This is a genomic window from Rhizobium sp. 16-488-2b (genome assembly GCF_017741815.1).
In the GTDB taxonomy this organism is placed as follows: Bacteria; Pseudomonadota; Alphaproteobacteria; order Rhizobiales; family Rhizobiaceae; genus Rhizobium.
This window is the reverse complement of record NZ_JAGHMF010000046.1, coordinates 1-41,668: the sequence shown is the minus strand read 5'-3', so window position 1 is coordinate 41,668 and position 41,668 is coordinate 1. Positions and strand designations below refer to the sequence as shown.

Below are 41,668 nucleotides of genomic sequence, written 5' to 3'. Positions count from 1 at the left end.
GGGGACCACCCACCCCGAAGGGGCGCGCGAATCCGCGTCAGCGAGATCCGCGCGTCCTGCACCGAATGAATGAGGGCCGGACCTGGCCGGCGCCATGATAGAGGGAAGGATGGGGGATGCCGGTTTTCGGCTTGCAGGGGAGAGGGGGCAGCGCCCTCTTTCCCCTCCCAAATCAAACAATGAGCATACCAGGCGAAGGCAGCGCAGCGGCCGGCGCCAGTTCGCGCGCCGCTTGACCGGTTTAACAGGGCAGCCGCAGGAGGTTTAGTATAGCGCCGCCCGAAGGGCGGAAACCGGGACCGACTGCCCCCGGCAAGCGGTTCTGTGTATGTTGGTGCTGACCAATTTTGCGCCGATCACGCTCCATCAAGGTCGAGGTGGACGGTAATATCGTGGAGGGGGAACATGAAGCGCGCAATTTCCAAGCTTCTTGGTACGGCAGCGGCGATCTGGTCATTGTCGGCCGCCGGCGAAGCGCAGGCTGCAACAGCGATCGAGATGCGGGATTGGTGCCGCGAGATCGTGCTCAAAATCGATGATCCAACTGCAACGGCAAGCACGTTCGAGGCTGGCTACTGCCTTGGTTCATTCATTACATTACGAAACACACAAACATTGAATGGACTTCCCCGCGTGTGCGCACCTGAAGATGCGACCGTAGGCGACTTCATGAGGCTTTATGTCCGCATGGTAGACGACATGAAGGCAATGCCGGCATCTCTGGCAGACAACTGGTTTGCCGCTGCGATCGTCATCCTCCAATACGAGTATCCTTGCCAGAATTGACCGAAGGGGCGTGGTACATGGAATTCTATGCTTTAATCATTTCTGCGCTGGCGCTAGCGGTGTCCTTGTTTGTTGCCGGTTGGACTGTATATCGAGATGCGATTCAGAAGCCGCGGTTCCGCGTAACGGCGGCCGTGAAGAGCATAATCCAGCAGGGTCGAGAACCCATAGGGCCGGACTTCTTCATTGAAGCCTTGAATCTCGGTCCGCTCCCCAACCGGATAGGTTTGGTCTATGCCCGACCTAGGTGGTTCGATAGGACATTTCGCCGGAAGTTGAGTGCGATGATAATGCACGACCCGGCTCATCTCGGGAATACCGCCGCCGGACAGCGCGTTGAAGTGGGTGACAGCGTGTCCTTTGTCTTCCCACTCAACTCCGATTTTCATGCAGAAGAGTTTGCGCAGTTCGGTGTGGCGGATGGGTATGGCGCGATCCATTGGGCCACGCGAAAGAACACCGCAAAGGCACTCAAAGCGGCTAAAGACAGGCTTGGGAGGTAATTGGCGCGACGGATAGCCCCCGAAGGCCGAGACGATCGACAGGCGGGGTTGGCTTTCCTAACATGATGGCGTCTCCGGCGGAGACGCCGGCAGGTCTTAGGAATGCCCCCAAGCATGGAACAATCGGCTTGGTAAGCCCCTCCAGGGCGGGGCTAGCCGGGTCGGGCCTTGGCCCGAACGCGCCCGGAAAAACCTGCTGCAGTTGCCGTGATCTAGGACTGTTCAATCGGCGGTCTGTGCCCGATAGAAAACGCCGCCATTCTGGAAATTTGAAGACCAAAGACCAGCTTTCTTCTCCCTGGCCTCGGCTTCGATCAGACCATAGCTCTCCTCGATCGGCTCGCCATTCTCTCTCTTGGCAATCGCCATTCCCTGTTTCAATGCAAGCTTGGCAATGTCTTCTCCGCTCGGCAAAAAGCACCGGCCATAAAACGTGGCATACTCGGCCGATCCTTCCTCTATGCACTTGATTTCATAGCCTAACGTGATCTGCGTAAGCCATCCTGCAGCGACGATCCCGCAAGGCCAACCGACACCGTTGAAAAAAGCCCTCTGCTCCAGATCACAGGTTTCGATTCCATAAAGCCGGACCCACAGGTTCGAACCTTGCATCTGGAACCGGCTGCCATCTGCCACGGAAACGAGCCCGGAACGGGACTGCGCTTCGGCTTGAACAGCTCCGGCCGCGATCAGGATCAGCGCCAACGCCCAAGTTTTTGGTTTCTGCATCATTGGCTGCCTTTTGATCCGGTCCTACGGCATCGCATTCGCTTCGGGCTGCCTTGTCTTTTCGTCGCTTTTCTCGGGACACTGCCGATTCCGGAACAACGCCGCGCGTTCACGCGCCGCGGCATCCGTTTCGGCGCTTCGCAATTGCGCCATGCTGTAGCCTTCGAAGATCACCATGATTTGCTCCTGCACATGCCGATACATGTTGCGCAGCGAGCACCTTCCATTGAGAAAGCACGCGCAGTCCGGAGATCGGTCGCATTCGGTGAATTTCCATCCCGCTTCCTGTTCGCCGACGGCGATCACTTCCGACACGCGGACGTTCGCCAGGTCGCGAACTGCTTTGACGCCACCGTTGCGGCCTCTGGTCGTGCGAACGAGGTTCGCTTGCGCCAGGTCGTTGATGAGGGTCTGCATGGAAAATGGAGAAATGGAGACGGCAAAGGCCAGCTCGGGCACTGGCACCAGTCGATCCTCGAGCTGCGCGGCCAAATAGAGCAGGATTTTGATTGCGTTGTCGGAACGCATCGACATTTGCATGGTGGATCTCCGCTTAGTTTCGGTATGTCGGGGTTGACGGCGCGCGGCGTTCTTTTCGCGGCTTCCGCCAATGGAAGAGGGAGGCCGGTAGATGAAGCTGGCCGGTTTCCGCCTTCGACAGCATCCCGTTCAGATAGGCTCCTGGGTTATCGATCAGTCCATCCTCATGTTTCTCGTAGATCAACGCGACCGCCGCGGCCGCGGTTTGTCGGCCAAGCATCCGGCAGGCGGCCGCCCAGGTCGAATCCGGGATCTGCAAGCTCGGTTTCGCAACTTTTTCGGCGGCGTTAACTATATCGTCCCATGTAACGCGCCCTCGGGAAACAATCCACTGCCCGAATTCCGGGCAAAGCACCATCAATGTTGGTGGATCGATCGGTCGTGCCTCGACTTTTGTCGGTTGCTCTGGCGTTTCGCCTCGCTCAGGCTTATTTCCTAAGCCATCTTCGCCGGCGGAGCCGGCGCCTATCAAATCGAGTTGTTCCGCGTCAGCGGAACGCCGCTTATCCCTGTACAAATCATGGATTTGACTCTCGGTTGTATTCTGTATGTGCGGCTCATTGGTGAACCCCAAGGGGCTCATATTCATGTCTTTCTGACCCTCTTGCCCTGCGCTTGAAGGGGCGGGGCGGGCGGCTTGATCCTCGAACTTGTCGGCGGCGGCGGCATAGGCCGTGCGGGCCCTTTCAAGGACGTCCGCGAGACGTTCGCATAGGTCTTCAAGCCGTTCCGTCGAGCAACGGCAGCGTCTGATAGCGGCAAGCTCGTCCAGCTCGTCGGCGCACTCGCGCCATGGGCCGGGAAGATCGTAGGCAAGGCCGGACTCGATATAGGAGGTCAGCATCTTCCGATCGCGCGTGAATTGGTGTGCCAGGGATCGGGTGTAAGCCTGACGGCGTTCCTGCGCCTCGGCCATCGCCTCGAGGTCGGGAGTCCTGATACCCAAGGGGGCAAGATCGATCCCGTAGCTCCGCTCAACCTCGATCTTGCCGGAGTGCGGATTGCGGCGCCCGACGCGGCGCCCTGATGGACTATCCTTGAAGGCGATCAGGCCAGTTTCGGCCAGCCGGCGCAAGGTCCGCTTCACTGTTGCGGGCGACGTGTTCAGTGCGTCCATGAGCCGCTGATTGTCTGGCCAGGCCAAGGGGCGGCTGTCTGCTTCCCAATCGCAGTCGCGGGTGAAGCTCAAGAGGCAGTTCATGAGCTGGATCGCCTGGGCATGGAGCCCAAGCAGTGATGATGCTTTGTTGAAGGCAAGGACGGCGCGCTTTTTCTGAACGGCAGTCTGCGTGCCCCATTGTTCGGCAAGGGTGTGGGCATTGTTTATTCCAGGCGTCATCGCCCGGAAACCGGTTGGATTTGACATAGGATCTCCTGTTGCAGGGCAAAGCAGACCCGTTCGCCAAAGCGGCGTTTGTGGTTGACAAATTTTCCGGAGAGACTATCTTCAAGAGCAAGTTTCAGAAGCTGCTCGGGGTTTGGCGACCCTGGGTTTGAAGATAGGCTCCGTCGCTTCGGCTTCGGGGCCTTTATCTTTTCTGGGCTGAGTTCAAACGGTTTCCTTTTATTGCAGTATTGTGATTTGGGTATTTGTGCCGGATTCGCTCCGGCGCGGCAACCCTGTCCAAGTCGATTAGGAAAATCTGCGGATTGGGATCATCCCAATGTGCGGACCGCATATTTTTTCTGAGGATCGGGACAAAATGAAACTGAGGACCGATCCGCAGGTACGCTAACGGTGTTAGCCCCGTCCGCTTACGGGGCAGGCCTCCGTGGCGCGAATCTCTTGCGCCATCGTAAGTCTACTCCGTTTTGGTCATATTCCAGTAACGATGTTCCTAACATCGGCCCTCCCGCGTATCAGACAGGAGGCCAGTGCAATCAAAAACGATCATGTCTCGATCGATTACGCTGGTCTGAAGAAGATGGGCGAGAGCACAGAGAATACGACTGTGGTCCATGCCCAGGCACGTGACGAGGAACGACACTTTGACAGGCAGTGAGTCGTTGGCCGCTCGGGCGAGCGCGAGCGTAACGGCGAGTTGGTCCACAAGTATTGCACGGTCACGCGCTAGATGCGCCGGCCGGAACGTTGACGATCGGTAAAAGCAAAGGTCCCATGGACCTTGAATAATATTGTCTCCGGTCGCCTTAGTCATTGGTTCCTATATTTAATTTCCCTCATTTAGTATTGCATCACGCAATATCTTCAATTCGGGCGTCTCTACGAGGCGAAGTGCAAACGCATGGCCGCGCCCCAAACGATTGTGAATCTGTTCTCTTGTGACCAGGCCGCGCTCGACCAGCCGGGTAACGAGCTTGTGCGTCTGTGAGGCGTTGAGGCCGTAGATCTCGCCAAGTCGCTGAGTGGTCAAAGGCTCCGGCTGATTTTGCAGGGCATTGATCGTCAACAGCACCGCGACTTGCTGCAAGCGAGAGGCGGCTGTTTCCTCCGGAAAGGCGTTTTCTACGATCTGCTTCACGAGATGCCAAATGAGTCGGTTGTGCGATTGCATCCGTTTTAACTTTCACATATAGAAAAGTCCAGCCATCGTTTTGATGGCGGGCTGCTTCTCCTTAGTCGCATTTTAGCGGCTAGGCGATGCTGCGTGTCTGGTGCAACTGTGTCACATACTCTCGGATTCCGTGTAAAAGTCGCCACCCTGAGTCATGTTTCCTCTGTCGCCGGGTTGACACATACTACTGGCTAACTCAGTAACCGAATTACTGGTTTGTAATAGGACTTGATGGCGAGAGGGTCTTCTTTTGAGCAGGGACGGAGCGAAGGAATCGCGCCGCAGGCTGGAAAACAGTCTTCGCGACGCACTCGGCAAAACGATCCTTGCCGCCCTCGATGACCCCAAGGTTGTCGAGGTCATGCTCAATCCTGACGGCACTCTTTTTATCGAGCGGATTGGTGCTGGCATGGAGCCGGCAGGCGAAATGAGCGCCCATGACGCCGAGGCGGTGATTGGCCGCGTGGCTCACGCGCTCAAAACCGAAGTCGACCAGGACCGACCGATTATCTCTGGTGAACTGCCCCTGGGTGGCCATCGTTTCGAGGGGCTTTTGCCCCCAGCCGCACCTTCTCCGATGTTCACGATCCGCAAGCGCGCATCGATGCTGATCACGCTCGACCAGTACATGACCGACGGGATCATGAGCGCGGCGCAAATCGCCGTCGTTCGCGAAGCGATTGCCAATCGGTGGAATATCGTGGTGTCGGGCGGCACGGGTACGGGCAAGACGACGCTCACCAACGCGATCATTCGCGAGCTGGTCGACGTGACCCCGGAGCATAGATTGGTGATCCTTGAGGACACCGCCGAAATCCAGTGCTCGGCGTCAAATCACGTCATCCTGCATACGACGGACACGGTGGACATGGGCCGTCTCCTGAAATCGACGATGCGGTTGCGGCCTGACCGTATCATCGTGGGCGAGGTGCGCGATGGCGCGGCCCTGACGCTCCTGAAAGCATGGAATACAGGCCACCCGGGCGGCATTGCGACGGTTCACTCGAACAATGCCTATGCCGCTCTCACTCGCCTCGAGCAGCTTGTCGCGGAAGTCAGCACCCAACCGATGCCCGAAGTCATCGGGGAGGCGGTCGATCTGATCGTTTCCATCGAACGTGCCCCAGGCGGGCGCGTCGTTCGGGAAATCCTCAAGGTCGAGGGGTTCCGCGACGGGAAATACCTCATCACGCCTATCGGCAACCACAAGTCTGAAACACAGGGAAAACTCCATGTCGCGTAAATTGCTGACGCTACTCGGCCTCGTTGCCGCTTCACTGATGATGATCGAACGGGCTCTTGCTGGCGGCGGCGGCGGGCTTCCCTGGGAAGGTCCGCTTGAACAGATTCAGGAATCCATCACCGGGCCGGTCGCCGGCGCCATCGCGCTTGCCGCCGTCGCCATTGCTGGCGGCATGCTGATCTTCGGTGGCGAGCTGAACGATTTCGCCCGCCGTCTGATGTACGTGGTCCTTGTCGCCGGCATCCTGCTCGGCGCAACGCAGATTGTCGGCCTGTTTGGCGCGGGCGGGGCGTCGATCGGCGTTCCGGAGCAAGTGGAAGCCCTCAAGCCGGTCCCTGGGGGACCGGCTAATGGCTGAGCAGGAAAGCCGTTTGGAGAGGGCGCGGATTCACCGCGCCCTGTCCCGGCCAACCCTGCTTTTCGGGGCTGACCGCGAACTGGTGCTGATCACCGGGCTTGCAGCGGTCATCCTCATTTTCGTGGTTCTCACGGTGGTATCGGCGGCGCTCGGCTTCGCGATCTGGATCGTGGTTGTCGGCCTTTTGCGCATGATGGCGAAAGCCGATCCGCTGATGCGCAAAGTCTACCTCCGCCACATCAGATACCGCTCGTATTACCGGCCGACTTCCACGCCATGGCGGAAATATTGACCGATGGTAGCTCTCTCCAAATTCCGCCACACCGGCGCATCGTTCTCGGACCTTCTGCCCTATGCGGGCCTGGTCGAAAACGGCATCATTCTGCTGAAGGACGGCTCGCTGATGGCGGGCTGGTATTTTGCCGGTCCCGATAGCGAAAGCTCGACCGATTTCGAGCGCAATGAAGTGTCGCGCCAGATCAACTCCATCCTCGCCCGCCTCGGTTCGGGCTGGATGATTCAGGTCGAAGCCGTGCGCGTTCCGACCACTTCATATCCGACCAAGGATCAGTCCTATTTCCCAGATCAGGTCAGCTCGTTGATAGACGACGAGCGGCGCCAGCGCTTCGAGACGGCCGAAGGCCACTACGAAAGCCAGCACGCCATCATCCTGACCTATCGCCAGCCGGAAAAGCGCAAGTCCGGCTTGGTGAAATATATCTATTCCGACGACGAAAGCCGCTCGACCAGCTTTGCCGACCGCACGCTTGAATATTTCCGTGCGCAGATCCGCGAGTTCGAGCAGTACATGGGCAATGTCGTCTCGATCCGGCGCATGCTGACGCACGAAACCGAGGAACGCGGCGGCTTCCGCACCGCTAAATATGACGATCTCTTCCAGTTCGTCCGCTTCTGCCTCGTAGGCGAAAACCATCCGGTTCGCCTGCCTGCCGTGCCCATGTATCTCGACTATCTCGCGACGGCCGAATTTCATCACGGCCTCTCGCCCATGGTGGACGGCCGATACATGCAGGTGGTGGCGATCGACGGGTTTCCGGCCGAGAGCTGGCCGGGCATTCTGAACGTTCTCGACCTCATGCCTCTCACTTATCGGTGGTCCAGCCGTTTCGTCTTCCTCGATCCTATCGAGGCCAGCCAGCGCCTGGAGCGCACCCGCAAGAAGTGGCTGCAGAAGGTTCGCCCCTTCACCGACCAGCTTTTCAAGACCAATAGCGGTTCTGTTGATCAGGATGCGCTTTTGATGGTGTCGGAAAGCGAGGACGCGATTGCAGCGGCCAATTCGCAGCTCGTCGCCTATGGCTACTACACACCGGTCATCGTCATGTTCGGCAATGATGAGGCCAAGCTGCGCGAACGCGCCGAAGCGGTTCGTCGCCTGATCCAGGCCGAAGGTTTTGCGGCTCGTATCGAGACCCTGAATGCGACCGAAGCATTTCTCGGAAGCATGCCGGGCAACTGGTACGCCAATATTCGCGAACCGCTGATCCACACCCGCAATCTGGCTGACATGGTGCCGCTCAACTCGGTCTGGTCCGGTGAAACGATAAACCCATGCCCCTTCTATCCGGAAGGTTCGCCGCCTCTGATGCAGGTCGCGTCGGGCTCAACGCCGTTCCGGCTGAACCTTCATGTTGGCGACCTCGGCCACACGCTGATTTTCGGGCCGACCGGCTCGGGTAAATCAACGCTCCTGGCCCTGATCGCAGCGCAGTTCCGTCGCTACAGGGATGCGCAGCTTTTCGCCTTCGACAAGGGCAAGTCGATGTATCCGTTGACGCTGGCGGTGGGCGGCGATCACTACGATGTTGGGGCAGGGGAGCATCTGACGTTCTGCCCTCTGGCGGAACTCGAAAGCGATAGCGACAAAGCTTGGGCCGCTGATTGGATCGAAACGCTGATCGAACTCCAGGGCGAGAAGGTCACGCCTGATCATCGCAACGCAATCTCGCACCAGATCGATCTTATGTCGAAGTCAGAGCGCCGTTCGCTCTCGGATTTCGTGTCGGGCGTGCAGATGCGCTCGATCAAGGACGCACTGCGCCATTATACGGTCGATGGCCCCATGGGGCATTTGCTCGACGCGGAACAGGACAGCCTCAAGCTCTCGAACTTCCAGACCTTCGAAATCGAAGAGCTGATGAATATGGGCGACCGCAACCTTGTTCCGGTCCTGCTCTACCTGTTCCGCCGAATTGAAAAGCGCCTGACCGGCGCTCCAAGCCTGATCATTCTGGATGAGGCCTGGCTGATGCTCGGCCATCCGGCATTCCGCGACAAGATCCGCGAATGGCTGAAGGTTCTCCGTAAGGCCAATTGCGCGGTCATCCTGGCAACGCAGTCGATTTCCGACGCGGACAAGTCCGGCATCATGGACGTCCTCAAGGAAAGTTGCCCGACCAAGATTTGCCTGCCTAACGGCGCGGCACGAGAGAGCGGTACGCGCGACTTCTACGAGAAGATCGGGTTCAACGACCGGCAAATCGAGATCGTCGCGACGGCCATCCCGAAGCGGGAATATTACGTTGTTTCGCCGGACGGCCGGCGCCTGTTCGACATGGCGCTCGGTCCGATCACGCTGTCCTTCGTCGGCGCCGCCGGCAAGGACGACATCAAGCGCATCGAGGAGCTGCACACCCACTACGGCGATGAGTGGCCGCGGCACTGGCTTCAAACAAGAGGAATCGAGAATGCTCACAAACTCTTTGCTTCGTAGAACCGCGGCGGGCGTCCTGCTCGCCCTTAGCATTTCCGGCTCGGCTCATGCCGGCGCCGCCACTGGCGGCGCGACCGAATGGACGCAGCTTTTGAACAATGTCCAATTGCTGGAGCAATCGGGGCAGGGTGTCACCCAGATCAACAATCAGGTGACGCAGATCACCAACCAGATGACGCAGATTCAGAACCAGCTCGACCAGTACCGGACGATGCTGCAGAATCTGGAAAAGCTGCCCGATAACATTTGGGGGCAGGCGCAACAGGACCTCAACAAGCTTCGTGAGCTCACCCAGCAGGGCGATGGCATCGCCTTTTCGATGGGTGGATTGGATGACGTTCTTAAGCAGCGTTTTCCGAGCTTCGAGGAATTCGCCAGCGGTGTTCAAGGCGGGGAAAATTACTCCGACCAGTATCAGAGTTGGTCTCAGACGAACCGGGACACGATCGGCGGGACACTGGCGCAAGCCGGTCTGACGGCTCAACAGTTCGATAGCGAACAGAGCACCATGCGCGAGCTGCAAACCCAGTCGCAGTCGGCAGTTGGCCAGATGCAGGCGCTACAGGTCGGACATTCGATCGCCAGCCAACAGGTCGAACAGATGCAGAAGCTTCGTGGCCTCGTTGCGCAGCAATCGACCATGATGGGCGCTTGGTATCAGTCCGAACAGGCCGCAAAGGATCTCGCGCAGAACAAGCGAGAGCAGTTCTTCAATAGCACATCGCCGTCCACCTCTGGCGGTCAAGAAATGCAGCCGAGGTGGTAAGCGCATGACTGTCGTTAAGCTCCCCATCGTCATCATGATTGCCCTCCTGTCCGCTGTCGCGGGCGGGGCCTTGTCCTATGTCGTCATTCCGAACACCGATCCGGAGATGAAGGCTTTGCTCGCTCGCCAAGTTGAGCTTGCCGAAGAGGAAGCCGCTGCGCGCAAGGCTGCGCAGGAAAAGGCCGGCGACTTCTTCAAGTCCAATCCGGACGACTATCCAACCTCGGGCGGCCAGAAAATGGCACCTCGTTTCTGAACCAGCAGAGGTTTTCAGCATGCGCGCCGCATCGATTTTGAGAATGGCGACCTTCGCCATTGCCGCCCTCGCTTTGGTTGAACCAGCCATCGCACAGGAAGGCAGTGTCCTCACCAATCTGGAAAACCAGGTGCGGTCTGCCACTCAAGGGTGGGAATCCACCGTCATGAACGCGGCCACTTCGCTGTTCTGGATCTTGGCGGGTATCGAATTTGGCATTGCCGCCGTCTGGCTCGCAATCGCCTCGCCTTCGCTCGACACTTGGTTTGCAGAGCTTGTGCGCCGGATCCTTTTCATCGGCTTCTTTCTCTTCGTCCTTCAGCAAGGACCGGACTTCGCAAAGTCGATCGTCGACAGTCTCTTCCAACTCGGCGCCGATGGCGGGTCGGCGTCTCCTGCGGACGTGTTCAACGCCGGTATCCGCGTGGCCTCGAAGCTCTCCGAGCAGATCAAGTTCGGTCTGTTCGAAGACAATGCCATGGCGATCGCGGCGGTTATCGCCGTCGCAATCGTGGTCATCTGCTTTTCCCTTGTCGCAGCAATCTTCGTCGCCGTGCTGGTGGAAATGTACGTCGGCCTGCTCGCTGGAATGATCATGCTCGGCCTTGGCGGTTCCAGCTTCACCAAGGAATTTGCGATTAAATATCTGGTCTACGCCTTCAGCGTCGGCATGAAGCTCATGGCACTGGTTATGATTGCGCGCATCGGCTCGGAAATCCTGATCGGATTGGCCGATGATGCGACTGCTGGTGAGGAATGGCTTGCATCTTTGATCATCGCCGGCCTTTCGGTCGTCGTCTTCATGATCGCTCTTCATGTCCCGAACATTATTCAGGGCGTCGTCCAGGGTGTCTCAACCAGCAACGGCATGGAAGCCATTCGCGGCGGCGCTCAAGTCACCACTTTCGGCGTTGCTGCCGCAAGTGGCATTGGGGCGGGTGTTGCTGCCGCTAGTGCTGCAAAGGCCGGCGGCGCAGGCGCTCTTAGTTCGGCCATGGCAGGCGCCCGGGCAGGGGTCTCGACCAGTGCCCGCAACCTGGCCAACGACGCCTTGAACAAGGCGGTTGGCCTGCATGGCTCGCGCGGAAGCGGCGGCCCGTCGATGGGGCTGAGCAATCCCAAAACCAAAAGCAATCAGAAATGAGCGGCATGGCCCGCGTCTCTCCAACATCAGGAATTAGGTCATGGCGAAGCTGAAAAATCCCGAAAATCCGTATCTCGCCGCGCGATACGAGTGGAATGAGCGGTATGGCAGCGCAACCCGCTCTGCCAACGCTTGGCGCACAATCGGCATCCTCGCCATGACCATGGCGGTGATCGGGTTCGGCTATGGGCTTTATCAGTCGAGCCAGGTCAAACTGGTGCCCTACATCGTCGAGGTCGACCAGCTCGGCAATTCCGTTTCGGGCGGCTTCCCGGCGCAGATCGAATATGCCGACGAGCGCGTTGTACGCGCCATGCTCGGCACGTGGATCTCGAACTTCCGTTCGATCACGCCCGATACCGTTGTCCAGAAGGGTTACATCGATCGCACATACGCGATGCTGCGGAAATCCGACCCGTCAACAGAGAAGGTCAACAACTGGTTCCGCAACAATTCGCCGTTTGACCGGGCGCGGACTGTCACCGTTTCGGTTGAGGTCAGCAACGTCGTGGCGCTCTCGAACAAGAGCTATCAGGTCGATTGGTCCGAAATTGAACGGGATCGCGCCGGCAAGGAGCTGCGCACACGACGCTGGCGCGGAGTGGCGACCGTTACACTATCGCCACCTCAAGACGAGGCTATCATTCGCCTGAACCCCATCGGCCTTTACCTCCAGGACTTCGACTGGACGGCCCAACTTTAGCAAAACGCTCGCGGAGAGAGTGATGTTCAATATGATGAAATTGCGCGCGAGCGTGTGCGCTACAGCCTTGGTTTTCAGCTCGGTTGCCCCGAGCTTGGGACAGTCGGCCGACTTCAACGCCAACAAGGGTGTTGGCATTTCCGGGCAATGGCAGAATGCCGGCGCTGTGATGACCAAAGGCCCGGACGGGCAGGTGATCTATCTCTATGGGGAGACGCAGCCGACGGTCGTTTGCTCCCCCCTGCAACTGTGCGAAATCCAGTTGCAGGCCGGAGAAGCCGTGCGCGACGTTCTGGTGGGCGATACCGTGCGCTGGCAGGTCGAACCGGCATCTTCCGGTTCACCGGAAGGCCAGCGCATCAGCCTGATCGTCAAGCCGGCCGAAGCCGGGCTCAAGACGTCCATGGTCGTCACCACGTCGCGGCGAACCTATCACATCAATCTGCAATCCCATGGCTCCCGCTACATGGCTCGCGTGGCTTTCAACTACCCGGAAGACATTCGCAAGCAGCTCGAGGTCGTGAACCAGCGGATCTCCGACAGCGTGATCCCCGGCGCCGGTGTTCCCGCCGAAAACCTGAACTTCAATTTCTCCATGTCGGGCAGCGCCAGGTGGAAGCCGACGCGCGTCTACACGGACGGAACGAAGACCTATATCCAGTTCCCTGGCCACCTGGGGAGCGGCGATGCGCCGGTCCTCTATGTCGTTTCGGGCGGGCAAAACCAGATCGTCAATTACCGGCTCAACAACAATATGATGGTCGTCGACTATCTGATCGATCGGGCCATCCTCGTTTCCGGCGTTGGCAGCCGCCAGCAGAAAATCACAATCAACAGGAGGGGATAGTCATGTCTGACTTCTCCATGAAAATCGCGCGCGCTCTTGCCATCGGCATCATGTCGGCCTCGCTCGCGGCCTGCACCACGACAGGGGGCTATTTCTCTCCTGTTGCCAGCATGGACGCGGCCCAGCTCGATAGCATCGCGGCAGATGCCGTCGCCGGCGACATGGTTGCAAAGCTTGCCGAGAATGTCGGACCGGGAACCGGAACGATCGCTCTCAAAAGCGACGATTCCGCTTTTGCGGCATCGCTCGACAAGCAACTGCGCGGCTGGGGCTATGCCGTCGATCCGGCGGCAACCGGCGCGGGCGCGATCCCGCTTGCCTACACCGTCGATACGGCTGATGGACAGGTCCTCGTGCGTCTCTCCACGCCGACCGTTGAACTGGCCCGTACCTATTCGACTTCGACGGGCGTTGCCGTTCCGGCAAGCCCCGTATCGGTCATGCGCCGCGCCGAAAGCTAAGAGGACCTGGCTATGAGTTCGATTGATTTGAATGCCGGTCCTGATGAAGACCGCCCGAAGATCCGGCGTCTCAACAGATTGCCCATCTTCATCTTTATCGGGCTCGCGGTCGTCTTTTTTGGCGTTATCATTTGGGGCCTGTCGCAACGCGGCCTCATGAGGGGCGGGGAACAGCCGGACCAAACCCAGGGGCAACCTGCGAGCGATTTTGCCGATGAAATGAAACGCGGCATTGGTGACGGCATGATTGGCGAGCCTCGGCCTGATCCGGTCATAATTCAGCCGTCAACGGAAACGGCTGTCGAAGAGGATCGGCCGGCCGTGAACCCGTTCCAACCGACGACGCGGCAAGAGACGGTCCAGCAGACGACATTGGAGCCGGAAGCCGATTGGCGCGAACGTCTCCTGCGGGAGCAGGAAGAAGCGTTGCTGCGCGAGCGCCATCGCCAGCAGCTTGCGGCAATTCAGGCTCAGAGCAATGCTCGCAACAGCCCTATGGCGATCGACATCACCAACCTCGACGGGGCTCAACAATCTGGTCAGCAACAGGGGCAAGGGCAGGGGACAACGCTTGCCGGTACGGGCGGCATGTCCGACCTCTATGCCGCCGCCATGCGCGCCGGGCTCGGTGGTCAAGCCGGGGCGGGCGATCAGAACAATCAGGCTGGAAAGCAGGCCTTCTTTAATCAGGACGTGGCCGATCTTGGCTATCTGCCAAATCAGGTCGTCCCGCAAATGTCGCCCTATGAGCTCAAACGGGGATCGATGATCCCCGCAACGCTCATTACCGGCATCAACTCCGATCTTCCCGGGCGCATCACCGCCCAGGTTCGCCAGAATGTCTATGACAGCGCCACCGGCCACCGGCTTCTGATCCCTCAAGGGACGAAGCTCTTTGGCCGATATGATTCCGAAGTCTCGTTCGGTCAGCAACGTGCGCTCGTCATCTGGACCGATATCATCTTCCCGAACGGTTCCACGCTGCAGATCGGCGGCATGGCAGGCGTTGATACGCAGGGCTATGGCGGCTTCCGCGACAAGGTGAACAATCATTTCTGGCGCACCTTCGGTTCCGCCATTCTGGTCGCGGCGATCGGGACCGGCATCGACATGGCCTTGCCGGAAAGCAGCACCAATGCCTTCGGTGTCTCGCAAGATCAGCCCGAAGATGCGGCCCGCCGCAACTTCGCGGAATCGTTCGGCCGCGTGGCGGACAAGACCATCGACCGCAATCTCAATGTCCAGCCGACGTTGGAAATCCGGCCTGGCTACAACTTCAACATTCTCGTTGACCAGGACATCGTGTTTCCGGGTGCATATAACACGGGAGGCGAGCGATGATCGCACTTGGTCGTGCCGGAATTCGGCTTCCCATCATACTCGGCACGGCCGCTCTTTTGAGCGGCTGCCTCGCGCCGGAGGAGTTCAATGCCACGATTGACCTTTCGGGCTATTCCTACTCCGTTGAACTGGATGGGCGTCTGGCAGACCCCCGTTATGTGAAGGCCCTGCAGGATGGGCAGGAGATCCCGCCCGACGCTGATGAGAAAATGAAGGGCCAAGAGGCCCTGGCAGCGACGATGCCGGGAATGGAGCGGTTCGTCTATGTCGGTGAGGGCCGGTTTGATCTGGCAATGAGCCTGGAAGGCGAACTTACTGAATCGAATCCGGCGATCGGTTTCCCCGCCACCAAGTCACGGTCCGGCAACAATTTCCTGACGATTGAACGTCAGGACGATGGCTCGGTTGTGATCTCGACGCCGTTGGTGCCGAAACAGGCTTTGGCTGACCTCAACTCCATAGGCTTGCCGGCGACTGGAACCGTCACCGTCACCGTCAAGGGCACGGTTCTGGAACAGAACGCCGACGAGGAGGCCGGGCAAACCTATAGCTGGCATCGGAAATCCTGGGAGGATCGCGTGTATCTGAAGCTCGATCCGGGCGAAAGCTAATGAGCGCCTTTCCGAACAACCGGCAACCTCTCTCCGAACAGCGGAGATTGGACGCCCTTCACGATTTGGAGCTGATTGTCAGAGGCGAAGAGGCCAGCATCACATGGCGGCGGGTTTGCGTCTTGCTCGATAACGAGCTGGCCGAAATCAACCATCCTGTCATCGCACAGGGCACGAGTTGGGGGTTGAACCTCACCCAGGGCGGGTTTCGTTTCATCGATGGTCAAACAACATAGGAGCATTTTCTATGACGGCAGGCGCAAGCAAGGCAATGGCACAGGCTGATATCCCTTTGTTTGTTCAAGACGTGATCAATACAGGCTGCGATATCTGCGCCATTGGCCACGACGGTTATGTTGTCGGCGATTCGGACTTGTCTGAAGAAGAGTACGACATTGCAGCGCCTGAACTTGAGCGGATCAAAGAAAGGTATGGCGATCGCGATTTGCTTCGACAGGAAATCGCTGAGCATCTTCGTTCGATTGGGAGATATGTCGACCTTGGTTCGCCAGCATAAGTGAGGAGATTTGCGTGCCGAGTGTGCCCGAGAAAAAAGTACCTGACCCGATCGATGTTCATGTTGGATTCCGTATCCGTATGCGGCGCGCTTGGTGCGACATGTCGCAGGGGACCTTAGCCCGGGCGATCGGCGTGACCTTCCAACAGGTGCAGAAATACGAGAAGGGGACCAACAGGGTAAGCGCAAGTCGCCTCAAAGAGATAGCAGCCGTTTTCGACGTGCCCCCCGCGTACTTTTTCGAGGACATGCCCGACCGGGAAGGCGCGGCCCTCATCCCCCCGGTTGATAGAGAGCTGACGGACTTTCTGTCCACCGCTGAGGGTTTGGCTTTGAACCGGGCATTCGCGCGTATTGAAGATAAGACCGTTCGTCGGCGCTTTGCCAGCCTGGTAAGAAGCCTTGCCGCTCTGCAGGAATCTTCTGAGGAGCAGGAGGAGGAACCAGCTTGAGCCGGTACACTGTGCGGGTAACCGATGGGACTGAAACCGATCCGGAGGCGACTATCGGCTTTGATCCTCCGTTGCGAACCTTCTTTCTCCAGGCGTTTCCTGACCCGGATACGGATGAGTGCGCCCTTTGGCTCGGCATGAGTTTGGAGGAATTCCCGACACTGGAATCCATCATCGAGCAGGCACGAAAAGATGGATACGAGATTCACGAATTATCCCATGAGGTGATCATGGGGATGCTTAAGGATGCCGGACCGTGGCACCCGCCAAGCCTTGGCGAACGCCTCGGCATTGTGCGTTAGTTCGATGGGGCTCGGCCCCGGTAGGGACGAACGGCCAGCGTGACTTGGCATCTCTCTAAGAAAAAGACGGCCAATTGAAAATCACCGCAGAATACTGCATTTGATCTATCAGGGACGGGGATAGATATCGTGCTTTCATTTGCGAATTTACTCGATCTGGCCGGAATAGAGCGCAGCGCCGTTAGGCTGCTTCGCCACCAAGACAATCGTCATACCGGGTTTCTCTCGCCCTACGCGCTGTGGCGCGATCATCGAGACCAGTTCGAGGCATATCAGGCGACGCAGGCCATCGGGGATGCAGCCCGACTGCGAGCGCCATATTGGGCGTCATTCGTCGGGGTGCCAGGCCGGGAAACGCTTTTCGTGGGGCTCTATTCGGCCGAGCTCGTCGGTCTGCTCCCGGCCGATCGGACGCATCCTGTGACAGGCGGGGTCGAGGAGGCAGGAAGCTGCAATCTCTATAAGCTCGAGCAATTGCCAGAATTGGCGAACTTCGCCGGTCGGCTGTGGATCGAATGGGGTAGTGGCTATCGCTCATGGATTCAGCGGGGCGATAGCGTTCCGAAACCAATTCTAGAGCTGCGCCGAAACTTGGGTGAAGATCCTTTTCCCGGCTTTCAAGCCCTCATTCTCAATCTGTCAGAGATTGAGACGATTCCACCGACATGGGCAGCGGCATTGGCGACTACTCGCGGAATCTACCTTCTGACCTGCCCTCGAACACGCGAACAGTATGTTGGCATGGCTTCTGGCATCGATGGCTTTCTCGGCCGATGGAGAGAGTATTTTGCCAACGGGCATGGCGGCAATGTCGGCTTGAAAAGCCGCGATCCCAGCGATTATCAAGTGTCGATTCTCGAAACCGTGGGGACCGGGGCAACGCTCGCAGATCTCGCCGCGATTGAGGTTCACTGGAAACACAAGCTGCAAAGCCGCGAAATGGGGCTCAATCGAAACTAGGAGCAGGGGGCTTTATGCGCGACCAATACGCCGGCGACGTGAGCGACGTTCTCAAGTTCGCTTTTTTGCGATCGCTGGCGTCCACTGACCGGACGCTTGGGGTTGCGTGGTATTATGCGCCTGGTGATGATGGTCGACCGGATGGGCGGCATCTGGAGTGGCGCGACGAACCGGCCTGGCGGCTCCTAGACGCCGAGCTACATGCGGGCCTGTCTTCGCTGCCGGCCCGAAGCATTTCCGCTCTTGAAAGCGCACCGATCTGGCCCGCAGGGTCGATGTTCCACCGTGAGCCAATGCCGACGCGCCTAGCTCGCGCCGAATGGGGAAGCCGGAAGCGCGAAATCCTTGCTGGCGCGAACTTAGTTTTTCTCGATCCGGACAATGGCATTGGTGCCGAGACAGAAAAGCACGCGACCTATGCCGAGATACGGCGGTTGCGTCGGCCAGGTCGCGCGTTGGTGTTCATCACCTTTCCCGGCCGCAGCATGAAGCACGATGATCTGGTGAAGCACCTGCATTCGAGGCTTATCGATGAAACGGATGCTGAGGGCGCCGCTACCCTCCGAACCAACGTTTCCGTTCCCCGCGCTTCGGGCTCAAGCTCGTATGTGCAAAGGCAACGTTGGTTCACCATCGTTGATCCCGATGCCAAACTCCTGGTGCGTGCCGAGAAGTTCGCCGCGGCGCTGGCAATGATCCCTCGGGTTCGCGCGACACTGGATCAAAGCTGATGACCATATCTGCGCAAATCCGGGCGCTGGCCCTTGAGGGCCTAGAAACGGCCGATATCGCTAAAAGATTGGGTATCCGATATCAGCATGCCTACAATGTGTTGAAACAGTCGAAACCCTCCATCGGCCCCTTGCCGGCTGAGGGTGACGGGGTTGCCATAGAAGTGACGCCGGCGCCCAAGTCGCCCACCACGGCGGGAAAGCCGCCTTTGCCTGTCGAAGCGCTGACCGACGGCGGTTTCAAGCTTGCTGGCCGCTGGATCCTCTCCAGTGATGGCAATCTCGTTCTTGAGACACCCGTGCCGCGAGATGTCGGCGTCTATGCCTTCGTTAAAGCCGGGATTGCGCAATACGTTGGCGTCGCGACCATGGGTCTGTCCAAGCGCCTGTACTTTTACGGTCGCCCCGGCATTTCCCAGCGAACCAGCCAAAGGCTGAATGCAATCCTCAAGGCCGAATTGCTGGGTCCGGACGCAATTGAGATTTATGTGGCATCGCCGCCCGATCTCGAATGGAACGGCTTGCCGGTCCACGGTAGCGCCGGGCTTGAGCTAGGTATCATCAAGAAATATGCGCTGCCCTGGAACATGCGCAGCGCCCGATAGCGGGCCAATTCAGCTTGCTTTGGGATGCCAATCGTGCATACTTTATTCTTTAATATCAATGGTTTAGTTCCATAACGTATGTTATGCGACTCAAAAAAATGGCACAGGGTACATTCTATTTCCAAGTGCGACTTGCCTCTCGCCTCATCGCGGCGTGGTTAAAGAAAGCCAGCTTTCTGCTTTTATGTATTGCAAGAAATACATACATATGGAAGTTTGGTGCATGTCAATGCGGCCGGGCTACGTCGATCGCCATGTGAGGGATGCCTAATGGCTGACAAGCATGCTGTTATAATCAGCGACCAAAGCGGCGTGGGAACCGAGAAAGGCATCTCGCTCAATTTCAAGGTGACCGCAGAGTTCAAGAAAGAATTCAAAGGGTTCGCTGTCGCTCAGGGGATCAGCATGACGGACCTTCTCAAGGAAGGTTTCGCTCTCTCCAGAAAGAACCGGCAAAAATGATCATCTCATGGGTCAAGGCCGTGTGCGCTGTTTGTATCGAATCAGCGCAAGCACCACGTCAGCCGCAATGACGATCGAGGCCCTAAACAACTCCGAAGCGACGGTCGACTGGCTGTTCTCTATCGGTGAAGGCCGCGGCCTGCCCGCAGTCGACGGTTTACTGGCGGTCGATGGTTATGATCCCAAGGGGCGGTCGCCGGAAGAAGTCGCCATCATGGAGAAGGCGCATTCCTACGGTGCGCGCGCAGTGTTTTTTGAGGCGGAACGACACGGCCGGTCGCCGATCGCGCAAGCATTCATCTTCGAATCAACCGACGAGCTTGACGACGCTCGGTTCGCAGAACTGCACAAGCGTCTGTGGAGCTGGGGCGGCGTGCCGCTCGTCTATCGCGCTGCGCCTGGCTGCATACAACTCTTTCGCTGTGCTCACGAACCTGATTTTGTCGGGTCCGGCGATGTCGCCGTTTGCCGTCCGATCCGCACGCTGTTGATTGGCGCAAAGATTGCCGCTGAGGAGATCTGGTGGGACGCTGCTCGAATTCGAAACGGGACGATCTGGGATGATCCCGACACCTGCAAACTTATGCTTTCGGCCCAGAAGGCGGCGCACAGAACATTGGTCGAAGAGGTGCGCGCGCTGGCAAAACAACTCGCGGAACGGCGGCTGCTCGCGCCTCGACTACGCCGCCGCCTGCTCATCCTGTCACTGCTGATTGCCTATCTAGAAGAACGATCGGTTCTCCAGCCGGCCGATTTCGGCAAGGCCCGCGAGGGTGCCAGCCGATTTTTCGAAATTCTAGGTGATGGCGCAGCGTTGGTTACGCTGCTCGAAGCGCTCGAAGAGCGTTTCAATGGCAATATCTTCAGATTAACTGATGAAGAGCGTGCGGCTCTGGCGGAAAGCACCGAACTCGCCAGTTACGCGCGCCTCGTTGAAGGTTATGAAGATAGCAGCGGCCAGCTCAGCCTCTGGCGCCTGTACTCCTTCCGCGATCTGCCGGTCGAGTTGATCAGCAATATCTATCAGCTCTTTGTGAAGGACGCGTCGAGTTCCATTTACACCCCTCCCGCCCTAGTACGGCTCATGCTGGAAGAGGCGCTGGGTTGGGACAGACTCGACAAACTGATGGCCGGCGATGGGGTAATTCTCGATCCGGCCTGCGGGTCGGGAGTTTTTCTAGTCGAGGCCTACAGGCGGCTCGTTCTGCACTGGCGCTGGCGGAACAATTGGGCGCGTCCAGGCATCGACGAACTGCGTCCGCTGCTCCAGCGCGTGCATGGCATCGATCTCGAAGAGGGTGCTGTCGAACTGGCCGCGTTCAGCCTGTGTCTCAGCCTCTGCGATGCGCTGCAACCGGAAGAGATTCGCTCCAGCGTGAAGCTGTTCCCGCCGCTAGCGAATGTGACACTGCACCATAGCTGCTTCTTCGAAGCGAAGGCCAAGGGAATGATCAATGCGCCGGTCACGGCGATTATCGGCAATCCACCCTTCGAATCATCTTTGACGACCGATGGGGCGAAGCAAAGCTACGCCGCCTACACGCAGGCGCATGGTGCTTTGGCAGACAAGCAACTCGCCTATCTTTTCCTGCACGATGCAATGGAAATGCTAACACCGGAAGGTGTAATAGCGATGGTCGAGCCGTCAGGCTTTCTCTATAATCAGCATGCACTTGCTTTCCGCCGTACTTTCTTCACTCGCTGGAAGGTACGTGAGATCCTTGATTTCGTATCGGTACGCGGACTGTTCAAAAAGGGCGAGGCTGACCCGAAAATCGTAGTGGTGATTGCGGAGGCTGCGACGCCGGCGCCCGATAGTCGTCTGCTTCATGCTGTGTTTCGCCGCAATGGCCGCGCCACAGCCGAGCAGGGTTTCGACATCGATTATTACGACCTTCATTGGCTCCGAAATACTGATGCCGAACAGTCCCGAGATGTCTGGCGCGCTAATCTACTCGGCGGCAGCCGGGTCCGCGCTCTGATTGAGCGCCTGCGCAATTATCCGACACTGAAAGACTTCGCCCGAAAGCGCGGCTGGGATTTTGGCGAAGGCTATATCGCCGGGCTCAAGGGTATCTCCCGCCCTGCTGACCATCTTGTTGGCAAGGCCTTGCTGCCAACCGAAGCGTTGTCGGAAAACGGAATTGATGCCCAGTTGTTCGAGACAGTGCCCAATCAACCGATAAAGGACACCAAGCGGACTGCTCGATTCACACCGCCATTTTTGCTTATCAAGGAGAACGAGGATCTCCATCATGCACTGTGGACCGGTCACTACTTGACCTACAAGCACCGGATCGTGGGATTCGCCGCTGGCCAAAAAGAGCTTAGCCGCCTTGCGGAAATCGAGGATTGGCTACGTCGTGAGCGTACTGTTCTTAAAGCGTTTGTCGCTGCCGTCAGCGCCAGTCTCTTTGTGCAGCGCGCTACGGCAATCTTGAGTGCTGATATCCTAGCATTGCCATATCCAGAAGATGGCGATCTCGATCTCAGTCAGAACGAGCGCATTGTCGCTGAGGATATCGTTGATCATCAGCGTGATTTTATTCGGCTCGGAACTGCTGCGCCAGTGATGCGAAAGGCATCCGCCGAGGCACTTGACGCTTTCGACGAGGTATTTACCAGCCAACTCAATGCCATTTATACGCGCAAGCCAGTACACGCCCTACAATCTCAGCAATGGTCGGGTGCCATCTGCAGGCCTTATGTGTTTGGTGATGGCGCAGTCGATTGGTCCGACGCTAATGAATTGCGCAACTATCTTGACGCCCTACTCCATGAGCGTCGCGGTTCCGGCCTGACTGTCACACGTATCACCCGACTGTACGACAAGGGTTTTGTGTTTCTGCTTAAACCGGACCGTCATAGGTACTGGACGCGATCGATCGCGCTTCGTGACGCCGACGATGTCCTCGCTGACCTTCGCGCGCAGGGATTCTAGCGTGCTGGCGGATGAAGGAGAACGCCAGACGCATGCGGGAGCACTTGACACCGGAGCCCATCTTCCCGGTGAATGGTTCAACTCGCTGGTCGGATTCATAGGTAGCGTTTTGCCACAGTGGCGCGATGATCCGGCGAGAACCGCCCAGACCGCGGAGACCGGACTAACGGCGCAACTCTGCTCGCGCCTCACCAGCGTGAGCCGTCATACTCCAGGCTGGGATTTCCTACAGTTCAAACGGGAAGAGCCGGATGAGACAGACGGTCGACGCTCAATCGACCTCGCGGTGGCGCCTAGCGGGTCGGTGATCTGGATCGAAGGCCGCGAATACACTGAATATCAGACGCTACTTCCAATCGAGTGCAAGCGGCTACCGACACCTTCAGGGACCACGCGCGACGAGCGTGAGTATCTCTACAGCCGGTTCAGCACTACAGGAGGCATCCAGCGCTTTAAAGCGGGCCATCATGCCGCTTCCCATGCACGTGCCGCAATGATCGGGTATGTGCAGGACCGCGACATTCTCGCCTGGGCTGCGCAGCTTGACCAATGGATTGAGGGATTGGAGAGTGACGCTATTGACGGCTGGTCGGTTGCCGACAAGCTAGCGCTCATAGAGCATGATGCCGCATCCAAGATCGCATCGTTCCGGTCCGATCATACTCGGCGTGCTGGGCTCGTCGGTATCAGGATTGATCACCTCTGGATCGAGATGTAGAACTGGCGGCATGATATATCACAGTCCCCGCATTCGAGGATGCAGGCGTGTTCAGTCACCGTCCCGGCCATCGTAATTGAACTGCCACTCGCACCGGAGTTTGCACCTTGAGAGGCGCTCCACTAGACTAACATAGCCCAGGGCTGCCTCGATCTTTGGCGCATCAAGTTTTTCGAGATAGCGGATCGCGGCTTCTACTGAAAAAGGCTCGCCGGCCTTTCCCGGCTCATGGAAGTTACTGGCGAGCGCGGTCCAGATCACCGCGTCATAGCCGTTGGCCTTCGCCCAAGCCGTGATCACTGCGACAGATTGTGGGTGGCGTTCTATGGCTCTGCCGCTTTGCCGGTCCGACGAAATGTCGACGAAACCCACTCGCCCCTGATTTTGCAGATCTCGTGGAAGCGGCTCTGCCTCCGACCCCTCGCGTACCCAAAGATTCTCAAGCGCCGCATTTAAATCAGTGAAACTGCTTCGAGCCGCATAGGTGGCGCAGGAAGCACCGAACATTTCGTCGATCACCAGCGTGAGGCGCCCGTTTCCCGAGACGCGACAGAACTCAATGGGCAAAACCGGGCCAACCGGGCTGAAGTCGGCGGCAATCGCTAGTTCTCGCTGGTCCCAGACAAGCGAACCCCATGCGAGAATAGCGATTCTCATTCGTCGCTTCCCGTCGCCACTTCATCAGCGCCAGCGAGACGATACTTTACGTCGTAGTTCTTTATAAAATCCGCCTGTTCGCAAGTCAGATCATAAATCCGCGCCAACTGTTCATCAATTCTGTCTATTAGATCCTTAGAATTTGCTGCAGATATCTCGTCGTACTCGATTACATGCCCTTGCTTCGTACTGATCGTTTTTTTTGTCGCATCGCGTTCCAAGCTGTCGACTAGTTGGTCGCTATTTTTGACCCAGTCAATCGTTTCCCAATTTCCAGGTATTGGGAACGACCGAACCAAGGCATCGTTGACATGTTCGCAATCCGAGAAAGCAGAATACCACCAATAAAATAGGCTTGAATTCAATAAAGCTGCTGCAAAGGCAGCCGCATTTCTGCTCTGAAAGCTAACTTTCCTGCCGTGTGGGGGCTCCATCGATACACCGTTCTTAATGAATCGCGGAACTCGATGAGATGCCTTTAGCCAGTAACGGCACGCCTCTTGGTAATACATCACTCCTTTGCTAGACTTTGATGTTAAACTATCAATGTTCCCCTTAAACGAGGAAACTCGTCTATAAATCTCTATTTCTTCTGTGTGCCCCAGTTTTCCGATTCGATGACCGTGCAATGTAACGCTATGTGCAGCGATCATCATTTTCGCCATCACATTGGGGCGCTCTTCAGCATAGAAACGCGAGACGTCCGAAGTGACAATCTGGTTCGCACCGGCAAGTGACAAAAGGATAACGACAGGCATCTCCACCCCCTCGAACACAGACTGGGGTCGTCGAGGGAACGAAAGTGCAATAAGCGAGCCGCGACTGAACAACATCTTTTGCAAAGGTGGCATCTTTTCCGAAGACAGCGCCGTTAGCTGAACTATTAAACCAATTGGTGAGCGCGGCTTTGCCAAACGAATGCTCCGCTCAAAAACGAACGAGTAGAGATTCTTTGTTGCAAGCGTTTCGTAACCGTAGGAATTCAGAGCGTATGGAACGTTCTTGCCCGGATAGACGACATATGGCGGATTGCCGACGATAACGTCGAACCCTCCATTTTCCATGATTCCATGGAACTCAATAAACCAGTGAAATGGCTGGTGGGAGCGGATCCACTCTGAAAATTGGGCAGCATCGCCCACTCTTACACCGGATTCTCGCGCGAGATGTAGGTTTAGCTTGTCGTCGAGCGACTTAAGACGGAGTCGCAATGCCTGTTTGTCTTCAAGGGGAATTGACCCATCGCCATCGATCTGGCGCAATCGAAACGCCTTGAAGGTCTGCTGAAGGTCCGCCGTGCTCTTCGTTATCGTCTCGAGAGAATTATCAAGATCGAGCTTGCTAGTCAGCGCCTTCTTCACCTCGGCAAAGGTCGCGTAGCCAACCAGTGTATTCCCAGCGCGGATGTTGAAATCAATATCCGGCAACGGTTCGATGCCGAGGTTTTCGTGCTTCTGATCGGGGTCAACCTGGGCAGCAAGCTTGAGGAACAGGCGGAGCTTACAGATCTCGACCGCCTCTTCCATGATATCGACGCCGAAGAGGTTGTTCAGGATGATGCTTTTCAGCGTGAAATAGCGGGCGTTCGGGTGCGCGCCAACTTTTACCAGTGTGGCTTTGAAGTCTTCGAACTTCTTTGGCGCGTGGCCATCAGCCGAGCGCTCAAGATCAGCAACAAAGGCTTCCATCCGGTCGAGGCACGTCTCGTAGAGCGGTTCGAGAACATTGAGCGCGGCGAACAGGAACGCGCCAGAACCGCAGGTTGGATCGAGAATGGTGACGCCCTCAATCGCGTTCCAGAAGGCGCGCATCAGATCCGGGCCTTCGCAACGCTCGATCACGTCCTGGGCGAATTGCCGGATGTCGAGATTGAGCGTGACGAGATCGTTAATCTCGCGAACTCCGCCCGCCGCCAGCTTTGCGCGGACTTCTGCATAGCGGGTGCGCCGCGCCACGACCTCGCGCCAGATTTCCGTCGGCAAGCCGAAGTCGGCCGGCGCCTTCTGGTTCCATTGCGTGCGCGCCGAAGCGTCTTCGATGCCAGCCGCGATCTCAGGCGGAAGCGCTTGTTCTGCGCCGTGCTTGACGGCGGTGTAGATATAGCGGTCGGGATCGTCCCGCAGATGATCCCAGATCGTCGGCCCGCCCGGGTTCTCGAAGGCTACCTTGCACTTGGCCCTTGCGGCGTCGAAGAGGAACGGGATCACCGTGTTTTTCGAGATGTACTCGGTGATATCCTCCTTCGTATAGTAGGCGCCCATCTGCTTCTGATTGATGTATTTTTCGAAAATATAGCCGAGAACGTCCGGATTAATCTCGTTATCGTTGCGCAGCGGCCGCTCGTCGAGATGCCACTGATAGCGGTCGAAATAGGCGAAGATGCGCGTGAACGCTTCGTCCGGAATCTTGATGTCCGGGGAGCGTTCCTCGATCGGGTGCTTTTCGAAAAGGCCACCGTTCAGATAGGGGATGCGGCCGAGGAGCTTGTCAAGTTCCGGGCTCCGTTCCCTGCCGCCAAGCCCCTCATGGAATAGGCGCAGGAGGAAATAACGATAGAAGGAATAGAATCTGTCTCGGCCATTTTCACGTTGGCAGCGAGCCAGCCTGTCGCGCAAATAGTCCCGCTCACCGTTCAGAAAGCCTTTCCGCTGCATGAAATAAATGAACATCAAGCGGTTGAGCATCAGTGAGGCGTACCATTCCTTATCTGCGACCTCGGTGATGCCGCTGATGAATCCGAGGAAGGCCGTGTGTTCCTTTGTGAACTGATCGTAGAAACGCTTTGTTACGCGCTCGACATCGAAGGCAGCGCGAGCGCGCGCCGTGACATCGACCAGCGTAAGGGTGCTCTCCTCAGCGAGTGAGAACGCAATCGCTTCCAGCTTTTGCAGGAAGCCTCTATTGCCTGAGGGGGCATACCAAAAGTGCTCGGGAACCGAGGCGGGCTTGCCGGCCTCGCGCCGCGCCCAGCACCATATCTGCTCGGCACGCTTCCCGTCGATGAAGATAATCAAGTGCTCAAGTGTCGTCTTGGCGACTTGGATCTCGATTTTCTTTCGCGTGGCGCGGTCCGGGATCTGCTGGCCGACTGGCGCCTGACAAACCCAGGCAACCATCCCGCGCTTTTCGGCGACGGCTTTTAGAGCGAACGTAGCGTTCGAGGTTGCGATGGACAGGTTGGCGCTATGCCGATCCCATCCTAATTCCTCAATGAAGAGCTTTCCGAATTCGAATTGCTCCAGCAGTTTCTTGGCACCATCGGCGTTGAAGTCCATCCCCAGCCCCTTCGTCACGCCGTCAGACGCGCAAGCCCCAACGAGCAGATGATCTGCGGCTCGCCGGAGTGTCCCTCATCTTGGATCAGACAAAGCCGATCCTCCTCACGTAGCGCCAAAACTAATTCGGCCAACTTGTCATCATTGATGCCCACCTTCATCTGTCGGTTCAAGGTATCGGTCGCCGACTGGCGCAGCGGGAAACGGTAAATTTCTTCAATGGCTTTGCCTAGCTCGGGTAGATCAAACAGAGATCCTTTTACCTTGTCGGCGTGGCGCTTAAGGCGTTCGTAGGTGCGGAAGCGCGCACCGGAAGGGCGACCAAGTTGCCCACCAACCTGCTTCTCCTCCGCAGCAATGTGCTCGACACCGTTTGCAACCATTGAATGGTGTTGTTCCTGCCGAGGCAAGGCGGGTGTGTTCGGCTCGCACGCTGCGATTTTCAGGATTTCGAACTGCGACTGGGTGACACTGGCGCCATCCTGGTCGACCCAGGCAAGAGCGTCATTACCCTGTGCTGTACGCATATAGACCAGCGCTCCGTGCGGGCGCCCGTCTTGGGGCGTGTAAGCCTTCGTGGAATAGACAACGGACGGAAGCTCAGGAATCGATTTCTGCAAAGCCGGGTTCGCATCGATCGCATTCTTCCAAATTTGATAGGCGTACGAGGCGAGATCGACCTCGGTATCTGCTTCGCCGTCCAGAATACCAGCGTTCTCGTTATAAAGATCGACAAGCTCTTCGCGCTCGCCTTCATCCTCGAAGAACGCTTCGTCGGTCCCTACGACCTCGGCATTTTCCTTCAAACGTTGGCGGACACGCGAACGTAATTGGATCAAGCGTTCGACGCCATCAGCCGGAAGAAAAGAATAGCAGAGGATTTTCTCTGCCTTCTGTCCGATGCGATCAACACGGCCCGCACGCTGAATGAGACGGATAATCGCCCAAGGCAGGTCGTAGTTCACCAGAATCGCACCGTCCTGAAGATTCTGGCCTTCACTGAGTACATCGGTAGCGATCAGGACACGCAACTCTTCGTCGGGCTTAATTTTGTCGCGCTTGTTGTTGCTACCGGGGCTGAAACGCCACGCAAAGCTGGTCGGATCCGATGTTTCGCCCGACACCGCGGCGATTGATTTGAGGCCTTTTGCCTTCAACTGTCGCTCGAGATAGCGAACCGTGTCGGCAAATTGCGAGAAGATCATGATCTTCTCATTGGGATGCTTCTTGGTCAGCAGGTCGAATAGAGACGCGAGCTTGGTGTCCTTCGACGGATCCCATTGGCCGCAATCGTCAATAATCTTCAGGAGCCGTGCGCTGTCGGTTGCCAGATCCTTTTTCAGCTGAGCCACAAAAAGGTCAGGACGAAGCCACTTGAACCGCTTCCTGTATTGGCTGGCGTAGAGCCCATACGTTTCCGCCGCCTGCGCTCGAAAGGCCGCTTCGTCGCGCAAGTCGAGTGCTTCGGCGTCCTGAGTATTCTCATCTTCGCCTTCTGCGAACAGCTCGGCATCGGCACTCTGATCGTCGACATCCTCGTCGTAATTCGCGGTATCTAAGAGTCCGGCATCCTGCGTACCAAGTGGTAAAGGAAGTTCGTGTTCGATGGCATGCAGGAAGATGTAGTTTCGCAGGACGTGGCGCTCTAGCGATTGCTGGAATGCCTCACCACTGCTTTCCAAGCGCTTGAACAGGTTGGTGCGGCAAAAACCCATGAGGCGCTTGCCCGCACGGGAAAGGTCGTCAAGTTGCTTCGCTTCATTCGGCGTCGGTGGCTTGTGCGGCTTCGGCGCAACATAGTTGCCCAGGCCGTAGCGCGGCAGATGCATAAGATTGATCGCGTCCACGACCGGCGCGGCGTAAAGCTTCGCGTATTGATCGCCGGTGTCTTTGTCGTTGATCTTAAGCCGAAGAGTACGCGGCACGCGCTCGGGGAAATAGGAACGCGAACCGTCTTCGAACGTTAGGAACTTGCGACCATTGGCGGGATCGATCTGAGCATAGTTGTCCTGAATAAAAGTTCGCGTGCGACGAACCATGTAGAGGCGCATTAACTCCCGCCAATCATCAGCGTGATCGCTTTTCTCAAAAGCTGCGAGGGATCTGACGGGGCATTGGTGGCGCCGAATGAATTCCGTTTCCCCGATGTCTTGCAACAGTCGTTCCGGACGAACGCCGATGTCCTGTTCCTCGGGGACGAAAAGACGGAGCTGGTTGGAAAGATCGCCGTAGGTCTTGTTGTACGGTGTCGCTGACAGGAGGATGCAGCGGCTTTCGTTTTCCTGCAAATACTCCTGGATCGCTCGATATCTTCGTCCCTCATGGTTGCGAAGATTATGGCTTTCGTCGATCAGGACGACGCGATATCGCCGAAGCTCGGGCAGTTCTCGCGTAACCCGCGTGACCGAGAGCACTTTTGCAAGGAGACGGTATTCAGCAACATAATCCTCCCACATCTTGACCAGATTCTTCGGGCAAATGATGAGTGTTTCTGTGAAGTGGTCGTCCTGAAATATCTTGGCGAGCGCGGTAGCCATCAATGTCTTGCCCAAGCCAACAACGTCGCCGATGAGGACTCCACCGCGTTTGTTCAAATGATGAGCAGCGATTTTGACTGCGGCCTCTTGATAAGCGAAAAGCCGTTTTCCAAACTCCGGTGGTATTCGAAATTCATTGAGTCCTGCGCGCGCTTCCTGCGCCAGATGATAGGCCATCTTGACGTAGATCATGTAAGGATCGAGCGGCTCCTCTCGCGCCCAGCTCTCCTCGATGACCTCGATCAGTTCCTCCGTGATATCGATGCACCAGCGGTCCGACCAACGGTCATCGAACCATTTGGCGAGTTTCTCCGTGGCGTCGTGATCGAGAACGTCGACGTTCAGTTCACCCTGCTTCGAAAGGCCGGAGAGGGTAAGATTGCTGCTACCTAGAAAGCCGGTTATCGGGTTGTTCGGATCTGGCCTAAAAAGGAGATAGAGCTTCGCGTGCAGGGGATGTTTCAGGAACAATCGAACCGTGACCTGCTTCGATTTCAATTGACTAGCAAGCCGCCGCAACCCGGCCTCATCGGCGTTATTTGGCATGCCCAAGGTTAGCTGAACACGGAAGTCTTCCGCCAATCTTCTCTTCAGTCGAAGTGCCGACTGGTTGTCGAGCGTATGATCTTCCTTACCGGTTCCGAGCCCAATCCGCAGTTCCTCTTGTGGAAGACGTTGCATTCCCACAAGTAGGCGACATTGGCTTCCTTCTCCGCCTGGCCATGCAGAAACTAAATCATCTACCGATTTCCAACCTCGCAGATTGAAGTAGCCAACACAGAAATCTCCCCGCTCGGATATCGAAAGCGTCTGTCGAAGTGCGGGAAGAAGACCCGATTCGATGTTGTCAAAAATACGCGGCATCAAGCATCTCCAGCGCTCTCATCGCGCGCATTCTGGCCCTTAGTGAGCCTCTCGATCTCATCCTTTCGGAAACGCCAGGCGCCTCCGACCTTGAACCCGGGGAGTTTCCCTTCTGCCGCAAGGCGGTAGGCCGTCTTCTCATTGATCTTGAGGTACTCGGCGACCTCTCGGATCGTCAGGATGTCGTTACTCATTGGCGTGATAGCCCCCCCCGAGGAGCAGAACTGGGAAAATGGAGGAAAATTAAGGAAACCGCAAGCAGGAGTGAGCGCGACTTCGAACGGCAACCGTAGGCACCGCCGAGAAGCAAGGACAAGCATTCATGAGCCTCCCCTTGCTGGAAACCAGAGTCTTCCGTTTCCCGTCGATCAGGCTACCAATTCAACATCGATCTTGGCGACCACAGACTGCCCACGTTTCCCTTCGATGAAATACTCCGTTAGGCGCCAAAAGATATCCGTGTCCGCTTTCTCATGGCACTCCCAGTTCGTCGCATCCACGACGCGCTGCGCGAAGGCATGGGAGCCGGTTTCTGGCCGGGCCTTGTCCCTGAAGGCGGTCTTCAATTTCGACGCGAGTTTCAGATTGTCGAAATTGGCATCGATGGCGCCGGTTTCGGTAAGCTGCTCGATCCGTCCTTCTGCGACGGCAACGAGAAGCGGCACGTCGCCCTTGTAGGCGATCAGCACCTTGGCAGACTTGAATCTCTGTCCGGCCCATTGGGGTAGCGCGGCCACGCCACCCATCACCTCATGAAACAGCTTCCGGCTGACGACATGAATGGTCGCCTCGTCCGGACTGACCAGGATAAAACGGTCCTTGATCGTGTCGTAATCGGCCATCAGCACCACGGCTCCCGTCTTCCGCTCCATGTGCGGGCCAGACCTTCCGCCACAAGCATGTCGCCGGCGTCCCGGCCGCTGACGCGGACAGCCGCCAAGGTGCGGCCGTAGCGATCGGTATCCTGTCGCTGGATCTCCACCTTTCCACCCTCAAGGATGGAAGCGAGCCGTTGTTTGGACTGCTGCGCCAGGTCGGATTCGAAGCGGCATTTCCCCTCGATCTCCGGTGCGTCGATATTGAAGATCCGGACAGATTCGCCGCCACGGCTCCCAACGCGGAACGTGTCCCCGTCCCAGATGCGGATTTCTGTCGGCTCGCACTGCACGGCGCAGAGCATGATGGTGACGATGATATGGCTGGTCATTGGCCTGCTGTCTTCGGCTCCGTGTTGTGGGATTTGATGCCGGACAGATCGATCCGGATGCTCGCCTTGTTCGGGTCTTCGTCCGTGAACGGCGGTTCTGAAGGCCCCTCGCCCGTCTCAGTCTCTGCCGACTGCTCGCCTTCGGCCTCCTGAGCCTCGGCGGCCTTTGGCTCGGCAACCTTCACGTCTTCGGGATCGTCGGCATAAAACACGCGCTCCCCCTCGAAGATGCCGGTGCCATAAGCCCATACCGCGTCATCGAACGCCTCGGGCCGGGGATTGCCGTACCACTTCGTGACGATGCGGTAGACCTTGCCGAACAGAGCCGTGCCCATGCGGAGATTTTCGCAAGGGTCGAACAGGTCGATACTCAACTCGCTCTTGTCGGCAACACCGAGGCCGGCCGGATACTGCGTCAGCCCGACGCGAACCACGGCCTGGCCCACATGCTGTTGCGTCAGCGCCAAGGCGTCTTCGGCCGTGGCCGGCTTGGGAACGGCAAACGTCCGCTGGCCGCTCTTCACCGTGACCGTCAGGTGATCGGCAGCACCCACTTCCTCGACAAACTTCTGAACGATCTCGACGCTCAAGCGCGGATCGGCACATTGTTGAATCAAAGCCGCGTCGATCATGCCCGCTCCTTTCTCAAGTATTGAAGGCCATCACCAGCGGAAGACCGAACAGCGAGGCCCACGCCTCTGCGCTCGCCTTCTGGATTGCGACAATATTGGTGTTTCCGATCCACCAGCCGTTGCCTGTGGCAACGATCACATCGGGGTCGTGCAACATGGATTGCAGGACCGGCCAGATGATCAATTGTTCGTAGCAGATGAGCGGCGCCACGCGAAAGCCCGCGAACTCAACAACCGGATTGGCGAAGAAATGCGCGTGCGCACCTCCGGTCGTCCAAGGCTGCCACATCGATGCCGGAACCGGCATTCTCTCTTTATAGAGGATCCGCGAACCCTCGGGTGCGATCTCCATCATCACATTGTCATAGCCGACCGGATCGATGACGGCGGCCCCGCCATTGACCTTGACCTCGATGCTCGCCAGCTCCCGGCTCCAAAGCCGCTTGGTGGTCCGGCTCCATAGGCCAAGGGCGCTTTCGGGCAGGACCACCGCCTTTGCTCCCTGCCCTACAGCCTCTTTCACCAGGGCGATTGTCTCAAGATGCTGCGCGTAATCGGCATATTGCCCGGCCGCCGTGAACTTGAACCCGGTGTTGATCCCTGCCCACCCTTCCGGTACTGCGGGAGGCGTCCACGTTGAAGCGGACCAAGCGTAAAATCCTCCCAGGACGAACGCAGCGATCGGCCACGCTCTCGTCGTCATGACGAGCAGGCCGATCGCAGTTGCTGCCAATCCAAACCATCCCCAGCCCGGAAACAGGATTCCGGCCGCCGTGATCGGGCTTGCCCATCCGGTGATGCCGAATGGCGGAACGCTCATGAGGATGGCCGCGATCGCGTAGCGCAGCGGCCGATGCCAACCGCCCCTAGCTGTCCAGAGCGCGGCATGGACCGCAACAAAGAGGATCGATGCGGCAATCCAGAACGCAAGCCCGATGGCGAGCTGCTCGCCAAAGAAAATGGATGTCCCGACCGGTAGGCCGCGCGCGGCGCCCAGGAAGTGGGCGGCCGCCACAAGCGCCGCGACGGTTCGTGAGGGCGCGAACGCCCAAAGTGCCGGAAATGCAACACCAATCGGAAATGCCAGGGCATGGCCGCTCCACCCGACTGCGCCGGTGATGATGCCGCCCGCGACGAAGGCTGCGCCAACGGCGATGCTACGGGGTGAAGGTGAGAATTTCTCGCGCGAGGCCGAGCGCGCCGGACGTGGGGATTGGGCCGAAATATCTTGAGTCATAAGAACCAACAAAATCCGAATGTAGGAACACTGTGCCCTCGCTCACCCTGCCTCCGGCAAAGATCGGCATGGCGCGACCTTCAGCGTCAGCCTTGAGTACACGCGAGTACGGCAAAGGCTTGCCGTCAATGAGAACCTGGCCGTCGATCTCGACCGCCTGGCCGGCGACGGCCGCGACCGTCTTGATGAGCGGCCCGCTCCCCGAAGGGCAGAGACCGCGGGGCAGATAATGCCGCTCCAGCGCAAGTGCTGCGGCCGCGCCCTGGGGCGGGCAAATGAATATGCGGTCCCCTGCCCTGATCTCCCGGTTCAATGGCTCGATCTGCCAAAGCCCGAGGGGATAGGATGGGGTGAAGTTGATCCGGTAGCCGCCGAACGCAAACGCGCTGGCGATGCCACCGATCAGAAGCGCGCCGGCGCCGATGATCGCAAGGGCATTGCGCCGTCTGCTCATCGGGTCATGCCAGGGTTGCGAGACTGCGTTTGCGTGCGGGCCTGTTGCTGCTGCAGATCCTTTTCATGGGCGGCAAGCTTCTGCGCCGCGTTGAATATCGGCCATGCACTGGCGAGTTTCGCGTGATCGCCGGGCGCGACCTTGGCAGCGGCAGCATCGAACGATTTGCCCTTGGGCTCTGCACCGCCCCTGAACGCCCGATTGCCGAACTTTTTGTCGAGGCTCTTGTTGAGGTCATCGATCTCGGCCTTGACCATCTTGTCAGCAAGGGCAAAGCCCATGGCCGAATGAATGTCGTTGCGGTCGATCGCGTCGCGGACACGCTCGAGAACACGCTCGGCCGAACTGGAAATCGCCGGTATGTCGATGCGCTGGCGGTCACGTTCGCGGCTCAATTCCACCGTCCGGAGATCCGCGATCTCAGCGCGCAGGCGAATATAATCCTGCATGGATTTGCGAAGCGGCGCGACATTGCCGACGGCGCGCTGCCGTTCGGCCTTGGCCGCACCTGACGCCAGCAAGCCGGTCTTACCTCGCAGTGCCCCATAAGCCTCGGGATTGTTGGCGAGCTGGTCGTGAATACGGCTCTGTTCGGCCTTGGCGGCTGCGTCATTGCCATTGAGGGCCGGCGCGAGATTCATCGCCTTCATCGCCTCTTCGGGCTTCTCATAGATGAGCTTCATGCGGTCGTTGATGTCAGTCCAATGGACTGTGAGGGTCGCGTCACCTTGCACTTTAGCCTCCACTGCTTGGCCGATGGATTGTGCCCAGGTCGCGACACCGCGCAACCAAGGCTGAGTTTGAGCGGCCGGTACGGAACGGGCGGACTGGTTGCGGCCGAACCGCTCGATGAAGCTGGCGAGTTTCGCGCCCGCGACAGCCAGACGCGCGCGCTGATCCTTGATCCAACGCGCATGATTTTTCGCCAGCGCCGTTGCCACGCGGATGCCGTAGAGCCCGCGATTGTTCGCATAGGCCAAGGCCTGGTCGTAGAGCTTGGACCCGGCGTAATCGAGCGTCGTCCCTTTCGCTCCTGATCGTGATAGGCGCGTGACAAGAGCATGAAACACCTGCGACGGTTGCTCCTTCGAGGCACTTGCCTGCCGCGCTGTCCGCTGCTCGGCCGTCTCAATCCTGACAGCGGTCCAGACGTTGCGCTCCACCGTCCGTTCTTCGAATCGGGTTTCCCCGGTGGCCTTGTCGACAACCGGCACCAGGGCGTTGAATTCCTCGGTTCCGTCCTTGCGCAAGGAAACGGTATCGCCAATGCCGGCTCCCGCCTCCTCAAGCGCCTTCGGTATTTTGACGCCCCACAACCGATGCACCGTTCCATCGGCCGCCTTGAGGTCGGCATAGGGTGTCGGCTCAACGTCCCCACGATCGCGGAATTTCGCCTCTCCTGCCTCGACCAGCTCGCCGGTCACACCGGCGGCATGGTCGATGCGCCCCGGCTTGGCGAACATGGCAGCCGCCCCGATGCGCTGCGCGACCGGATCGGTTTCCTGCACGATTGCCGCCGTCCAGACATTCCGCTCGACAGCACGTTCCTCGAAGTGCTTCCTGCCCGACGCTTCATCGATCACGGGAACCTTGACGATGACCTGCTCGGTGCCATCCTTGCGAAGCGTGACCACATCGCCAATGGATGCTCCGGACTGCTCGATGGCTTTGGGAAGGCTGACACCCCACAGGCGATGCGTGGATCCGTTCCGGTCCTGAAGATCCACGTAGGGCGACGGCGCAACGTCCTCTCCCTCGCGGAATTTCGCCATTCCGGCATCGACCATCTTGCCGGTAATGCCGGCCATATGATCGACTCGCGAATACCGCTTGAACTCGTCGGCCGACGCATACAGCTCGACACTCTCGCGATGTCGGGTAAGCGCCACATAGGAAAGGTGGCGGTCGAACATCGACGAGGCCAGAACCTTAACGCGATCGACGGTCGCGCCCTGGCTCTTGTGTACGGTCGTCGCGTAGCCGTGGTCGACATTCGCATAGAACCGCTGATCTATCTCGACCTTGCGTGAACTGCCGGGGCCACGCCCCCCCTCACCAACTTCAACGACGATACGGCCCTTCCCGGCGTCCACCACGCGCCCGATCATGCCGTTCATGACGCCAAGGGAGCCTTCGTTCTTCAGGAAGACGACCTGATCGCCAGCCGCGAAATTGCGCGTGCCTTCGGCGGTCCGGAATTCGTGACCCTCCGAAAGCCGACCGCGTTCGATCAGCGCGGAACGCGCAAGCTCGTTAAGCGCCCGCACGTCGCGCCGCATGTAAGCAAGGATCAGGTTCGAACGGTTCGGGTCGTAGTCCTCGACCCAATCCTTCACGAGCGCGGCAATCGCCTCGTCCTTCGTGGCGGTCTCGATGACATGGCCGCGGTCGTTGTAGGCGGTCAATGCCGTCTCCACGTCACCGCGCGCAAGGCTCATGGAAGCTTCCCGCATCCAGTTCTCGGACTGGCGGTAGATCGTTTCCAGCTCGGCATATCCGGTGATGCTGGAAAGCGAGGCAAAAGAGCCACCTGCCTCAATCGGCTGCAACTGACCGGCATCACCGACCAGTACGAGTTTTGCTCCGGAACGGGAAACCTCGGAAACGAAATCTGCCATCTGACGAGAGGCAACCATGCCAGCCTCGTCCATAACGAAGATGGTCCTGTCGTCCAGGTGAAGCCGGTCGCGCTGCCACTGCAATTGCCAAGAGGCCAGTGTCCGGCTCTCGATACCGGCCTCCTTCTCAAGACCTTCGGCAGCCTTACCGGCGAGCGCACCGCCCACGACCTTGAAGCCCTCTGCCTCCCATATCTCGCGCGCCGCTTTCATCATCGTGGTTTTACCGGCGCCGGCGTGGCCGACCACCATGGCAAGACGCTCATTGCCCGTAATGCGCTCGATCGCGATCCGCTGCTCGTCGGAAATGCGGCTCTGCGCTGCCAGGACCTCGTTACGGACTGAGGCGGCAACACCGAACCGGCCCTGGCTAGAAAGCACCTCGGCCTGAGATGCCATTTCCGCTTCCACGCGCATCATCTCGCGCGTCGAATACCGGTTCGGCAGAACTTCCCCGGTCGCGAAGTCAACGCCCTCCGCCTCGATCATTGCAAGCTCCGGGCTCGCCATGATCTGCGCCATGAGGTTCTGAAACTCGCCCGCGTCGTCAACATAGCGATGAAGATGTTTGGCAATGTCGCGTTCATCGAAGACGCTCCGCTCGCGCGAAACGGCATCGATGACGATCTCCGGCTTGGCCGCGATCCGCTCGGCATTCTCACGCCGTGTTGCCGCATGCAGCATCAGACGCTCAAGTTTCGCCTCGCGCCCCTCTGCTTCGGCCTCCCGCTGGATTGCCTTGCTGGCGACGCCGATATGCGAGGTTGGCGCAAGCTCTATGCCGCGCTCGGCATAGGAGCGACCATCGACACGAACATCATGCCCATTCAATTCCAGATGCTTGTTCTGCGCCGCGTACCACGCCTCCCGAAGCGCGAGGAAATCCGCCTTATCCCCTGCCCACAACTTGTAAACGATCTGACCGTTCTTCGAACGCAGGGGCTTGCCGTCCTCGTCCAGCACGGCAATCTTCTTGCCGCCAAATCCGTCCTCGGTCAGCGGTCGAAGATTCGTCATCAGATGCACATGCGGATTGCCCGGTGCATCATGATAGACCCAATCGGCAATCAGCCCACGCTTCGATATCTGCCCGGCAACAAAGTCGCGCATCAACGCGACATTCTGTTCCGTCGTCAGCTCGATCGGCAACGCCATAATGAACTCTTTGGCGAGCTGCGCATCCTTGCGGACCTCAAAAGCCTCGATCTTATTCCAAAAGGCTTCAGCAGATTGCGCCGCCGTCCGATCGGCAGTCATCGCCTTGGCCCAATTGGGCGCGTCCTCCGGCAACACGAACTCGTCATGCACCATGCCGGGCTTGTTGGAAAAGTCCGCTGTGCTCTCCTCGCGTTCATTCTCCATGCGGGCACAATGGCGATACGCAGCAGCCGCGACAGCCGAGCGGCCTTCGCTCCGGCTGATCAGTTGTGGCGTAAAGTGCGTGATCGCCAAAGAGCGAACCTCCGGTGAGCAAAGCGCCCCATCAAAGGGCGCGTTTTGGGGCGACGTTGCGCAGCAACGTATAACTGCGCTGTTAAACACAGACCAAAACATGTACCGGCAAGCCGGTGCTTTGTAAAGTTACCGCCTATCGGCGGGAAGGGGTTGCCTCTCGCAAACCCATGAGGCAAAACAGAACGGCAACAACAACTTGGAGACATTCACGAATGGCAAGGAAGGCAAAAACCCCGGCACAGATCAAAGCCGAAATGGAGCGCCTGAAACAGGAGCTCAAAGAGGCAGAAGCAAAAGAGGCCGATCGTCTCGGAGCACTAGCCATCAAGGCGGGGCTTCATGAGATCGAAGCGAGTGACGCCGATCTTGTGAAGGCCATGAAGGAAGTGGCTGCCCGATTTCAAGCCGCGCGCACACAGCCCGGCAAGGCGGCTTAGCGCCCGGATCGCCAGGACGGAGCGACAGTTGCAATCAGCGACCAGCGACGAGCGGAAGAAAGACACGCGCGAGAAAATCCAGCTTGGCGGCCTGGTCGTTAAAGCCGGTCTTCGCCATATCGATAAAGCCGTCATCCTCGGCGCGCTTCTTGAAGCCGCCGAACGGCTGAACGACGAAACGGAGCGGGCGAGATTTGCCGCTCTTGGAAAGGAGGCATTCGAGAATGGAAGCAAAGAAGCTGGCGCTGATGAGCGCCCCGATCGCGGTAATGCTGGCAATCCTGTTCGGGATGACCGGGATTGAGACCTGGGTGGCAGGATTCGGCAAGACGCCGGAATCCTATCAGACGCTCGGACGCATCGGATTGGCCCTCCCCTATGTGACGGCGGCTGCCCTCGGCATCATCTTCCTGCTCGCGACACGAGGATCATTGGCAATTCAATCGGCAGGCATGGGCGTCCTTTTAGGCGGCCTGGCCGTAGCCGTGATCGGTGCCCTGCGAGAGACTACCCGCGTCATGTCATTTGCCGGCCAGGTGCCCGATGGGCAGATCGGCAACTACCTTGACCTTTACACCTTGGGCGGCTCCGCTGTCGCGCTCGGCTCCGCACTGTTCGGCCTCAAGGTCGCGATGCGCGGCAATATGGCGTTCGGCTCAACCGGCCCGAAGCGGCTTAGCGGAGCCCGCGCCGTTCATGGCGCCAATGACTGGATGAGTGATGCACAGGCCGCAAAACTTTTTCCGGCGTCGGGCGGCATTGTCGTTGGCGAGAACTATCGCCCCGACAAGGATACTGTCGGACAAGTCGGCTTTGATCCCCGCCGAAAGGACACCTGGGGCAAGGGCGGCAAAGCCCCCCTGCTCTGCTTTGATGCCGGGTTCGGTTCCACCCATGGGCTCGTCTTCGCCGGATCGGGCGGCTTCAAGACGACATCGGTCGTGATCCCGACCGCGCTCAAATTCAAAGGGACGCTGATCGTCCTCGATCCCTCAACCGAGATAGCGCCAATGGTCACGGCGCACCGTCGCAGCAATTACCAGCGCGTGTTCACTCTCGACCCCCGGAAACCCGAAGTCGGGTTCAACGTCCTCGACTGGATCGGGCAGCACGGAAACTCGCCGGAGGAAGATATCGCCTCCGTCGCGGCATGGTTGATGAGCGAAAAGCCGCGTGTCAGTTCCGGCTCCGATGACTTTTTCCGCACCACGGCCGAACAGCTCATAACCGCGATCATCGCGGACGTGATGCTGAGTGAAGAGCCCTTGGAAGATGACGACGAGGACGATGATGACGACGAGCTGCGCACCGGCGAAAAGTCGCTGCGCATGGTTCGCAAGCGGCTCGCCCAACCGGAAAAGACCCTGCAGAAGAAACTTGAGAAGATTCACAGAAACACGTCATCCCGCTTCGTGCGGGAGAACGTTGCCCCCTTCATCAACATGACCGAACAGACATTCTCCGGGGTCTATGCGACCGCCACCAAGGAGACGCATTGGTTGTCCTACGACAACTATGCGGCTCTCGTATCCGGCGCCACCTTCAAGACCGAGGACATTGCCGACGGCGCGCACACCATCTTCATCAACATCGACCTCTCGACCCTCGAAAATCATCCGGGCATGGCCCGGGTGATTATCGGTGCCTTCCTCAAGGCCGTCTACAATCGCAATGGCGACATCAACGAACGCGCCCTCTTCCTCCTCGATGAGGCCGCGCGCCTTGGCTACATGCGGATTATCGAAACGGCCCGCGATGCGGGCCGGAAATACGGCATCACCCTGTTGATGCTGTTCCAGTCGCTCGGCCAAATGCGCGAGGCATTTGGCGGGCGCGATGCGACCAGCAAATGGTTCGAATCCGCCTCCTGGGTCTCCTTCTCGGCCGTCAATGACACGGACACCGCCGATTACATTTCCAAGCGCTGCGGCCAGACGACAATCGAGGTCGATCAAGTCAGCCGCAACACCAATGGCGGGCGAACTGGTCGATCGCGCTCCAAGCAACTGACACAACGCGCGTTGATCCTGCCCTATGAGGTCACGCAAATGCGCACCGACGAGCAGATCATTTTCACTAGCGGCAACCCGCCGATCCGTTGCGGCCGGTCGATCTATTTCCGTCGTCCGGAAATGGCGGCGCTTGTGGGAGACAGTCAATTCAAACCGGCAAAATCAGGGACCTAACATGTGGCAGTGGTGGCAACGCAAGCTTGGGCGTCAACAGGCCGAACGTGAAATCGGATTCATCGTTTCCGGATACAAAACTGCAGAATCGTTGTTCGCGGAACCAGATCCCAGAGTTGCCGAAGCAGGCGGCCGGACTGACTTAACTCGCGCATATGCCGGCAGATGGTACGATGAAGGCTACCGCGATGCTGCAGCTGGTAAAAGCCGATCCGCGCTGTTCTCGCAACCGGACTATGACGCTGGCTGGTTCGAATCCATGGAGCGTTTACAGGCCAATGGTTTTCGACACGAAATTTTGGAAGATGAGTATCAGAGGCTGGCCGAAATTTTCAAATAGCAGCCGCCCCATTGCGGTTTACCACAGGTTACGGCCTTCTCTTCGGCGCAATTTGGATAAGCGCGTTCAGGCCTCCACCTGCTCCGCCCGGTTCTAAGTAGGAACCGGGCTCCGGCCCTCCGGGCTGGAAAACCGCAACGGGCCGGAAGCCCGTTTGTTTGAGCCGCCCTAGTGGGGCGGCTCGGCGCTGAACAGCGCGTCGAATACGGCCTCTTCCGCCGCGTGCTGCACCATAGCCTGCTCCAGCTCGGCCGCGATCTGCTGACGCTCGCCGGCGTCCATCGATGCCGCCAATTCTGCGCGAAGTTCCTGAATGTGATCGTAGGTCGTCATCGCCTTGCTCCTTTGATTGAAAACAAGGGTTCGGCGCCAAGCTGAATGGCTTGGGTCAATGACCGCCCCTGGGCGGCCCGAAGGGCAGATGGGGGAGCCGATTTGCGAAGCAAATTGATGATGTGGACGGCCCTCCGAACCCGTCGCGCGAGATGCTAAGATCATTCTGCGCAACTCAGAGAAGGAACCGTGTCATGACTTTCGAGAAGA

At 58.3% G+C, this 41,668-nt stretch carries 42 protein-coding genes and 1 pseudogene; 28 read left to right on the top strand and 15 right to left on the bottom strand.

All coding sequences use genetic code 11. From position 1 onward, the window contains the following. The first annotated feature begins 405 nt into the window (after positions 1-405). Positions 406-786, top strand: coding sequence for a hypothetical protein (locus J5286_RS30820; RefSeq protein WP_209215474.1), 381 nt, complete (start codon positions 406-408; stop codon positions 784-786). Positions 787-803: 17 nt separating this feature from the next. After that, positions 804-1,289: a cupredoxin domain-containing protein gene (locus J5286_RS30815; RefSeq protein ID WP_209215472.1), complete on the top strand. Its 486-nt coding sequence runs from the start codon at positions 804-806 to the stop codon at positions 1,287-1,289. 222 nt (positions 1,290-1,511) lie between these two features. Here the strand turns inward: J5286_RS30815 and J5286_RS30810 are convergent, their stop codons facing one another. The 4 genes from J5286_RS30810 to J5286_RS30795 form a co-directional block, all read right to left on the bottom strand. Beyond that, entirely contained in the window at positions 1,512-2,021 is a 510-nt protein-coding gene (locus tag J5286_RS30810) for a thermonuclease family protein (protein ID WP_209215470.1), read from the bottom strand. A gap of 21 nt (positions 2,022-2,042) precedes the next feature. Further along, positions 2,043-2,558, bottom strand: a complete 516-nt coding sequence (locus tag J5286_RS30805; RefSeq protein WP_209215468.1) for an RrF2 family transcriptional regulator — start codon at positions 2,556-2,558, stop codon at positions 2,043-2,045. 13 nt (positions 2,559-2,571) lie between these two features. Next, the gene (repC, locus tag J5286_RS30800) at positions 2,572-3,924 is read right to left on the bottom strand and encodes a plasmid replication protein RepC (RefSeq protein ID WP_209215467.1); all 1,353 of its coding nucleotides are present in this window, start codon (positions 3,922-3,924) and stop codon (positions 2,572-2,574) included. Between the two features lie 805 nt (positions 3,925-4,729). Then, positions 4,730-5,074 (bottom strand): MarR family transcriptional regulator, encoded by a 345-nt coding sequence (locus J5286_RS30795; protein WP_209215465.1) that lies wholly within the window; start codon positions 5,072-5,074, stop codon positions 4,730-4,732. Between the two features lie 250 nt (positions 5,075-5,324). Here J5286_RS30795 and trbB point away from each other — a divergent pair, with 250 nt between their 5' ends. The 22 genes from trbB (at position 5,325) to J5286_RS30685 (ending at position 23,226) form a co-directional block, all read left to right on the top strand. Further along, the gene (gene trbB, locus J5286_RS30790; RefSeq protein ID WP_247749737.1) at positions 5,325-6,317 is read left to right on the top strand and encodes a P-type conjugative transfer ATPase TrbB; all 993 of its coding nucleotides are present in this window, start codon (positions 5,325-5,327) and stop codon (positions 6,315-6,317) included. Then, entirely contained in the window at positions 6,307-6,675 is a 369-nt protein-coding gene (locus J5286_RS30785; protein WP_209215463.1) for a TrbC/VirB2 family protein, read from the top strand. The genes trbB and J5286_RS30785 overlap by 11 nt, the downstream gene beginning before the upstream one ends. Then, positions 6,668-6,967: a conjugal transfer protein TrbD gene (locus tag J5286_RS30780; RefSeq protein WP_209215460.1), complete on the top strand. Its 300-nt coding sequence runs from the start codon at positions 6,668-6,670 to the stop codon at positions 6,965-6,967. Before J5286_RS30785 ends, J5286_RS30780 begins: the two co-directional genes overlap by 8 nt. Before the next feature lie 3 nt (positions 6,968-6,970). Next, positions 6,971-9,409, top strand: coding sequence for a conjugal transfer protein TrbE (locus J5286_RS30775; RefSeq protein WP_209215459.1), 2,439 nt, complete (start codon positions 6,971-6,973; stop codon positions 9,407-9,409). Beyond that, positions 9,384-10,175 carry a P-type conjugative transfer protein TrbJ gene (gene trbJ / locus J5286_RS30770; RefSeq protein ID WP_209215457.1) on the top strand — a complete coding sequence of 264 codons (792 nt, stop codon included), beginning with the start codon at positions 9,384-9,386 and terminating at the stop codon, positions 10,173-10,175. Before J5286_RS30775 ends, trbJ begins: the two co-directional genes overlap by 26 nt. A gap of 4 nt (positions 10,176-10,179) precedes the next feature. Beyond that, on the top strand, positions 10,180-10,431 hold the full coding sequence (locus tag J5286_RS30765) for a DUF2749 domain-containing protein (RefSeq protein WP_209215450.1): 252 nt from the start codon (positions 10,180-10,182) through the stop codon (positions 10,429-10,431). A gap of 19 nt (positions 10,432-10,450) precedes the next feature. Next, the gene (trbL, locus tag J5286_RS30760) at positions 10,451-11,575 is read left to right on the top strand and encodes a P-type conjugative transfer protein TrbL (protein WP_209215448.1); all 1,125 of its coding nucleotides are present in this window, start codon (positions 10,451-10,453) and stop codon (positions 11,573-11,575) included. Between the two features lie 40 nt (positions 11,576-11,615). Next, positions 11,616-12,278 carry a conjugal transfer protein TrbF gene (gene trbF, locus J5286_RS30755; RefSeq protein WP_209215440.1) on the top strand — a complete coding sequence of 221 codons (663 nt, stop codon included), beginning with the start codon at positions 11,616-11,618 and terminating at the stop codon, positions 12,276-12,278. Positions 12,279-12,300: 22 nt separating this feature from the next. Continuing rightward, positions 12,301-13,125 carry a P-type conjugative transfer protein TrbG gene (gene trbG / locus J5286_RS30750; RefSeq protein WP_209215439.1) on the top strand — a complete coding sequence of 275 codons (825 nt, stop codon included), beginning with the start codon at positions 12,301-12,303 and terminating at the stop codon, positions 13,123-13,125. Between the two features lie 2 nt (positions 13,126-13,127). After that, positions 13,128-13,586, top strand: coding sequence for a conjugal transfer protein TrbH (gene trbH, locus J5286_RS30745; protein ID WP_209215437.1), 459 nt, complete (start codon positions 13,128-13,130; stop codon positions 13,584-13,586). A 12-nt stretch (positions 13,587-13,598) separates the two neighbouring features. Further along, positions 13,599-14,927, top strand: coding sequence for an IncP-type conjugal transfer protein TrbI (gene trbI / locus J5286_RS30740; protein ID WP_209215436.1), 1,329 nt, complete (start codon positions 13,599-13,601; stop codon positions 14,925-14,927). Continuing rightward, the gene (locus J5286_RS30735) at positions 14,924-15,538 is read left to right on the top strand and encodes a hypothetical protein (RefSeq protein ID WP_209215435.1); all 615 of its coding nucleotides are present in this window, start codon (positions 14,924-14,926) and stop codon (positions 15,536-15,538) included. Before trbI ends, J5286_RS30735 begins: the two co-directional genes overlap by 4 nt. Further along, positions 15,538-15,774: a hypothetical protein gene (locus J5286_RS30730; protein ID WP_209215434.1), complete on the top strand. Its 237-nt coding sequence runs from the start codon at positions 15,538-15,540 to the stop codon at positions 15,772-15,774. The genes J5286_RS30735 and J5286_RS30730 overlap by 1 nt, the downstream gene beginning before the upstream one ends. Before the next feature lie 11 nt (positions 15,775-15,785). After that, entirely contained in the window at positions 15,786-16,055 is a 270-nt protein-coding gene (locus tag J5286_RS30725) for a Y4lK-related protein (RefSeq protein WP_247749736.1), read from the top strand. A 23-nt stretch (positions 16,056-16,078) separates the two neighbouring features. After that, the gene (locus tag J5286_RS30720) at positions 16,079-16,507 is read left to right on the top strand and encodes a helix-turn-helix domain-containing protein (protein ID WP_348529902.1); all 429 of its coding nucleotides are present in this window, start codon (positions 16,079-16,081) and stop codon (positions 16,505-16,507) included. Beyond that, a complete protein-coding gene (locus J5286_RS30715) occupies positions 16,504-16,809 on the top strand; it encodes a hypothetical protein (protein ID WP_209215433.1) in 306 nt (101 codons plus the stop codon). The genes J5286_RS30720 and J5286_RS30715 overlap by 4 nt, the downstream gene beginning before the upstream one ends. 129 nt (positions 16,810-16,938) lie before the next feature. After that, on the top strand, positions 16,939-17,769 hold the full coding sequence (locus tag J5286_RS30710) for a GIY-YIG nuclease family protein (protein WP_209215432.1): 831 nt from the start codon (positions 16,939-16,941) through the stop codon (positions 17,767-17,769). Between the two features lie 14 nt (positions 17,770-17,783). Continuing rightward, positions 17,784-18,500, top strand: coding sequence for a hypothetical protein (locus J5286_RS30705; RefSeq protein WP_209215431.1), 717 nt, complete (start codon positions 17,784-17,786; stop codon positions 18,498-18,500). Beyond that, complete coding sequence (locus tag J5286_RS30700) at positions 18,500-19,105, top strand: GIY-YIG nuclease family protein (protein ID WP_209215430.1); 606 nt, start codon at positions 18,500-18,502, stop codon at positions 19,103-19,105. Before J5286_RS30705 ends, J5286_RS30700 begins: the two co-directional genes overlap by 1 nt. Before the next feature lie 270 nt (positions 19,106-19,375). After that, positions 19,376-19,567 carry a hypothetical protein gene (locus J5286_RS30695; protein WP_209215429.1) on the top strand — a complete coding sequence of 64 codons (192 nt, stop codon included), beginning with the start codon at positions 19,376-19,378 and terminating at the stop codon, positions 19,565-19,567. 67 nt (positions 19,568-19,634) lie between these two features. Next, entirely contained in the window at positions 19,635-22,508 is a 2,874-nt protein-coding gene (locus tag J5286_RS30690; RefSeq protein ID WP_209215428.1) for an HsdM family class I SAM-dependent methyltransferase, read from the top strand. Continuing rightward, positions 22,474-23,226, top strand: coding sequence for a hypothetical protein (locus J5286_RS30685; protein ID WP_247749735.1), 753 nt, complete (start codon positions 22,474-22,476; stop codon positions 23,224-23,226). The genes J5286_RS30690 and J5286_RS30685 overlap by 35 nt, the downstream gene beginning before the upstream one ends. 51 nt (positions 23,227-23,277) lie before the next feature. Here J5286_RS30685 and J5286_RS30680 read toward each other — a convergent pair whose 3' ends face one another. From J5286_RS30680 to traA, 10 genes are all read right to left on the bottom strand, one after another. Beyond that, positions 23,278-23,883 (bottom strand): hypothetical protein, encoded by a 606-nt coding sequence (locus J5286_RS30680; protein WP_209215427.1) that lies wholly within the window; start codon positions 23,881-23,883, stop codon positions 23,278-23,280. Then, positions 23,880-27,158, bottom strand: coding sequence for an Eco57I restriction-modification methylase domain-containing protein (locus J5286_RS30675; RefSeq protein WP_209215426.1), 3,279 nt, complete (start codon positions 27,156-27,158; stop codon positions 23,880-23,882). Before J5286_RS30675 ends, J5286_RS30680 begins: the two co-directional genes overlap by 4 nt. Positions 27,159-27,172: 14 nt before the next feature. Next, the gene (locus J5286_RS30670) at positions 27,173-30,559 is read right to left on the bottom strand and encodes a DEAD/DEAH box helicase family protein (RefSeq protein WP_209215425.1); all 3,387 of its coding nucleotides are present in this window, start codon (positions 30,557-30,559) and stop codon (positions 27,173-27,175) included. Further along, positions 30,559-30,753 carry a helix-turn-helix domain-containing protein gene (locus J5286_RS30665; protein WP_209215424.1) on the bottom strand — a complete coding sequence of 65 codons (195 nt, stop codon included), beginning with the start codon at positions 30,751-30,753 and terminating at the stop codon, positions 30,559-30,561. The genes J5286_RS30670 and J5286_RS30665 overlap by 1 nt, the downstream gene beginning before the upstream one ends. 174 nt (positions 30,754-30,927) lie before the next feature. Next, entirely contained in the window at positions 30,928-31,401 is a 474-nt protein-coding gene (locus J5286_RS30660) for a hypothetical protein (protein WP_209215423.1), read from the bottom strand. Next, positions 31,401-31,766, bottom strand: a complete 366-nt coding sequence (locus tag J5286_RS30655) for a thermonuclease family protein (RefSeq protein WP_209215422.1) — start codon at positions 31,764-31,766, stop codon at positions 31,401-31,403. The genes J5286_RS30660 and J5286_RS30655 overlap by 1 nt, the downstream gene beginning before the upstream one ends. Beyond that, complete coding sequence (locus tag J5286_RS30650) at positions 31,763-32,398, bottom strand: TraH family protein (protein WP_209215421.1); 636 nt, start codon at positions 32,396-32,398, stop codon at positions 31,763-31,765. The genes J5286_RS30655 and J5286_RS30650 overlap by 4 nt, the downstream gene beginning before the upstream one ends. A gap of 13 nt (positions 32,399-32,411) precedes the next feature. Then, a complete protein-coding gene (locus J5286_RS30645; RefSeq protein WP_209215477.1) occupies positions 32,412-33,635 on the bottom strand; it encodes a conjugal transfer protein TraB in 1,224 nt (407 codons plus the stop codon). Then, positions 33,556-34,089, bottom strand: coding sequence for a conjugative transfer signal peptidase TraF (traF, locus tag J5286_RS30640; RefSeq protein ID WP_209215420.1), 534 nt, complete (start codon positions 34,087-34,089; stop codon positions 33,556-33,558). The genes J5286_RS30645 and traF overlap by 80 nt, the downstream gene beginning before the upstream one ends. Further along, positions 34,086-38,159, bottom strand: coding sequence for a Ti-type conjugative transfer relaxase TraA (gene traA, locus J5286_RS30635; RefSeq protein ID WP_247749734.1), 4,074 nt, complete (start codon positions 38,157-38,159; stop codon positions 34,086-34,088). Before traA ends, traF begins: the two co-directional genes overlap by 4 nt. Positions 38,160-38,374: 215 nt before the next feature. Between traA and J5286_RS30630 the strand changes: the two genes are divergently transcribed. The 4 genes and pseudogenes from J5286_RS30630 (at position 38,375) to J5286_RS30615 (ending at position 41,125) form a co-directional block, all read left to right on the top strand. Then, complete coding sequence (locus J5286_RS30630) at positions 38,375-38,599, top strand: TraC family protein (RefSeq protein WP_209215418.1); 225 nt, start codon at positions 38,375-38,377, stop codon at positions 38,597-38,599. A gap of 28 nt (positions 38,600-38,627) precedes the next feature. Next, positions 38,628-38,825 (top strand): annotated as a pseudogene (gene traD / locus J5286_RS30625) (conjugal transfer protein TraD); the annotation flags it as partial. Next, positions 38,824-40,785: a Ti-type conjugative transfer system protein TraG gene (gene traG, locus J5286_RS30620; RefSeq protein ID WP_209215416.1), complete on the top strand. Its 1,962-nt coding sequence runs from the start codon at positions 38,824-38,826 to the stop codon at positions 40,783-40,785. The pseudogene traD and the gene traG, both read left to right, overlap by 2 nt. A 1-nt stretch (position 40,786) precedes the next feature. Next, positions 40,787-41,125: a hypothetical protein gene (locus tag J5286_RS30615; protein ID WP_209215415.1), complete on the top strand. Its 339-nt coding sequence runs from the start codon at positions 40,787-40,789 to the stop codon at positions 41,123-41,125. A gap of 168 nt (positions 41,126-41,293) precedes the next feature. Here the strand turns inward: J5286_RS30615 and J5286_RS30610 are convergent, their stop codons facing one another. Continuing rightward, on the bottom strand, positions 41,294-41,458 hold the full coding sequence (locus J5286_RS30610; RefSeq protein WP_209215414.1) for a hypothetical protein: 165 nt from the start codon (positions 41,456-41,458) through the stop codon (positions 41,294-41,296). Between the last annotated feature and the right edge of the window lie 210 nt (positions 41,459-41,668).

Bases quoted from the DNA above. Each gene is read 5' to 3' on its own strand.
- J5286_RS30820 (WP_209215474.1), top strand. From the start codon at position 406: ATGAAGCGCGCAATTTCCAAGCTTCTTGGTACGGCAGCGGCGATCTGG.
- J5286_RS30815 (WP_209215472.1), top strand. From the start codon at position 804: ATGGAATTCTATGCTTTAATCATTTCTGCGCTGGCGCTAGCGGTGTCC.
- J5286_RS30810 (WP_209215470.1), bottom strand. From the start codon at position 2,021: ATGATGCAGAAACCAAAAACTTGGGCGTTGGCGCTGATCCTGATCGCG.
- J5286_RS30805 (WP_209215468.1), bottom strand. From the start codon at position 2,558: ATGCAAATGTCGATGCGTTCCGACAACGCAATCAAAATCCTGCTCTAT.
- repC (WP_209215467.1), bottom strand. From the start codon at position 3,924: ATGTCAAATCCAACCGGTTTCCGGGCGATGACGCCTGGAATAAACAAT.
- J5286_RS30795 (WP_209215465.1), bottom strand. From the start codon at position 5,074: ATGCAATCGCACAACCGACTCATTTGGCATCTCGTGAAGCAGATCGTA.
- J5286_RS30785 (WP_209215463.1), top strand. From the start codon at position 6,307: ATGTCGCGTAAATTGCTGACGCTACTCGGCCTCGTTGCCGCTTCACTG.
- J5286_RS30780 (WP_209215460.1), top strand. From the start codon at position 6,668: ATGGCTGAGCAGGAAAGCCGTTTGGAGAGGGCGCGGATTCACCGCGCC.
- J5286_RS30775 (WP_209215459.1), top strand. From the start codon at position 6,971: ATGGTAGCTCTCTCCAAATTCCGCCACACCGGCGCATCGTTCTCGGAC.
- trbJ (WP_209215457.1), top strand. From the start codon at position 9,384: ATGCTCACAAACTCTTTGCTTCGTAGAACCGCGGCGGGCGTCCTGCTC.
- J5286_RS30765 (WP_209215450.1), top strand. From the start codon at position 10,180: ATGACTGTCGTTAAGCTCCCCATCGTCATCATGATTGCCCTCCTGTCC.
- trbL (WP_209215448.1), top strand. From the start codon at position 10,451: ATGCGCGCCGCATCGATTTTGAGAATGGCGACCTTCGCCATTGCCGCC.
- trbF (WP_209215440.1), top strand. From the start codon at position 11,616: ATGGCGAAGCTGAAAAATCCCGAAAATCCGTATCTCGCCGCGCGATAC.
- trbG (WP_209215439.1), top strand. From the start codon at position 12,301: ATGTTCAATATGATGAAATTGCGCGCGAGCGTGTGCGCTACAGCCTTG.
- trbH (WP_209215437.1), top strand. From the start codon at position 13,128: ATGTCTGACTTCTCCATGAAAATCGCGCGCGCTCTTGCCATCGGCATC.
- trbI (WP_209215436.1), top strand. From the start codon at position 13,599: ATGAGTTCGATTGATTTGAATGCCGGTCCTGATGAAGACCGCCCGAAG.
- J5286_RS30735 (WP_209215435.1), top strand. From the start codon at position 14,924: ATGATCGCACTTGGTCGTGCCGGAATTCGGCTTCCCATCATACTCGGC.
- J5286_RS30730 (WP_209215434.1), top strand. From the start codon at position 15,538: ATGAGCGCCTTTCCGAACAACCGGCAACCTCTCTCCGAACAGCGGAGA.
- J5286_RS30725 (WP_247749736.1), top strand. From the start codon at position 15,786: ATGACGGCAGGCGCAAGCAAGGCAATGGCACAGGCTGATATCCCTTTG.
- J5286_RS30705 (WP_209215431.1), top strand. From the start codon at position 17,784: ATGCGCGACCAATACGCCGGCGACGTGAGCGACGTTCTCAAGTTCGCT.
- J5286_RS30700 (WP_209215430.1), top strand. From the start codon at position 18,500: ATGACCATATCTGCGCAAATCCGGGCGCTGGCCCTTGAGGGCCTAGAA.
- J5286_RS30695 (WP_209215429.1), top strand. From the start codon at position 19,376: ATGGCTGACAAGCATGCTGTTATAATCAGCGACCAAAGCGGCGTGGGA.
- J5286_RS30690 (WP_209215428.1), top strand. From the start codon at position 19,635: ATGACGATCGAGGCCCTAAACAACTCCGAAGCGACGGTCGACTGGCTG.
- J5286_RS30685 (WP_247749735.1), top strand. From the start codon at position 22,474: ATGTCCTCGCTGACCTTCGCGCGCAGGGATTCTAGCGTGCTGGCGGAT.
- J5286_RS30680 (WP_209215427.1), bottom strand. From the start codon at position 23,883: ATGAGAATCGCTATTCTCGCATGGGGTTCGCTTGTCTGGGACCAGCGA.
- J5286_RS30675 (WP_209215426.1), bottom strand. From the start codon at position 27,158: ATGGACTTCAACGCCGATGGTGCCAAGAAACTGCTGGAGCAATTCGAA.
- J5286_RS30670 (WP_209215425.1), bottom strand. From the start codon at position 30,559: ATGCCGCGTATTTTTGACAACATCGAATCGGGTCTTCTTCCCGCACTT.
- J5286_RS30665 (WP_209215424.1), bottom strand. From the start codon at position 30,753: ATGAGTAACGACATCCTGACGATCCGAGAGGTCGCCGAGTACCTCAAG.
- J5286_RS30660 (WP_209215423.1), bottom strand. From the start codon at position 31,401: ATGGCCGATTACGACACGATCAAGGACCGTTTTATCCTGGTCAGTCCG.
- J5286_RS30655 (WP_209215422.1), bottom strand. From the start codon at position 31,766: ATGACCAGCCATATCATCGTCACCATCATGCTCTGCGCCGTGCAGTGC.
- J5286_RS30650 (WP_209215421.1), bottom strand. From the start codon at position 32,398: ATGATCGACGCGGCTTTGATTCAACAATGTGCCGATCCGCGCTTGAGC.
- J5286_RS30645 (WP_209215477.1), bottom strand. From the start codon at position 33,635: ATGACTCAAGATATTTCGGCCCAATCCCCACGTCCGGCGCGCTCGGCC.
- traF (WP_209215420.1), bottom strand. From the start codon at position 34,089: ATGAGCAGACGGCGCAATGCCCTTGCGATCATCGGCGCCGGCGCGCTT.
- J5286_RS30630 (WP_209215418.1), top strand. From the start codon at position 38,375: ATGGCAAGGAAGGCAAAAACCCCGGCACAGATCAAAGCCGAAATGGAG.
- traG (WP_209215416.1), top strand. From the start codon at position 38,824: ATGGAAGCAAAGAAGCTGGCGCTGATGAGCGCCCCGATCGCGGTAATG.
- J5286_RS30615 (WP_209215415.1), top strand. From the start codon at position 40,787: ATGTGGCAGTGGTGGCAACGCAAGCTTGGGCGTCAACAGGCCGAACGT.
- J5286_RS30610 (WP_209215414.1), bottom strand. From the start codon at position 41,458: ATGACGACCTACGATCACATTCAGGAACTTCGCGCAGAATTGGCGGCA.